Origin of the sequence: Micromonospora sp. HM5-17 (assembly GCF_003762835.1) — a bacterium.
Taxonomy (GTDB): Bacteria; Actinomycetota; Actinomycetes; order Mycobacteriales; family Micromonosporaceae; genus Plantactinospora.
The window spans coordinates 173,014-230,684 of record NZ_RJWA01000005.1; the positions used below are offsets into that span (position 1 = coordinate 173,014).

At 73.7% G+C, this 57,671-nt stretch carries 51 protein-coding genes and 1 pseudogene (2 of these 52 only partly in view); 11 read left to right on the plus strand and 41 right to left on the minus strand.

All coding sequences use genetic code 11. From position 1 onward, the window contains the following. The 3 genes from EF879_RS16360 to EF879_RS16375 all read right to left on the minus strand — a co-directional run. A protein-coding gene (locus EF879_RS16360; RefSeq protein ID WP_123559511.1) for a DUF2470 domain-containing protein crosses the window boundary here: on the minus strand, nucleotides 1–514 show its 5' portion. It extends 290 nt beyond the left edge of the window; only the first 514 of its 804 coding nucleotides appear in the window; the start codon lies at nucleotides 512–514; the stop codon falls past the left edge of the window. A 105-nt stretch (nucleotides 515–619) separates the two neighbouring features. Continuing rightward, nucleotides 620–2,401 carry an ABC transporter ATP-binding protein gene (locus EF879_RS16365; protein ID WP_123559513.1) on the minus strand — a complete coding sequence of 594 codons (1,782 nt, stop codon included), beginning with the start codon at nucleotides 2,399–2,401 and terminating at the stop codon, nucleotides 620–622. Nucleotides 2,402–2,465: 64 nt separating this feature from the next. Beyond that, on the minus strand, nucleotides 2,466–4,598 hold the full coding sequence (locus EF879_RS16375) for an ABC transporter ATP-binding protein (protein ID WP_233604518.1): 2,133 nt from the start codon (nucleotides 4,596–4,598) through the stop codon (nucleotides 2,466–2,468). Between the two features lie 160 nt (nucleotides 4,599–4,758). Here EF879_RS16375 and EF879_RS16380 point away from each other — a divergent pair, with 160 nt between their 5' ends. Next, complete coding sequence (locus EF879_RS16380; protein WP_123559515.1) at nucleotides 4,759–5,388, plus strand: TIGR03085 family metal-binding protein; 630 nt, start codon at nucleotides 4,759–4,761, stop codon at nucleotides 5,386–5,388. 31 nt (nucleotides 5,389–5,419) lie between these two features. After that, nucleotides 5,420–6,373: a terpene synthase gene (locus EF879_RS16385; protein ID WP_123559517.1), complete on the plus strand. Its 954-nt coding sequence runs from the start codon at nucleotides 5,420–5,422 to the stop codon at nucleotides 6,371–6,373. A gap of 43 nt (nucleotides 6,374–6,416) precedes the next feature. On the opposite strand, the gene EF879_RS16390 is transcribed toward EF879_RS16385, so the two are convergent. Beyond that, complete coding sequence (locus EF879_RS16390) at nucleotides 6,417–6,779, minus strand: hypothetical protein (RefSeq protein WP_233604551.1); 363 nt, start codon at nucleotides 6,777–6,779, stop codon at nucleotides 6,417–6,419. A 312-nt stretch (nucleotides 6,780–7,091) separates the two neighbouring features. Here EF879_RS16390 and EF879_RS16395 point away from each other — a divergent pair, with 312 nt between their 5' ends. Then, the gene (locus tag EF879_RS16395; protein ID WP_123559519.1) at nucleotides 7,092–8,918 is read left to right on the plus strand and encodes a long-chain fatty acid--CoA ligase; all 1,827 of its coding nucleotides are present in this window, start codon (nucleotides 7,092–7,094) and stop codon (nucleotides 8,916–8,918) included. Nucleotides 8,919–9,011: 93 nt separating this feature from the next. Here EF879_RS16395 and EF879_RS16400 read toward each other — a convergent pair whose 3' ends face one another. Next, on the minus strand, nucleotides 9,012–10,469 hold the full coding sequence (locus EF879_RS16400) for a PLP-dependent aminotransferase family protein (RefSeq protein ID WP_123559521.1): 1,458 nt from the start codon (nucleotides 10,467–10,469) through the stop codon (nucleotides 9,012–9,014). 415 nt (nucleotides 10,470–10,884) lie between these two features. Here EF879_RS16400 and EF879_RS16405 point away from each other — a divergent pair, with 415 nt between their 5' ends. Further along, nucleotides 10,885–11,343, plus strand: coding sequence for a hypothetical protein (locus EF879_RS16405; RefSeq protein WP_123559523.1), 459 nt, complete (start codon nucleotides 10,885–10,887; stop codon nucleotides 11,341–11,343). 176 nt (nucleotides 11,344–11,519) lie between these two features. Here EF879_RS16405 and hisF read toward each other — a convergent pair whose 3' ends face one another. The 8 genes from hisF to hisD are packed head-to-tail and all read right to left on the minus strand — an operon-like array spanning nucleotide 11,520 to nucleotide 17,389. Continuing rightward, nucleotides 11,520–12,290 carry an imidazole glycerol phosphate synthase subunit HisF gene (gene hisF / locus EF879_RS16410; RefSeq protein WP_123559525.1) on the minus strand — a complete coding sequence of 257 codons (771 nt, stop codon included), beginning with the start codon at nucleotides 12,288–12,290 and terminating at the stop codon, nucleotides 11,520–11,522. Nucleotides 12,291–12,315: 25 nt separating this feature from the next. Further along, nucleotides 12,316–13,041, minus strand: coding sequence for a bifunctional 1-(5-phosphoribosyl)-5-((5-phosphoribosylamino)methylideneamino)imidazole-4-carboxamide isomerase/phosphoribosylanthranilate isomerase PriA (gene priA, locus EF879_RS16415; RefSeq protein ID WP_123559527.1), 726 nt, complete (start codon nucleotides 13,039–13,041; stop codon nucleotides 12,316–12,318). A gap of 33 nt (nucleotides 13,042–13,074) precedes the next feature. Then, entirely contained in the window at nucleotides 13,075–13,401 is a 327-nt protein-coding gene (locus EF879_RS16420; RefSeq protein WP_123559529.1) for a hypothetical protein, read from the minus strand. A 13-nt stretch (nucleotides 13,402–13,414) separates the two neighbouring features. Further along, a complete protein-coding gene (hisH, locus tag EF879_RS16425) occupies nucleotides 13,415–14,041 on the minus strand; it encodes an imidazole glycerol phosphate synthase subunit HisH (protein WP_123559531.1) in 627 nt (208 codons plus the stop codon). Continuing rightward, entirely contained in the window at nucleotides 14,041–14,211 is a 171-nt protein-coding gene (locus EF879_RS27690; protein WP_199736468.1) for a hypothetical protein, read from the minus strand. The genes hisH and EF879_RS27690 overlap by 1 nt, the downstream gene beginning before the upstream one ends. Then, the gene (hisB, locus tag EF879_RS16430; RefSeq protein WP_123559533.1) at nucleotides 14,211–14,822 is read right to left on the minus strand and encodes an imidazoleglycerol-phosphate dehydratase HisB; all 612 of its coding nucleotides are present in this window, start codon (nucleotides 14,820–14,822) and stop codon (nucleotides 14,211–14,213) included. Before hisB ends, EF879_RS27690 begins: the two co-directional genes overlap by 1 nt. A 60-nt stretch (nucleotides 14,823–14,882) precedes the next feature. Then, nucleotides 14,883–16,046, minus strand: coding sequence for a histidinol-phosphate transaminase (locus EF879_RS16435; protein ID WP_123559535.1), 1,164 nt, complete (start codon nucleotides 16,044–16,046; stop codon nucleotides 14,883–14,885). Next, on the minus strand, nucleotides 16,043–17,389 hold the full coding sequence (gene hisD, locus EF879_RS16440; protein WP_123559537.1) for a histidinol dehydrogenase: 1,347 nt from the start codon (nucleotides 17,387–17,389) through the stop codon (nucleotides 16,043–16,045). Before hisD ends, EF879_RS16435 begins: the two co-directional genes overlap by 4 nt. A gap of 209 nt (nucleotides 17,390–17,598) precedes the next feature. Here hisD and EF879_RS16450 point away from each other — a divergent pair, with 209 nt between their 5' ends. After that, complete coding sequence (locus EF879_RS16450; protein WP_123559541.1) at nucleotides 17,599–18,360, plus strand: LON peptidase substrate-binding domain-containing protein; 762 nt, start codon at nucleotides 17,599–17,601, stop codon at nucleotides 18,358–18,360. Here the strand turns inward: EF879_RS16450 and EF879_RS16455 are convergent. The 28 genes from EF879_RS16455 to EF879_RS16590 form a co-directional block, all read right to left on the minus strand. Next, nucleotides 18,275–19,057, minus strand: a complete 783-nt coding sequence (locus EF879_RS16455) for a DUF2567 domain-containing protein (protein WP_123559983.1) — start codon at nucleotides 19,055–19,057, stop codon at nucleotides 18,275–18,277. The genes EF879_RS16450 and EF879_RS16455 overlap by 86 nt on opposite strands. Nucleotides 19,058–19,505: 448 nt before the next feature. Then, nucleotides 19,506–23,039 carry a DNA polymerase III subunit alpha gene (gene dnaE, locus EF879_RS16460; protein ID WP_123559543.1) on the minus strand — a complete coding sequence of 1,178 codons (3,534 nt, stop codon included), beginning with the start codon at nucleotides 23,037–23,039 and terminating at the stop codon, nucleotides 19,506–19,508. A gap of 426 nt (nucleotides 23,040–23,465) precedes the next feature. Beyond that, nucleotides 23,466–25,091: a MinD/ParA family protein gene (locus EF879_RS16465; protein WP_370375510.1), complete on the minus strand. Its 1,626-nt coding sequence runs from the start codon at nucleotides 25,089–25,091 to the stop codon at nucleotides 23,466–23,468. A 134-nt stretch (nucleotides 25,092–25,225) separates the two neighbouring features. Beyond that, the gene (locus EF879_RS16470) at nucleotides 25,226–26,380 is read right to left on the minus strand and encodes a hypothetical protein (RefSeq protein WP_148086464.1); all 1,155 of its coding nucleotides are present in this window, start codon (nucleotides 26,378–26,380) and stop codon (nucleotides 25,226–25,228) included. Between the two features lie 40 nt (nucleotides 26,381–26,420). Further along, nucleotides 26,421–27,380 (minus strand): RluA family pseudouridine synthase, encoded by a 960-nt coding sequence (locus EF879_RS16475; protein WP_123559549.1) that lies wholly within the window; start codon nucleotides 27,378–27,380, stop codon nucleotides 26,421–26,423. Next, complete coding sequence (gene lspA, locus EF879_RS16480; protein WP_123559551.1) at nucleotides 27,377–28,027, minus strand: signal peptidase II; 651 nt, start codon at nucleotides 28,025–28,027, stop codon at nucleotides 27,377–27,379. Before lspA ends, EF879_RS16475 begins: the two co-directional genes overlap by 4 nt. A gap of 33 nt (nucleotides 28,028–28,060) precedes the next feature. After that, nucleotides 28,061–28,480, minus strand: coding sequence for a TraR/DksA C4-type zinc finger protein (locus tag EF879_RS16485; protein ID WP_123559553.1), 420 nt, complete (start codon nucleotides 28,478–28,480; stop codon nucleotides 28,061–28,063). A gap of 462 nt (nucleotides 28,481–28,942) precedes the next feature. After that, a complete protein-coding gene (locus tag EF879_RS16490) occupies nucleotides 28,943–29,134 on the minus strand; it encodes a hypothetical protein (RefSeq protein ID WP_123559555.1) in 192 nt (63 codons plus the stop codon). Then, on the minus strand, nucleotides 29,131–29,421 hold the full coding sequence (locus EF879_RS16495; RefSeq protein WP_233604520.1) for a cation:proton antiporter: 291 nt from the start codon (nucleotides 29,419–29,421) through the stop codon (nucleotides 29,131–29,133). The genes EF879_RS16490 and EF879_RS16495 overlap by 4 nt, the downstream gene beginning before the upstream one ends. 66 nt (nucleotides 29,422–29,487) lie before the next feature. Further along, nucleotides 29,488–29,793 carry a DUF167 domain-containing protein gene (locus EF879_RS16500; protein WP_123559557.1) on the minus strand — a complete coding sequence of 102 codons (306 nt, stop codon included), beginning with the start codon at nucleotides 29,791–29,793 and terminating at the stop codon, nucleotides 29,488–29,490. Between the two features lie 106 nt (nucleotides 29,794–29,899). Then, complete coding sequence (locus EF879_RS16505; protein WP_123559559.1) at nucleotides 29,900–30,604, minus strand: hypothetical protein; 705 nt, start codon at nucleotides 30,602–30,604, stop codon at nucleotides 29,900–29,902. Between the two features lie 64 nt (nucleotides 30,605–30,668). Continuing rightward, nucleotides 30,669–31,469, minus strand: a complete 801-nt coding sequence (locus tag EF879_RS16510; RefSeq protein ID WP_123559560.1) for a DivIVA domain-containing protein — start codon at nucleotides 31,467–31,469, stop codon at nucleotides 30,669–30,671. 52 nt (nucleotides 31,470–31,521) lie between these two features. After that, nucleotides 31,522–31,821 (minus strand): YggT family protein, encoded by a 300-nt coding sequence (locus EF879_RS16515; protein WP_123559985.1) that lies wholly within the window; start codon nucleotides 31,819–31,821, stop codon nucleotides 31,522–31,524. Nucleotides 31,822–31,848: 27 nt separating this feature from the next. Continuing rightward, on the minus strand, nucleotides 31,849–32,562 hold the full coding sequence (locus EF879_RS16520) for a cell division protein SepF (RefSeq protein WP_123559562.1): 714 nt from the start codon (nucleotides 32,560–32,562) through the stop codon (nucleotides 31,849–31,851). Nucleotides 32,563–32,755: 193 nt separating this feature from the next. Further along, complete coding sequence (locus tag EF879_RS16525) at nucleotides 32,756–33,505, minus strand: YggS family pyridoxal phosphate-dependent enzyme (protein ID WP_123559564.1); 750 nt, start codon at nucleotides 33,503–33,505, stop codon at nucleotides 32,756–32,758. A 9-nt stretch (nucleotides 33,506–33,514) separates the two neighbouring features. Next, nucleotides 33,515–34,630 (minus strand): cell division protein FtsZ, encoded by a 1,116-nt coding sequence (gene ftsZ / locus EF879_RS16530; protein ID WP_123559566.1) that lies wholly within the window; start codon nucleotides 34,628–34,630, stop codon nucleotides 33,515–33,517. Nucleotides 34,631–34,887: 257 nt separating this feature from the next. After that, nucleotides 34,888–35,697 (minus strand): cell division protein FtsQ/DivIB, encoded by an 810-nt coding sequence (locus EF879_RS16535; RefSeq protein WP_233604521.1) that lies wholly within the window; start codon nucleotides 35,695–35,697, stop codon nucleotides 34,888–34,890. 179 nt (nucleotides 35,698–35,876) lie between these two features. Further along, on the minus strand, nucleotides 35,877–37,370 hold the full coding sequence (murC, locus tag EF879_RS16540) for a UDP-N-acetylmuramate--L-alanine ligase (protein WP_123559570.1): 1,494 nt from the start codon (nucleotides 37,368–37,370) through the stop codon (nucleotides 35,877–35,879). A 70-nt stretch (nucleotides 37,371–37,440) separates the two neighbouring features. Beyond that, nucleotides 37,441–38,547 carry an undecaprenyldiphospho-muramoylpentapeptide beta-N-acetylglucosaminyltransferase gene (murG, locus tag EF879_RS16545; protein WP_123559572.1) on the minus strand — a complete coding sequence of 369 codons (1,107 nt, stop codon included), beginning with the start codon at nucleotides 38,545–38,547 and terminating at the stop codon, nucleotides 37,441–37,443. Continuing rightward, entirely contained in the window at nucleotides 38,547–40,043 is a 1,497-nt protein-coding gene (locus EF879_RS16550; RefSeq protein ID WP_123559987.1) for an FtsW/RodA/SpoVE family cell cycle protein, read from the minus strand. Before EF879_RS16550 ends, murG begins: the two co-directional genes overlap by 1 nt. A 335-nt stretch (nucleotides 40,044–40,378) precedes the next feature. Then, on the minus strand, nucleotides 40,379–41,482 hold the full coding sequence (gene mraY, locus EF879_RS16555) for a phospho-N-acetylmuramoyl-pentapeptide-transferase (protein ID WP_123559574.1): 1,104 nt from the start codon (nucleotides 41,480–41,482) through the stop codon (nucleotides 40,379–40,381). A 148-nt stretch (nucleotides 41,483–41,630) separates the two neighbouring features. After that, the gene (gene murF, locus EF879_RS16560; RefSeq protein ID WP_123559576.1) at nucleotides 41,631–43,037 is read right to left on the minus strand and encodes a UDP-N-acetylmuramoyl-tripeptide--D-alanyl-D-alanine ligase; all 1,407 of its coding nucleotides are present in this window, start codon (nucleotides 43,035–43,037) and stop codon (nucleotides 41,631–41,633) included. Beyond that, nucleotides 43,034–44,602, minus strand: coding sequence for a UDP-N-acetylmuramoyl-L-alanyl-D-glutamate--2,6-diaminopimelate ligase (locus EF879_RS16565; protein WP_123559578.1), 1,569 nt, complete (start codon nucleotides 44,600–44,602; stop codon nucleotides 43,034–43,036). The genes murF and EF879_RS16565 overlap by 4 nt, the downstream gene beginning before the upstream one ends. A 52-nt stretch (nucleotides 44,603–44,654) precedes the next feature. After that, nucleotides 44,655–46,499: a peptidoglycan D,D-transpeptidase FtsI family protein gene (locus tag EF879_RS16570; RefSeq protein WP_370375519.1), complete on the minus strand. Its 1,845-nt coding sequence runs from the start codon at nucleotides 46,497–46,499 to the stop codon at nucleotides 44,655–44,657. Nucleotides 46,500–46,928: 429 nt separating this feature from the next. After that, nucleotides 46,929–47,615, minus strand: coding sequence for a hypothetical protein (locus EF879_RS16575; protein ID WP_123559582.1), 687 nt, complete (start codon nucleotides 47,613–47,615; stop codon nucleotides 46,929–46,931). Next, nucleotides 47,612–48,721 carry a 16S rRNA (cytosine(1402)-N(4))-methyltransferase RsmH gene (gene rsmH / locus EF879_RS16580; protein WP_123559584.1) on the minus strand — a complete coding sequence of 370 codons (1,110 nt, stop codon included), beginning with the start codon at nucleotides 48,719–48,721 and terminating at the stop codon, nucleotides 47,612–47,614. Before rsmH ends, EF879_RS16575 begins: the two co-directional genes overlap by 4 nt. 200 nt (nucleotides 48,722–48,921) lie before the next feature. After that, nucleotides 48,922–49,353 carry a division/cell wall cluster transcriptional repressor MraZ gene (mraZ, locus tag EF879_RS16585; protein ID WP_123559586.1) on the minus strand — a complete coding sequence of 144 codons (432 nt, stop codon included), beginning with the start codon at nucleotides 49,351–49,353 and terminating at the stop codon, nucleotides 48,922–48,924. Nucleotides 49,354–49,723: 370 nt separating this feature from the next. Then, complete coding sequence (locus tag EF879_RS16590) at nucleotides 49,724–52,621, minus strand: AAA domain-containing protein (RefSeq protein ID WP_123559588.1); 2,898 nt, start codon at nucleotides 52,619–52,621, stop codon at nucleotides 49,724–49,726. A gap of 123 nt (nucleotides 52,622–52,744) precedes the next feature. Here EF879_RS16590 and EF879_RS16595 point away from each other — a divergent pair, with 123 nt between their 5' ends. The 6 genes and pseudogenes from EF879_RS16595 to EF879_RS16620 all read left to right on the plus strand — a co-directional run. Further along, nucleotides 52,745–53,992, plus strand: coding sequence for a Mur ligase family protein (locus tag EF879_RS16595; RefSeq protein ID WP_123559590.1), 1,248 nt, complete (start codon nucleotides 52,745–52,747; stop codon nucleotides 53,990–53,992). Then, on the plus strand, nucleotides 53,982–54,734 hold the full coding sequence (locus tag EF879_RS16600) for a type 1 glutamine amidotransferase (protein ID WP_123559592.1): 753 nt from the start codon (nucleotides 53,982–53,984) through the stop codon (nucleotides 54,732–54,734). The genes EF879_RS16595 and EF879_RS16600 overlap by 11 nt, the downstream gene beginning before the upstream one ends. Then, nucleotides 54,731–55,438 (plus strand): TVP38/TMEM64 family protein, encoded by a 708-nt coding sequence (locus EF879_RS16605; protein WP_123559594.1) that lies wholly within the window; start codon nucleotides 54,731–54,733, stop codon nucleotides 55,436–55,438. Before EF879_RS16600 ends, EF879_RS16605 begins: the two co-directional genes overlap by 4 nt. A 278-nt stretch (nucleotides 55,439–55,716) precedes the next feature. After that, nucleotides 55,717–56,169, plus strand: a pseudogene (locus EF879_RS28195) ((2Fe-2S)-binding protein); the annotation flags it as partial. A gap of 163 nt (nucleotides 56,170–56,332) precedes the next feature. After that, the gene (locus EF879_RS16615) at nucleotides 56,333–57,373 is read left to right on the plus strand and encodes a xanthine dehydrogenase family protein subunit M (RefSeq protein WP_123559598.1); all 1,041 of its coding nucleotides are present in this window, start codon (nucleotides 56,333–56,335) and stop codon (nucleotides 57,371–57,373) included. Between the two features lie 107 nt (nucleotides 57,374–57,480). Next, nucleotides 57,481–57,671, plus strand: partial view of a xanthine dehydrogenase family protein molybdopterin-binding subunit gene (locus tag EF879_RS16620; protein ID WP_123559600.1) — the 5' portion only. It continues 2,053 nt past the right edge of the window; 191 of the gene's 2,244 nt are visible here — the first part of the coding sequence; the start codon lies at nucleotides 57,481–57,483; the stop codon falls past the right edge of the window.

A 57,671-nucleotide genomic window follows, 5' to 3' on the forward strand; every position in this document is an offset into this window, starting at 1 on the left:
GGTGGTCGGCGAGGTCCGCCAACAGCTCCCGCTCCACCGGATGGAGCGGGTCGGGTTCGGCGGCGGCGTACTCGGCCGGCTCGACGTCGTACAGCACGCCGCCGCGCTCCAGCCGGATCTGCTCCGGCTCGAAGCGGTACAGGGTGAACTGGCGGCCGACGTCGAGCAGGTCGCCGACCGGCAACACCTCGGCGAAGTCGATGGCCGCCTGACGCGCCTCGGCGCCGGCGAGCGGCTCCGCCCAGCCGGAGATCCAGAGTCGACCCAGCGAGGGCGCGCCGGCGGCCGGTGGGAGGTCCCGTACGTCGAGCACCGTCGCCACCCCCGAGGTCCCGCCCCTCGGGCGCAGCGCGGCGGCAAGGTCGCTGACGATCGAGACGAGCAGCAGGACCCGACCGGCTGGATCGGTGGCGTGCCGCACCTGGTGCGGTCCGGGCCGGTAGGCGACCTGGGCGGTGCCGGCGAGCCGACCGACCGCCAGGGTACGGGCCACCTCCGCAGGGCTGGGCTGCATGACGTCGACCTCCCGCACATTAGCCTTACCTTAGTAAGGGCAGGCTAACCTAAAGAGTCGGTCACGTCCATCGGCCCCGATCGGCCCCCGCTCACCGGCACCGGCTCACCGGGTCTGCTCCAGCCAGGAGGCGTAGAGCAGGCCGTAGACCGAGTCCGGATCCCGGACCAGTTCCTCGTGCGGGCCGCGTTGCACGATGCGCCCCTTGTCGACCACGATCACCTCGTCGGCCGCCTGCGCGGTGGAGAGCCGGTGCGCGATCGCCACCGTGGTCCGACCCCGGGTCACCGCGTCGAGAGTGCGCTGGAGCCGTACCTCGGTGGCCGGGTCGACCGCGCTGGTCGCCTCGTCCAGCACCAGCAGATCCGGGTCGGCGACGTACGCCCGAGCCAGCGCGACCAGCTGCCGCTCCCCGACACTGAGCGCCTCGCCCCGCTCCCCCACCGGGGTCGCCAGCCCCGCCGGCAGCCCCGCCACCCAGTCACCGAGCCCGAGCTCGCCCAGCGCGCGCTCCAGATCCTCGTCGGTCAGCTCCGGGCGGCCGAACCGGATGTTCTCCGCCACCGTCGAGTCGAAGAGGAAGCCGTCCTGCGGCACCATCACGACCCGGGAGCGCAGCGAGGAGAACCGCACCCGATCCAGCGGTACGCCGGAGAGCCGCACCTGGCCGCTGGTGGGATCCATCAGCCGGGTGAGCAGCTTCGCGAACGTCGTCTTGCCGCTGCCCGTCTCCCCGACCACCGCCACCCGGGTCTTGGCCGGGATATCCACGGTGACGTCGACCAGCACAGGCGGGCCGCCGGGGTAGCGGTAGTTGACGTCGACGAAGCGGACGTCGATCGGCCCCGGCGGCAGGTCGAGGCCCTGCTCGCCCGGGTCCGCCACGTCCGGTACCACGTCCAGGACGTCGAGGACCCGCCGCCAGCCGGCGATCGCGTTCTGCGCCTCGTTGAGCACCTCGGTGGCGATCTGCACCGGCTGGATGAAGAGCGTGACCAGGAAGAGGAAGGCGGTCAGCTCGCCGATGCCGATCGAGCCGCCAACCCCCAGCCAGACCCCGATCAGCACGACCCCGGCCAGCGCCAGACCCGCCGCGATCTCCCCGGTCGAGAAGCTGGTCACGCTGATCCGGATCGCCCGCTGCTGGGCACGACGCTGTCCGTCGATGGTCTGGTCCAGGCGAGCGGCGGTCCGCGCGGCGACGCCGTACGCCCGGATCACCGGCGCGCCGACCACGCTCTCCGAGATCGCGGCGAGCATCGCCCCCATCCGCTGCCGGACCAGGCCGTACGCCGCGGCGAGGCGCCGCTGGAACAGCCGGATCACCACGACGGCCGGGGCGAAGGCGGCGAAGACCACGAGGGTGAGCTGCCAGGAGTAGACCAGCATCACGACGGTGGTGACCACCACCTGGCCCAGGCTGATCAGCAGGATCACGCCGCCCCACTGGAGGAACTGGGTGATCTGGTCCACGTCGCTGGTGACCCGGGAGACCAGCGCCCCGCGTCGCTCCGCCTGCTGGTGCAGCGTGCTGAGGTCGTGCACGTGCCGGAAGGCCCGGATCCGCACCCCGGCCAGGGCGGTCTCGCTGACCGTGAAAAGCCGGCGCATCATCAGGTAGCCGCAGAGCGTGGTCACCACCAGGACCGCGGCCGTCGTCGCCACCACCGTCGCCACCACGTCCAGGTTCGGGCCGCCCGGCGCGCGCAGCCCCCGGTCGATGCCCTGCTGGATCGCGACCGGCACCGCGGCCCGGCCCACCATCGACACCACGGCCAGCCCCAGGGTGCCGGCGAGCCCGGTCCGCAGTTCCGGCGAGAGCGCCAGGCCGCGGCGCAGCGTCCGCCAGGTGCTCTCCCCCGTCGCGGGGGAAGCCGTCGTGGTCATGCCCTCTCCTCGCCGCGCCCATCGGCGCCGTACGCGATGCCGGCGCGCCGGCCGGTCCGTCCGGTCACGCCCTCACCTCGCTCCGCTCCGTGTCCCGCTCGCGTTGCCGTTCCGCCTCGGCCCGCTCGTACGCGGTGACCAGGGCGGCGTACCCGGGGGTGCTCTCCAGCAGCGCCTGGTGCGTACCCCGGCCGACCACCCGCCCGTGCTCGACGTAGACCACCTCGTCGGCGAGGGCGATGGTCGCCCGCCGGTACGCCACCACCAGGATCGATGTGGCCGGCGAGAGCACCCGGACCTCGGACGAGCCCTCGGGTCGGCTCCCCGGCGGGGAGGACGCCGCGGCGGCCTCGCCCGGAGCCGGGTCGGCTCCCACCGGGGCATGCGGTGACACGTCTGCTGCCGGGTCGGCCGGGGGTGCCTCCGGTGGGTGCCCGGCTCCCTCGGTCCCGGCGGTCTCGGCGCGGGACGTCCGGTCGCCGCGGAGTGCGGCCAGGATCGCCGCCTCGACCCGCGGATCGACCGCGCTGGTCGCGTCGTCGAGCACCAGCAGCCGCGGTCGGCCGGCGAGCGCGCGGGCAAGGGTGAGCCGCTGACGTTGGCCACCCGAGAGCGAGGCGCCCCGCTCCCCCACCACGGTGTCCAGGCCGTCGGGTAGGGCGGCGACGAAGCCGTCGGCCTCGGCGAGCCGCAGCGCGGCCCAGACGTCGTCGTCGGTGATGCCGGGCCTGCCGAGGGTGACGTTCTCCCGGATGGTGTCGTCGAAGACAAACGGCACCTGCGCGACGAGGGCGGTGGAGGTCGAGAGGGAGTCGGCGGTCAGCGATCGGAGATCGACCCCGTCCAGCGTCACCCTCCCCGCGTCGGGGTCGACCAGCCGGACCGCGAGCGAGGCGATGGTGGACTTGCCGGAACCGGTGGGGCCGACCAGCGCCACCGTCCGTCCGGCGGGGACGGTGAACGACACCTCGTGCAGCACGGGCGTGCCGGCGGGTGCCGGAGCACCGGTCGGGGCCGAGTCCGGCGGCGCCGGGGCGGGAACCGGTGCGGCGGGTTCGGCGGCCGGTGGCGCCGGTTCCCCCGACACCGTGGTCGGGGTCGGTTCCGCCGCCGGTGGGTAGCTGAAGCTGACCCGGTCGAAGACCAGGGTGGCCGGGCGTTCGGCGTCCACGTCCAGCCTCGTGTCGCCGTACGGCATCTGGCCGGTGGCCGTGAGCACCGTCTGCAGGCGGTCCCAGCCGGCGACGCTGCGGGGCAGCTCGGCGAGGACCCAGCCGATCGCCCGGACCGGGAAGGCCAGCACCGTGAAGAGGAACGCGACGCTGACCAGTTCGCTGATGCTGACCGCACCCTGCCGCAACCGGACCGTGCCGATGATGAGCACGGCGAGGGTGCCGAGGCTCGGCAGCGTCTCCAGCATCGGGTCGAAGAGGCCGCGGAGCCGGCCGACGGCGATCAGCGCGTCCCGCAACTCGCCCGCCTGGGCCGCGAACCGCGCCGTCTCCCGGGCCTCCTGGCCCATGGTCTTGACCACCAGCGCGCCGTCGAAGCTCTCGTGGGCGATCGCGCTGACCTGCGCCCGCATCTGCTGGGCGCGGGCCTGCCGGGGCGCCATCCGCCGGGAGTAGACCACGTTCAGCGTGAAGAGCGCGGGAAAGATGGCCACCCCGACCAGGGCCAGCACCCAGTCGGTGACGAAGAGCGACACCATCGCGGCGACCAGCATCACCAGCGTGCCGACCGCGAACGGCAGCGGAGCGATCGGGAACCAGGCCGCCTCGACGTCCGAGTTGGCGTTGGAGAGCAGGGTCCCGGTGGCGTGCCGGTGGTGCCAGGCCAGCGGCAGTTCCAGGTAGCGACGGGTGACGCGGCGGCGGTACCGCGCCTGGAGGCGGTACTGCATGTAGCCGGCACCGATCCGCCGGCCGACCATCCCCAGCACCCGACCGAGGCTCACCGCCAGCAGCGCGCCCGCCCCGAGCAGCACCACGCCGAGGTCGGCCTCGCCCCGCTCGAACGACGGCACCACCACCCTGCCGACAACGGCGCCGACGACGTACGCGCTGGCGACGACGAGCAGGCTGTAGACGATGCTGCCGGCGGTCCCCGCGGCGAAGACCCATGGCTCGTCCCGGATGGCGTAGCCGAGGATCCGGATTCCTCTGATCAGTACGTCGCGGCTTGTCCTGCCCGCCACAGTCGTCCCCCGCCGTAAGTCTCTGTAGTCCAGATCATCCTTACCGATCGGACGCCGCCATGACGAACCGACGGGCTGACCGGAACCGGTCCGGACGGAGATTGTGTCGGCCGTCACAGGGCTCGGCGTGGCCGTACGGGACTACGCCTAGGATCACAACATGTCCCGGTACGCGGATGCGGAGCGCCACGCCCTCGCCGATCTCCTCCTGGACCGTGGCCCGGAGGCACCGACCATCATCCCCGACTGGTCGACCCGGGACCTCGCCGCCCACCTGGTGATGCGGGAGCGCCGGCCGGACGCGGCGGCAGGGATCCTGCTCCGGCCGGTGGCCGGGCACGCCGAGCGGGTCCGGCGGGCGATGGCGGCACGTCCGTACCCGGACCTGGTCGAGCTGGTCCGGCGACCGCCCCGGTGGAGTCCGCTGGGCCTGCCGCCACTCCACGAGCTGGCCAACCTCACCGAGTTCTTCGTCCACCACGAGGACGTCCGCCGGGCCGAGGCCGGCTGGCAGCCCCGGCAGCTACCCGAGGGGCAGCAGTCGGCGCTCTGGAAACGGATCCCCACCCTGGCCCGGATGTCGCTGCGCCGGTTCCCGGCCGCGCTGCTGGTGCAGGCGCCGGACCACGGCGAGGTCGCCACCGGGGCGGGCGGGTCGCAGGTCCGGCTGGTCGGTTCGCCGGGCGAGCTGACGATGTTCCTCTTCGGCCGGCAGCGGGTCGCCCGGGTCCAGGTGGTGGGCCCGACCGCACTCACCGACCGGCTGCGGACCGCGCAGCTCGGGGTCTGACCCACGCCAGCCGTGCAGCGACAGGAGCAGGATGCGCGCCATCGCCGCGGAGTCCCTGACCAGCCCACCCTTCCCCGCCCGGCTCAGCGGCCACGTCGGGGAGATCGGTGACCAGTCCCTGCGCTGGGCCACCGACCTCGGTCTGGTCGCCACCCAGGACGCCCTGCGCCGGCTGGTGCGGGCCAACGCCGCCGAGTTGGCCGGCCGGGCCTGCCCGGACGCCCAGCCGGAACACCTCCGCCTGCTCACCGACCTCTTCACCTGGTTGTTCGCCTTTGACGACACCTGCGACGACGACGGACTCGGCCGCGATCCGGCCCGGCTCGCCCCGGTCGTCGGGCGACTGCTCGACGTCCTGGACCTGCTGGGCGGCCCGGCGCCGCCGGGGTTGGCCGCCGTCGCCGGCCCCACCGGGGTCGCCCTGCACGACCTGTGCCGGCGGGTCCGCGGGCAGAACCTCCCGCACCTGCTGCTCCGGTTCACCGGCCAGATGCGCGACTACCTGCTCGCCCTCCTGTGGGAGGCGGCGAACCGGGAGCGGGCACGGGTCCCGGCGGTGGCCGAGTACCTCCAGATGCGGCGACACACCGGAGGTGTCCGGCCGAGCCTCACCCTGACCGATCTGGCGTACGGGGCCACCGGCGACGGGGTTCGCCGCACCGATCCGAGTGTGTCCACCCTGGACGATCTCGCCACCGACCTCGTCTGCTGGTGCAACGACATCGTCTCGTACGACAAGGAGCACCAGCAGGGCGGCGACGGGCACAACCTCATCGTGGTGCTGGACCGGGCGACCGCCGACCCGGAGCGGTCCGGGCTCGCGGACGCGGTCGAGCGGTTCAACGCCGCGCTGCGGACGTACCTGCGGGTGGAGGCGGATCTGCTGGTCGACGCGGACGCCGAGACGGTGCGCTTCGTCACCGCCCGCCGGTGCTGGATCCGGGGCAGCTACGACTGGTCGCTGAACGCGAGCCGCTACCACTGACGGGCTCGGCGGCCCGGTGACGCTGGGTCGCGCACGGCGCGGGCTACGCCCGGGCCTGGACCGGCACGCCGGCCCGGAGCCGCCCCGGGCCCGGGGGCGTGGTCGCGTCGGTGCCCCACTCCCGTACGCCGGTGCCGCGCGCGCCCGGCACGCAGGGGCCGTCGTGCCCCTCGCGCTCCCCGCACCGGCCACCACCAACGAGGAGGCGGTCGCAGAAGACCCGGTACCGCTCGTGCTGCGCGTCCTCGGCCGAGACCGTGACCTCGCCGGCGTCGAGTTCCGGAAGGAACGCCAGCGACTCGGTCAACATCGCGGCCAATTCGGTGGCGGCGTCCAATGTGGGTACGGCGACCCGGAGGTGGATGACGTGCCCGGGTGCCGCGTCGCCGCAACCGAATTCGTCCATGAAGGGTCCTTTCTCGCCCACGCCCAACCCGTCCGCCCGGGGCCGCACCACCGGCCGCCCCGCCGACGCCCCGATAGCTTAGAGACGGACCGGGAAAATCCGGGTTTGCCACTCCCGGAAAATCCACCGTCCGTGAGTTGATCAGCACGAAGAGCCAGGTCCGGCGCCGCGCCTCGGCCGAGCTGACCGGCCGGCCGGGCCGCCCCGGCACGAACCGGCACTAGCCGAGCCACGGGAACAGCCAATACCCTTCGGTAACCGCGATTTAACGTGACCCCCGTCACGCGACGATATCCGGAGGCTGCCCCCGCCATGTCTCTCGAGGTCCCCTACCGGTCCATCCCTGACATGTTCCTCCAACGGGTCTCGGCCACCCCCGATCGGAACGCGTTCGGCCACCCCGCCCCCGACGACTCCGGTCCGGTCTGGCTCACCTGGGCCCAGGTCGGCCAGCGCGCGAAGGCGATCGCCGCCGGACTGCGCGGCCTGGGCATCGACCACGAGGACCGGGTGGCGATCGTCGCCAACACCCGGCTCGAGTGGGTCATCGCCGACCTCGGGATCATGTGCGCCGGTGGCGCGACCACCACGGTCTACCCGACGACCGATCCGGAGGACACCACCTTCATCATCGCGGACTCCGGCTCGAAGGTCGTGATCGCCGAGAACCCCGCGCAGGCCGCCAAGCTCGCCGGGGCGAGTTTGCCCGAGGTGACCCACGTGGTGCTCATCGACGGTCCCGCGGACCCGGAGGCGACTCCCCCGCAGCTCACCCTCGCCGACCTCGAGGTACAGGGCACGCTTGCCCTGGAACGCGAGCCCGACCTCATCGACCGGGTGGTCCAGGAGATCACCCCGGACCGCCTGGCCACCCTGATCTACACCTCGGGCACCACCGGTCGCCCCAAGGGCGTCGAACTGCTGCACGCCGGCTGGTGCTGGGAGGGGGTGGCCCAGGCGGACCTGGACATCCTCCGCCCCACGGACCTGCAGTACCTCTGGCTCCCGTTGTCGCACTCGTTCGGCAAGACCCTGCTCTGCGGGGTGATCCACGTGGGGCTTCCCACCTATGTGGACGGCCGGTTGGACAAGCTCGTCGACCTGCTCGGGGTGGTCCGACCGACGCTGATGTGCGGCGCCCCCCGGATCTTCGAGAAGGTCTACAACCGCGCCGTCACGGCCGCCCAGACCGGCGGCGCCGCGAAGGCGAAGATCTTCGCCTGGGCGGTGCGGACCGGCAAGCGCAAGGTGGCGCGGGAGCAGGCGGGCCAGCCGGTCTCCGCCGGGCTGCGGATCAGCTACGCGGTCGCCCACAAGCTGGTCTTCAGCAAGCTCCAGGCTCGACTGGGCGGCCGGATCCGGGTGCTGGTCTCCGGCTCCGCACCGCTGAGCAAGGAGATCGCCGCGTTCTTCGCCGCCGCGGGCCTGCCGATCTTCGAGGGGTACGGCCTGACCGAAACCAGTGCCGGCAACTTCGTCAACCGACCGGGCCGGCTGAAGATCGGTACGGTCGGCCAGTGCCTCGGCGATCTCGAATGCAAGATCGACTCTGACGGGGAGATCCTGCTGCGCGGGGCACCGGTGATGCGCGGCTACCACAACCTGCCCGAGGAGACCGCGGCCGCGTTCACCCCGGACGGCTTCTTCCGCACCGGCGACATCGGCACGCTCGACGCCGACGGCTTCCTGACCATCACCGACCGGAAGAAGGACCTGGTCAAGACCTCCGGCGGCAAGTACGTCGCCCCGTCGGCGATCGAGGGCATGTTCAAGGCGCTGTGCCCGTACACCGCGCAGGCGGTCGTGATCGGCCAGGCCCGCAACTACTGCACGATGCTGGTCAGCCTCGACCCCGACGGCATCACGTCCTGGGCCGCCGGCGGCCCGCTCGCCGGGCGGCCGTACGCCGAGATCGTCGCCTCCCCGCAGGTACGCGCCATGGTCGAGGGCTACGTCGCGCAGCTCAACACCAGGCTCAACCGGTGGGAGACGATCAAGAAGGTCACCGTCCTGCCCCGGGAGCTCACCGTCGAGGACGGCGAGCTGACCCCCTCGATGAAGATCAAGCGGAACGTCGTGGAGGCCAACTTCGCCGCAGAGATCGAGAAGATGTACGAGGGAACCCTGGCCCAGCTCTGAGGACGCCGCCGCGACCCGGTGCGGCCGACCCGGCCGGCCGCGGCAGTGGCCGCCGTTCGCCGGCCGCGGGACCGTACCGTCAGCGGCGCCGCCTCACGCGATGACGGCGGGCTCCCGCCAGAACGGCCGGTCCGCCCGGTCGAGGTCGTACCGGACCGCCGCCAGCCGGCGTACCGCCTCGGTCAGCTCGGCGGGGGGCAGCGTGAACGGCAGCCGGAGAAACCGCTCCAGCGTGCCGTCCAGGCCGAACCGGGGCCCCGGTGCGATCCGCACCCCGACCCGCTCGGCGGCCCGGGCCAGCGCGCTGGCGATCGGCGCGTCCAGCTCCGCCCAGAGCGTCACCCCGCCCTGCGGTGGCCGGACCCGCCAGGCCGGTAGCTCGTCCCGGAGCACGGCCAGCAGGGCATCCCGCTGTGCGGTGAGCTGGGCGCGGCGGGCCGCGACGATCGTCTCGCGCTCGGCGAGCAGCCGTACCGCCACGAGCTGGTCCAGCACCGGGCCGGCCATGTCGACCCCGACCCGGGCCGCGGCCAGCCGCTGTACCTGCGGCGCGGAGGCGCGGATCCAGCCGATCCGCAGCCCACCCCAGTACGGCTTGCTCATACCGCCGATCGTGAACACCCGGGAGTGCCGGTCGAAGACCGCGGTCGGCGGCGGCATCTCGACCCCGTCCAGCGCGACGTCCACGAACGACTCGTCGACGACCAGGTCCGTTCCGGTGGTCTGGGCGGTCGCCACCACACGCTCGCGCAGCTCGGTCGGCATCAGGTGGCCGGTGGGGTTCTGGAACTCGGGAATCAGGTACGCCAGCCGGGGCCGGGTCTGCCGCAGTCCGCCGAGGAGCAGGTCGGCGTCCCAGCCCGCGCCCTCGGCGTCCAGGCCGTGCGTGGTGATCCGGGCACGCCGGGCGGCGAAGGCGGCCAGCGCGTTCGGATACGTCGGCGACTCGACCAGCACGCCCGCCCCGGCCGGCAGCGCGAGCCGCAGCACCAGGTCGAGGGCGTGCTGCACCCCGTTGGTGACCAGGATCTGCTCGGCGGAGGTCGGCAGCCCCCGCGCCGTGAACCGCGCGGCGATCATGGCCCGGAGTTCGACGATGCCGGTCGGGTGGTACCCGGCACCCCCGAGGTAGCGCGGCAGGTCGTCGACAGCGGCCCGGGCGGCGTCGGTCAGCTCGACCGGGGCCGCGAGCGCGGCGCACGCGAAGTCGATGACGTCGAGGTCGTCCAGCGGGGCCAGCATGCCGGTGCTGCCCACCCGGTGGCCGTTCGGCAGGGTGGTCCAGCTTCCGGCCCCACGCCGGCTGGTGATGTGCCCGGTCTCCCTGAGCGTACGGTAGGCGGCGGTCACCGTGGTCCGGCTGATCCCCAGCGCCTCGGCCAGTTCCCGTTCCGCCGGCAGCCGTACGCCGAGCGGCAACCGGCCATCGGCGAGGAGTCCGCGGACGGCACCGGCCAGCGCGGCGTAGTCGGGATCGCGGCGCCGCCCGGGTAGGGCATGCCACTGACCGAGCATGCGGGCCAGATGGGAACCACGGATCAGGCCACTCATCGCCACATCTCCCGGATCGGATCGTCATATCCCGAGGATTGGCCTTCAGAGTGGCATGCACGGCACCAGTTGGCAACCACAGGCTCCCCCGGTACCCCGCCCGGGAGCGCCGGGCCGGCGATCGGCGGCTCCCTCGCCGGCTCCTCCGGCCCTACGCCGGGCTGGTGCGCCACGGCGTCAGAGGCGTGTCGACGATCAGGCCTTCACCGCCGGCCCGGCCGAGACGGCGCGCACGACTCACCAGGCCGACGCCGTACCCACGCCGCGACGCGGACCCACACCGGGGCACCCGACGAACCCACCGCCACCATGCCACCACGGACTGTCCCTAGTGGACAGTGAATCCCCGGAACGGAGAGGAATGAACGCCTGGCGACCTTTCCGGCAGCGGACGGGACGCGGCATCATCTCTCCCATGGGGGATGAGGGAGGATGGCGGTGGTCCGACGCCTGGATTTTCGTCTCGCTGATCATCGCCGGCGGTGCCGGCAAACACCGCCGGTCGGCCCGCACCCGCCGACCCGAGGGTGTACGCCTCGCCGACGTGCTCTCCACCGCTGAACATCTCAACCGGGCCATCCCGGCCCGGCACGAGATCGAGGCGGCGATACGCCGCCTCGTCGGCGCGGGCCTGGTCACCGTCTCGGACGGCTGGTTCCGGGTCACGTCCGCCGGGGAACGCCTCTGGCGGACCCGACCGCACGGCGGAGTCGGCACCGTGGTGGAGACGATGCACGGGGTGCTGACCCGGCGGCACGCCCCCGGCAACTACGACTGGGTCCTGGACGAGGAGGAGCACGCCGCGGCGGTGCAGGAGTACGCCGCCCGGTTCATGCTGCCGACGCCCCGCCGCTCGCCGGAGAACAGCGGGTAGCCCGGGTTCCCCGGATGTCTCCCGCCCCGCCGGCGCGGCGCCCGGCCGGCTGACCCGGCCAGCCGACCCCGGATAGCGGTCCGGGCGACCACCGGCACGACGATCGGCGCGGGACCCCAGCCCACCAGCGAGCCGCTCCAGGCCGGACCACGCGTCACGCCGGCCACCCGATCCGATCAGCGGACCGGGTGGCCGGCGGCACGGAGCGCGTCCTTGACCTCGCCGATGCTCAGCTCACCAAAGTGGAACACGCTGGCCGCGAGCACCGCATCGGCCCCGGCGGCGACCGCCGGCGGAAAGTGGCTCACCGCCCCGGCGCCCCCGCTGGCGATCACCGGTACGTCCACCACCCGACGCACCGCCTCGATCAGCTCCAGGTCGAACCCGGCCTTGGTGCCGTCGGCGTCCATCGAGTTCAGCAGGATCTCCCCCGCACCCAGCTCGGCCACCCGCGCCGCCCAGGCGACGGCGTCAAGACCGGTGCCGCGCCGGCCGCCGTGGGTGGTCACCTCGAAGCCGCTGGCCGTGGTGACCCCGGCCGGCGACCGCCGCACGTCCAGCGAGAGGACCAGCACCTGCCGACCGAACCGCTCGGCGATCTCGGTGATCAGCTCCGGCCGCGCGATCGCGGCGGTGTTCACCCCGACCTTGTCGGCGCCGGCCCGCAGCAGCCGGTCGACGTCGGCCACCTGCCGGACACCACCGCCGACGGTGAGCGGGATGAAGACCGACTCGGCCGTACGGCGTACCACCTCCAGCATGGTGCCGCGGTCGTCGGACGAGGCGGTGACGTCGAGGAAGGTCAGCTCGTCGGCGCCGGCCTCGTCGTACGCCGCCGCCAGCTCCACCGGGTCACCCGCGTCCCGCAGGTCGACGAAGTTGACCCCCTTGACCACCCGGCCGGCGTCCACGTCGAGGCAGGGGATGACCCGTACCGCCACCGTCATGCGTCGAGCCTATCCGGCGCGCGGGTCACGCCTCGGCCAGCACGGCGAGCGCCTCGGCGACGGTGAACGCACCCGCGTAGAGCGCCTTGCCGGCGATCACGCCCTCGACCCCGATCGGCTCCAGGGCGGCGAGCGCCCGGAGGTCATCGAGGGTGGAGACGCCACCGGAGGCGATCACCGGAGCGGAGGTCCGGGCACAGACCTCACGGAGCAGGTCGAGGTTGGGACCGCGCATCGTGCCGTCCTTGGTGATGTCGGTCACGACGTACCGCGCCGCCCCCGCCTTGTCCAGCCGCTCCAGCACCTCGAAGAGGTCGCCGCCGTCGCGGGTCCAGCCCCGGGCCGACAGGGTACGGCCGCGCACGTCGAGCCCGATCGCCACCCGGTCGCCGTACTCGGCGACGACCCGGTCGCACCACTGCGGATTCTCCAGCGCGGCGGTGCCGATGTTGACCCGGGCCGCCCCGGTCGCCAGGGCCGCCGTCAACGACGCGTCGTCCCGAATCCCGCCGGAGAGCTCGACGTTCACGTCGAGCCGACCAACCACCTCGGCGAGCAGTTCCGCGTTCGACCCCCGACCGAACGCGGCGTCGAGGTCGACCAGGTGGATCCAGGTGGCGCCGTCGCGCTGCCAGGCCAGCGCCGCCTCCAGCGGGTCGCCGTAGCTCGTCTCGCTACCAGCGGCGCCCTGGACCAGGCGGACCGCCTGGCCGTTCGCGACGTCGACGGCGGGGAGCAGGGTGAGGCTCAACGTGATCTCCTCGAAGAGTCGGGCGGAGGATGGTCAGGTACGCCGGCCCAGGGCGATCACCACGACGGCCGGCAACGCCAGCAGCACCAGGACGATCAGGCCCAGCCGCAGCGCCAGGTCGTCGACGAGCAGCCAGATACCACCCAGGGCGACCAGGGAGAGGACGGCCACCCCGGCCCGCTCGCCCCGGCTGCGCCGCGGAAAGATCCGCCCCGTACGCCGGTCCGGAAGCCGGGGCGTGAGGCGGCGCAGCAGGGCCCGGCGACGCTGGCGCCGCGCCACGGCCCGGGCCCGCGCCGCCCGGGCCCGCTCGGCCTCGGCGAGCCGGGCGGCCCGCCGCCGGGCCCGTTCCCGGCTCATCGTCGGCCTCCCCTCACAGCGTCGCCAGCCAGTTGGTCAGCAGCAGCCGGCCGGTGTCGGCCGACTTCTCCGGGTGGAACTGGGTCGCCGACAGCGGCCCGCGCTCCACCGCCGCCACGAACCGCGACCCGTGCTCGGCCGTGGCCGCCAGCGCACCGGCCGACGCCAACGCGGTCAGGTCGGTGGCGGCGTAGGAGTGGACGAAGTAGAACCGCGAGCCGGCCGGCAGGCCGGCGAAGAGGGTCGAGCCGGCCGGCGCGTCGACGCTGTTCCAGCCCATGTGCGGCACCCGCCGGGCGGCCAGCCGGGTCACCCCGCCGGGCAGCAGGCCGAGCCCCTTGGTGACCACCCCGTGCTCCTCGCCGTACTCGAAGAGCACCTGCATGCCGACGCAGATGCCGAGCACCGGACGGCCGGCGGCGACCCGCTCGGCGATGACCGGACCGGCCTTCAGCGCCTCGATCCCGGCCATGCAGGCGGCGAAGGCACCGACCCCGGGGACCACCAGCCCGTCCGCCGCCGCCGCCGCGGCGAGGTCGTCGGTGACCGTCACCTCGGCGCCGGCCCGGGCCACCGCCCGCTGGGCCGAGCGCAGGTTGCCCGAGCCGTAGTCGAGCACCACCACCCTCGGCGCGGTCATCAGGAGTCCCCGGGAATCAGCCAGAGTACCCCGCCCGTGGTGGCGAGGACGGCGAGCAGGCCGACCAGCCAGAGCGCCCCCCGGGGCGCGCCCTGCCGGTGCAGCGACCAGGCCCCGCCGATCAGCGTCCCGCCGAGGGCGAACAGGGCGATCGGGAGCACCGCCTCCATCAGAGCAGTCCCTTGGTGCTGGGAACGGCGCCCCCGGATCGCGGGTCGATCGACACGGCCTCGCGCAGCGCCCGGGCGACCGCCTTGAACTGCGCCTCCACCACGTGGTGCGCGTCGGGGTGGCCACCGGGGCGGGCCGCCCGCAGCACCGAGACGTGCAGCGTCAGCCGGGCGGTCTGGCCGAACGACTCCCAGATGTGCCGGGTCATGCTGGTCGGATAGACCGGACCGATGTACGGGGCCAGCGGCGGTTCGTCGTGCACCACGTACGGCCGCCCGGACAGGTCGACGGCGGCCTGCACCAGCACCTCGTCCATCGGAATCGTCGCCGAGCCGTACCGCCGGATGCCGGCCTTGTCCCCGAGCGCCTGGTCGAACGCGGTGCCGAGGGCGAGCGCGGTGTCCTCGATGGTGTGATGGGCGTCGATCTCCAGGTCGCCGACGGTCTGCACGGTCAGGTCGAAACCCCCGTGCCGGGCGATCTGGTGCAGCATGTGGTCATAGAACCCGACCCCGGTGGCGATCTCGGCGTTGCCGGAGCCGTCGAGGTCGAGTTCGACCAAGACCTTGGTCTCGGCCGTGGTCCGCTCGACCCGGGCGGTTCTGCTCACGGTAGGACCTTTCGTTGGGGAGGGCGCAGGTTCAGCATGCCAGGGCGGGCCGGGTCGGCATCACCCGGGACCGGGCCCGACCGACCGGTCGGCGGGCGCACCACCAGCGGTTACGGCCGGACCGGCAGACGCGGCCGGGCCGGCGCCGGACGCGGCCCAGGCGTCCAGGGCGGCCAGGAAGGCGTCGGTCTCGGCCGGCGTGCCGGCGGTGACCCGCAGCCAGCCGGGCAGGCCGACGTCGCGGACCAGCACACCGCGGTCGAGCAGTGCCCGCCAGGCAACCCGCTGGTCGCCACCGACCTCGAAGAGCACGAAGTTCGCGTCGCTGTCGGCCACCCTCCAGCCCCGGGCCCGCAGCGTCGCCACGATCCGGTCCCGCTGTTCCACGATCGCCGCGACGGTGCCGAGCAGGGTGTCGCGGTGGGCCAGCGCCGCCCGGGCCGCGACCTGGGTCAGCGCCGAGAGGTGGTACGGCAGCCGGACCAACTGCACCGCATCCACCACGGCCGGGTCGGCGGCGAGGTAGCCGAGGCGCCCGCCGGCGAAGCCGAACGCCTTGCTCATCGTCCGGGTCACCACCAGCCGGGGATGGTCGGGGAGCAGGGCCAGCGCGGTGGGCGTACCGGGGCGGGCGAACTCGGCGTACGCCTCGTCCACCACCACCATCCCGGGAGCCTCGGCCAGCACCGCGGCGAGCACCGCCGGGTCCAGCGCCGTACCGGTCGGGTTGTTCGGTGAGCAGAGAAACACCAGGTCGGGACGGTACTCCCGGACCTGCGCCACGGCGTGCTCGACGGTCAGGGTGAAGTCGGCGCCGCGACGACCGTCCCGCCACGCGGTGCCGGTGGCGGTGGCGAGTAGCGGATGCATGGAGTACGCCGGGGTGAAGCCGAGCGCACTCCGCCCCGGACCTCCGAAGACCTGGAGAAGCTGCTGCTGGATCTCGTTGGAGCCGTTCGCCGCCCAGACGTTGGCGACCCCCAGCCCGTGACCCAGATAGTCGGCGAGGTCGGCGCGGAGCGCCACCGCGTCCCGGTCCGGGTACCGGTTGAGGTCGCGCAGTTCGGCGGCGATCGCCTTGCCGATCGCCTCCACCACCGGCTCCGGGACCGGATAGGAGTTCTCGTTGGTGTTCAGCCGGACCGGCACGTCGAGCTGGGGCGCGCCGTACGGCGTGCGGCCCCGCAGCTCGTCCCGGATCGGCAGGTCGTCGAGGCTGGTCACGCCGACGCTCCCGCGGAATCGCCGGCGGGTCGGGGCGCGAACCGGGCCAGGACCGCCTGACCGTGCGCGGGCAGATCCTCCACCCCGGCCAGGGTCACCACGTGCGCCGCGGTCTCCCGCAGCGCCGGCTCGTCGTACTCGACGATGTGGATGCCACGCAGGAACGACTGCACGGAGAGGCCGGAGGAGTGCCGGGCGCAGCCGCCGGTGGGGAGGACGTGGTTGGATCCGGCGCAGTAGTCGCCGAGCGACACCGGGGCGTACGGCCCGACGAAGATCGCGCCGGCGTTGCGGACCCGCATCGCCCACTCCCGGGCGTCCCGGGTCTGGATCTCCAGGTGCTCGGCGGCGTACAGATCGACGACCCGCAGCCCCGCCTCGAGATCGTCCACCAGCACCGTGCCGCTCTGCGGCCCGGAGAGGGCGGTGCTGATCCGGTCGGCGTGCTTGGTCTCCGGCACCTGCCGCCGCAGCTCCCGGTCGACCGCGTCGGCGAGCACCACCGACGGGGTGACCAGCACGCTCGCCGCGAGCGGGTCGTGCTCGGCCTGGCTGATCAGGTCGGCCGCGACGTGCACCGGGTCGGCGGTGTCGTCGGCGAGTATGGCGATCTCGGTCGGGCCGGCCTCGGCGTCGATCCCGACCACCCCGCGGAGCAACCGCTTGGCGGCGGTGACCCAGACGTTGCCCGGACCGGTGATCAGGTCGACCGGGTCGCAGCGGTCGGACCCGTCGGCGGCGGTCGCCGCGCCGTAGGCGAGCATGGCGATCGCCTGCGCCCCGCCGACCGCGTAGACCTCGTCGACGCCGAGCAGCGCGCAGGCGGCCAGGACCCGGGCGTCGGGGAGGCCGCCGTTCTCCGGCTGCGGCGGGCTCACCACCGCCAGCGACCCGACACCGGCCGTCTGGGCCGGCACCACGTTCATCACCACGGTCGACGGGTACACGGCCAGGCCGCCCGGCACGTACAGGCCGACCCGGTCGACCGGAACCCACCGCTCGGTCACGGTGCCGCCCGGAACGACCTCGGTGGTGACGTCGGCGCGGCGTTGGTCGGCGTGCACCCGACGGGCCCGGGCGATGGACTCGACCAGCGCGGCCCGCACCTCCGGCTCGAGGGCCGACTCCGCTTGGGCGATCGCCTCGGCCGGCACCCGGAACCGGTCCAGCAGGACCCCGTCGAAGCGGTGCGTCAGATCCCGGATCGCGGTGAACCCATGCTCACGGACCGCCTCGACGATCGGGCGGACCTGCTCCGCCGCGGCGGTGACGTCAAGCTGGGCGCGGGGCAGCACCTGACGGGGGTCCCGTCCGCTGCCACGCAGGTCGATCCGGTTCAACACCCTTGGGAGTCTATTCGTCGTCCCGGCCGGCCGGCCCGCTCCGTCCAGCGGGCGGGACGGTGAGCCGGACCACGGTGCCGCCGGCCGGCGCGGGGCACACGCCGGCCCGGGATGCCGGGATACGCGCCGGGAGCACGGCCGCGGGATGCATGGTCGGGGCCGGACGGCCGGACCGGTCGGCGGCGACCACGACCGGTTAGGCTCGTCCGGTGGGTGTGCGGCTACCGGTATTCCCGCTCGAGACGGTGCTCTTTCCCGGCCTGGTGCTCCCGTTGCACATATTCGAGCAGCGCTATCTCGAACTGATCCGCCACCTGATCGCGCTACCCGAGGGGACGCCCCGGGAGTTCGGCGTCGTCGCGATCCGCAGCGGCGGCACGGCACCGGTCGTCGCCGGCCCGGCCGGGAACGGTCCCGGCGAGGAGGATCCGGGCGACGACGGGCCGACGAGGTCACCGGCGGGCGCCACGGCGACCCCGCCGGCCGTCGCGCTGCACGAGATCGGGTGCACGGCCGAGCTTCGCCAGGTGACCGAACTGCCGGACGGACGGCTCAACGTGGTGACGGTGGGGCGGCGTCGATTCCGGATCACCAACATCGACCACGAAACGACGCCGTACCTCACCGCCGACGTGGAGTGGCTGCCCGAGCCGGCCGGTCAGGAACAGGACGCCGACCTGCTCGCGCCCCGGGTCCTCGCCGTCTTCCGGCAGTACCTCGCCCTCATCCGGAACGACCCGGAGGAGTCCGCCGAGCAGTTGCCGGACGACCCGACGGTGCTGTCCCACCTGGTGGCGGCCACCGCCGCGCTGACCCTGGCCGACCGGCAGCGGCTGCTGGCCACCCCGGACACCGCCGGCCGGCTCCGCGCGGAACTCCGGCTGCTCAACCGCGAGGCGGCGCTGCTTCGTCACGTCCGGGCGGTGCCGGTGCCGCTGGCGGAGCTGGCGGTGCCGCTGAGCCCCAACTGACCGGGCCCGGCCCGGGTTCCGCCGGCTCGGCCTCGGGCCGCAGGCCCGGATACCGCGACCACCCGGCCAGCAGGGTGTAGACCACCGCCGCGCCAAAGGCCGGCACCAACAGGTCCTGGATGGCGGGGACGAACCCCAGCACCTCCGTGTACCGCCCACCGTGCAGGTCCGGCGGCTTGGTGAAGCTCGCCCCGGCCGGGGCGCTGTGCAGCAGGCGCTCATACCCGGACAGGCCGATCCGCCGACCCACCTGCCAGGCCAGCGTGGCGGCGCCGAGCATCCCGGCCACCACCACGACCATGCCGACCGGCCCCCGGTAGCGGCGGAGCAGCACCCAGGCCGCGACCGCGGCCAGGACTCCGAGCACGAAGCCGAGCAGGCTGAACCACCCGTCGGCGGCGATGAACTCTTCCGGCTGCGGCTCGGCGAGGACCGCCCCGTCCTCGGTCTGCAGCACCGGCACCCCGGGCGCCACCGCCGCCCAGAGCAGGCCGAACGGCAGACCCAGCAGGATCAGCACCAGCAACGACCCGAGGTGGACGCCGAGCGCCCGCCGCCACGACGGCCGCGGCGGGGGCGTGGCCCGCCCACCGCTCGGGCCGGTTGCCCCGGGTTCGGGAACGGTGCCCGGAGACGCCGGCGGGTCAGCCGGTGCCGTATCCGACGGGCCCGGCACCGGCGGGCCGGCCGGGGGCACGGGCGTGCCCGCGGTCCGCTCCCCGCCCGCCGATCCGGCCACCGCGGCCGACGCGCCGCCGGACAGGCCCGCGGCCGGCGTGTCCCCGGACAGGTCTGCGGCCGGTGCGTCGCCCGGCGACTCGGGGGCCGGCGGCTGCGGGGCTGGCGGCTCGCCGGGGTGGGACGGCGGGGCGGATGGGACGGCGGGGCGACCCTCGTCGGGCGCTCCGCTGGCGCGAGAGATTGCCGGACTCACCCGATGATCCTCTCAGGCCCGGGCCACCGCCGGCGGCCCGGCCCGGGAAGACCGCCCGCGCGGGCGGAGGTGCCCCGGGCCACCCGGCGCCCGGCCGGACCGACCCGGGACCGTCCGCGCCTCGAGGCCATCAACCCCTCCCGGCCGTGCGACGCCGACTGGTGGCCGGCACGGGCCGCCGGCCGACGGGTCGCCCGGCCCCACACCGCCGTCAGCCGGCGACGGCGCTCGGGCCGAGCAGAGCCTTCAGGTCAGCCATCAGGGCGGTGGTCGGGGCGACCCGCATCGGGCTGAGCCGCAGCAGCGTGGCGCGGGAGCCGTTGATGAGCTTGACGTGTACCTCGGCGGTGCCGGGGTGACTGGTCAGGACCTCACGGAGCCGCTCCACCAGGGGTGGCGTGCAGCGGGACGGCGGGAGGGCGAGGACGACCGGCTTGACCTCGTCGGCGGCGGTGATCTCCGGCAGCGACAGGTCCATCGCCATCAGCCGGGGCTGGTCGTCGCGCCGGTCGACCCGGCCCTTGACCACCACGATCGCGTCCTCGGCGATGTACTGCCCGACCAGCTCGTACGTGTTCGGGAAGAACAGCACCTCCACCGAGCCGCCGAGGTCCTCCAGCATCGCCGACGCCCAGGCCCGGCCCTGCTTGGTGATCCGGCGCTGGACCCCGGAGAGGATCCCGGCCAGCGTGACCACCTGACCGTCCGCGACCGCGCCGTCCTCGGCGAGAGCGGCGATCGACATGTCCGCGGCGGCGGCGAGGACATGCTCGACCCCGAGAAGCGGATGGTCCGAGACGTAGAGGCCGAGCATCTCCCTTTCGAAGGTGAGCAGATCCTGCTTGTCCCACTCGTCCTCGGGAATCGGCGGGGTCACCACCATCGACCCGGCGGCCTCACCGCCCGCGGCGAAGGCGTCACCGAAGAGGTCGTACTGGCCGACCGCCTCGTTGCGCTTCTGCGCCATGAAGGAGTCGATCGCGTCGGCGTGCACGGCGAGCAGCCCCTTGCGGCTGTGCCCGAGCGAGTCGAAGGCGCCCGCCTTGATCAGCGACTCGATGGTGCGCTTGTTGCAGACCACCGCGTCGACCTTGCGCAGGAAGTCGTAGAAGTCGGTGAACTTGCCCTTCTCCTTACGGGCCCGCCGGATCGCCTCCACCACGTTGGCACCGACGTTCCGGATGGCCCCGAGACCGAACCGGATGTCCGCGCCGACGGCGGCGAACCGCGCGTTGGACTCGTTGACGTCCGGCGGCAGCACCTTGATGCCCATCCGCCGGCACTCGGCCAGGTAGACCGCCGACTTGTCCTTGTCGTCGCCGACGGAGGTCAGCAGCGCGCTCATGTACTCGGCCGGGTAGTTGGCCTTCAGGTACGCCGTCCAGTACGACACCAGCCCGTAGCCGGCGGTGTGCGCCTTGTTGAAGGCGTAGTCGGAGAACGGGACGAGAATGTCCCAGAGCGTCTTGATCGCGTCGTCGGAGTAGCCCTTCTCCCGCATGCCCTGCGAGAACGGCACGAACTCCTTGTCGAGGATCTCCTTCTTCTTCTTGCCCATCGCCCGGCGCAGCAGGTCGGCCTGGCCGAGGCTGTAGCCGGCGAGCTTCTGGGCGATCGCCATCACCTGCTCCTGGTAGACGATCAGCCCGTAGGTGTCGCCCAGGATGTCGGCGAGCGGCTCGGCCAGCTCCGGGTGGATCGGCACCACCGGCTTGCGGTTGTTCTTCCGGTCGGCGTACTCGTTGTGCGCGTTGGCGCCCATCGGACCCGGCCGGTAGAGCGCGAGCACCGCGGAGATGTCCTCGAAGTTGTCCGGCGCCATCGAACGCAGCAGCGCCCGCATCGGGCCACCGTCGAGCTGGAACACCCCGAGGGTGTCGCCGCGGGCCAGCAGCTCGTAGGTGGGCTTGTCATCCAGCGGCAGCTCCTCCAGGACCAGGTTCTCGCCCCGGTTCTCCCGGATCGCCTCCAGACAGTCGTCCATCACCGTCAGGTTGCGCAGGCCCAGGAAGTCCATCTTGAGCAGACCGATGGTCTCGCAGGCGCCCATGTCCCACTGGGTGATGATGGCGCCGTCCTGCTCCCGCTTCTGGATCGGAAGCACGTCGATCAGCGGATCGCGGGACAGGATGACGCCGGCCGCGTGCACCCCCCACTGCCGCTTCAGCCCCTCCAGGCCCTTGGCGGTGTCGACGACCTTGCGGACCTCGGGGTCGGACTCGTAGAGCTGCCGGAACTCCGCCGCCTCCGGATAGCGTGGGTGGTTCGGGTCGAAGATGCCGCTGAGCGGGATGTCCTTGCCCATCACCGCCGGCGGCATCGCCTTGGTGATCCGGTCACCCATCGCGAACGGGTAGCCGAGAACCCGGGCCGCGTCCTTGATGGCCGCCTTCGCCTTGATCGTGCCGTACGTGATGATCTGGGCGACCCGCTCCTCGCCGTACTTCTCCGTGGCGTAGCGGATCATGTCACCACGCCGACGCTCGTCGAAGTCCATGTCGATGTCGGGCATCGACACCCGGTCGGGATTGAGGAAGCGCTCGAAGAGCAGGCCGTGCGACATCGGGTCGAGCTCGGTGATCCCGAGGGCGTACGCGATCAGGGCCCCGGCCGCCGAACCCCGGCCCGGACCGACCCGGATCCCCTCCCGCTTGGCGTACGCGACGAGGTCCGCGACCACCAGGAAGTAGCCGGGGAAGCCCATCTTGATGATCACGTCGAGCTCGTACTCGGCCTGCCGCCGCCGGTCCTCCGGCACCCCACCCGGGAACCGCCGCTCCAGCCCGCGCATCACCTCCTTGCGCAGGAACGACTCCTCGGTCTCCCCCTCCGGCACCGGGAACTGCGGCATGAGCTTGCGCGGCGCGAAGATCGGCGAGTAGTCGCCGATCCGCTCGGCGATCTCCAGCGTGTTGGCGCAGGCCCCCGGCACCTCGCTGTCCCACAGCGCCCGCATCTCGGCAGGGGACTTGAGGTAGAAGTCGCGGGCGTCGAACTTGAACCGCTTCGGGTCGGCCAGGGTGGAACCCGACTGGACGCAGAGCAGCACCTCGTGGGCGTCCGCGTCCTTGGCGTACGTGTAGTGCAGGTCGTTCGTGGCCACCGGCTTGAGGTTCAGCCGCTTGCCCAGCCGCAGCAGGTCCTGCCGGACCCGGTTCTCGATGTCGAGGCCGTGGTCCATCACCTCGAGGTAGAAGTTCTCCGGACCGAAGATGTCCCGGAACTCCGCCGCCGAGGCGCACGCCCGCTCGAAGTCCCCGATCCGCAGCCAGGTCTGCACCTCGCCCGAGGGGCAGCCGGTGGTGGCGATGATCCCCTTGCCGTACTCGTGCAGCAGCTCGCGGTCCGCCCGCGGCTTGTAGAAGTACCCCTCCAGGCTCGACCGGGAGTTCAGCCGGAACAGGTTGCGCAGCCCGTCGGCGTCCGCGGCCAGCATGGTCATGTGGGTGTACGCCCCACCACCGGAGACGTCGTTCTCGCCACCGTCGGCCCAGCGCACCCGGGTCCGGTCCCGCCGGTCCGTCCCCGGCGTGAGATACGACTCCACCCCGATGATCGGCTTGATCCCGGCCGCGGTCGCCTGCTTGTAGAAGTCGTACGCACCGAAGAGATTGCCGTGGTCGGTCATCGCGAGCGCCGGCATGCCCAGCCGCTCGGTCTCGGCGAACAGCTCCTTGAGCCGCGCCGCTCCGTCGAGCATCGAGTACTCGGTGTGGACATGCAGGTGCACGAACGAGTCCGACACCCAGGGCCCCCCTTCCCCTCGCGACCACCGGTCATTTCGCGCCGGCCGGGTCGACGGTCGGACACCGTGCGCCGGCGGCCCGTCCCCCCGGCCGGGAACCTGGCGCGGCCCGCGTCACCGACGCACCAGCGTCCGCGCAGGCCACGGCCACACGGCTGCGGCGGCTGGCCGTCCCCCGACGGCGACCGCCGGCCCTCGAGCCTAGCCTGTGGATCTCCCCGCCTCTACCCGACTCGCCCTGCCGGCGTCGGCCCGGCCCCGCAGGCCCACACCGGCCGGGCGGGCGGTGTCGCCGCGGCCCGACCGCTCGCGGTGGCGTCTCCCGACCACGCCCCGCCCGCCGGCGGTGCGGCGGGTGAGCATGGTCGGCCGTCGCCGAAGCGGTCACCCGGCCCGGGCCTGCGCCTCGGTCGGCTCCGCCCGGGATCAGCGGGCGAACGGCTCGAGCATCATCGACGCGGCCCGAAGCCAGGCGTCCCGGGTCTCCGGCTGCACCTGGGCGTACTCGATCGAGGAGCCGGTCTCCAGCGCCGGGTCGTACGGCACCACGGCCACCGCCCGGGTCCGGGAGGCGAAGTGCCGCTTCAGGTCGTCCAGCAGCGGCGACTGTCCCGGAGTCGGACAGGAGAGCAGGGTGACGGCGTTCTCCGCCAGCTCGCCCATGCCGGTGTCGTGCAACAGGTCGAGCATCCAGTCCGCGGTGAACGCCGCGTCCTCCCGGGGCACCGTGGTCACCACCAGCTGGTCGGCGGCGCGCAGTACGGTCTGCCAGTTGGCGCTCTCGACGTTGTTGCCGGTGTCGACGCAGATGACGTCGTGGGTACGGCGCAGCAGGTCCAGCACCCGCCGGACGGTGTGTTGGTCGAGCCGCTGGGCGAACCGCGGACTCTCCTCCCCGGCCAGCACGTCGTACGACCCGTCGGAGGCGTGCCGAAGGTAGTCGTCGAGCCGGGCGGTCAGCTGCGTCCCGGGCAGCGCCTCGATCTCCAGCAGGTCCGCGACGAGGTGCCGGATCGTCCGGGCGTGCCGGGCGCTGCCGGCGCGCAGCCCGAGCGTGCCGCGCAGCTCGTTGTCGTCCCAGGCCAGCACGCCGCGCCCGCGTACGCTGCCCACGGTGGCCGCGGCGAGCACGGTCGCCGTGGTCTTGTGCACCCCACCCTTGGGGTTGGCGAAGGCGAGCACCCGGGGCGAGCCGAGGTCCCGGCGCAGCACGCTGATCGCGCGCTCCACCTCGGGGTCGGTCTGGCGACGCAGCCAGCCCGAGCGGCCGGTCCGATGGCCGGGGTCCGCGGCGGCACGGCCCGGCACGGCGGCGTAGCCGGCCTCCGGCGGCGTGTAGCGGGGTGGTCGGCCGGGAGCCTCGACCGGGGCGGCCCCGAGCGTCGGTGGCGCCGGCGCCGGTCGGAAGGCCGGCTCGACCGGGGCGGCCGGCGGCGCCTGGGCGGCGCGGGGCGCCGGAATGGGCCGGCCCAGGCGCTCCTCGGGCCCGCTCCGGGGCCCGGGGACGTGCTCGGCCGGGCCCTGCGGCGGCAGGCCGGGGACCGCCGACGGCGAACGCCGGGGCAGGGGCGGCCCACCGGATCCGGCCGGCGGCGGTGCCGGCGGCTGCCAGCCGCCGGCGAGTGCCGCGTACCGGGACTCGCCGGGGCGCCCACCGTCGGCCGGGTGGCCCGGGGAGGGCCGGTACCCGGGGTCGGTATGGTGACCCGGGTCCGGACGGTAGCCCGGGTCGGTGCGGTGGCCGGGGGCCGGGCCGAAGAACGGGTCGTGACGGTACCCGTTCTCGAGCGCGGCCCAGCGCGACTCGCCGGAATGCTCGGCGCCGTCCCGCGGATACGGCACGTACCCGGAGCCGGCCGGGGGGCCGGGCTGGGCCGGCGGGGATCCGGACCGGCCGAAACGGCCGCCGGACCGACCGCCACCCGCGCCGGGCCGGTCGTCGAGGACCTGGTGTTCGTCGGTCCGGCCACCGTGCAGGGCCCGGTCGAGCAGCGTCCGCCAGCGCGGTGCTGATTCCGCCGGCCGGCCCCAGCCGGTCTCGGTGCCGTCCACGGCTCGCCCTCCCAGCGCCATCGATCCCCGCCCTGACAGGCTACGAAGCAAACCCTATTCGGACCACTGAGTGCCCGCACCCACCGCCGGCGCGGGCGTCGTCGCTCGCACCCGCACGGCGGTCGGCGCACCGGTCACGGTTCCCCTCTCGACGTCTCGGCCGGCACCCGACCGGCCGAACTCGACGGTGCCCCGTCCGGCCCCGCCCCGTCCGGCAGCGCGCCGGCCGGTGCGGTGGTGCCGGGTGCCCCGCCGTCGCCGTCGGACACCGGGCGGCTCGGCTCGGCGTCGGCCGGGGTGGACTCCGACCCGGAGCCGGGGGTCACGGCCGGGGTGGTTGGGTGCCCGTCCACCCCCTGGGACGGCGGTGTCGGAGGCGTCGACGTCCCCGTCCCGTCCGGCGCCCCGGTCGGGGCGGCGGAGGCCGCCGCGCTCGGCGGTGCCGTGGACGGTCCGCCCGGCTCCGGCGGCAGGCTGGCGTCGGCGGGTGGCCGCACCACATCCTCCTGCTCGGGCAGGGGCGGGGTGAAGACGGCCCGGTCCAACCGGCGTACCTCGGGCGCCGGATCGACCGCCCGCACCCCGGGCCGGCCGGCGACCTGACCGAGCGCCACCGGCTCGCCCCGCACCACGGCGGCGTAGACGCAGGAACAGCGGGAGCGGTAGGCGGTGGCCTCGTCGGCGGCGACCCGGGCGCCGCTGTCGTACCACCGGCGCAGGTCGCGCTCGCGCGGTCCGTCCCCGACGACCGCCGCGCTCCGCTCCTGGTAGTCGCGAGCCTCCCGGTCCTTGCGTTCGGCGACCTCCAGCATCCCGGCGATGACGTCGTCGGGGACCCGGAGTGCCGGAATGCGCACGATCTGCGTCTGTACGCCCGGCCGCCACAGCCGGGCGTACACCTCGGAGACCTCCACTCCGGCCAGCACCGGCGGCAGTCGGTCCGGCGCCAGGTAGGCCGAGAAGGTCACCAGGGCGTACGTCCGCGGTGTCGGCCCGGTCGCCGGCGCGGCGAGCAGCGCGGCGAGTTCGCCGCGGCTGGACTCGACGTACCCCGGGATGGACTGGCCCTGCACGACGCCGACCCGGGTGACCTCACCGAGGGTCGGATCGCCCGCGGGCTGCCGCTCCGCCGCCCAGACCGCGGTGACGAGAACGGCGGCCGAGCAGAGCAGCGCGACGCCACTGAGCAGCCGCAGGCGCAGCGCCCCGTTCCCGAGCCGGGCCGCGCCACGGGCCAACGGCGGCAACACTCGCCGGTCCAGCTGTCGCAACAGGTCACCGGGGCGCACGGGCGGACTCCCCCTCGTCGGGTGCTCGCTGGCGGGTCAGTCAGTCACGCAAGATGCGGAGTGCATGTGCCAGGTCGTCAGGGTAGTCGCTGACGAACCGGACCGCTTCGCCCGTCCGGGGGTGTGCGAAGGCCAACTCCCGGGCATGCAGCCACTGCCGGGTGAGGTTGAGCCGGGCGGCCAGCGTGGGATCGGCACCGTACGTCAGATCACCGACACACGGATGCCGCAGCGTGGAGAGGTGCACCCGGATCTGGTGCGTCCGCCCGGTCTCCAGCCGGATGTCGAGCAGGCTCGCCGCCGGGAACGCCTCCAGGGTGTCGTAGTGCGTGATGCTCGGCTTGCCTCCGGCCACCACCGCCCAGCGGTGGTCGTGGACCGGGTGGCGGTCGATCGGGGCGTCGATGGTCCCCCGCAGCGGGTCCGGGTGCCCCTGCACCACGGCGTGGTACCGCTTCTCCACCTCGCGGGCCTTGAAGGCCCGCTTCAGCACGCTGTAGGCCCGCTCACTCTTGGCCACCACCATCACCCCGGTGGTGCCCACGTCGAGCCGGTGCACGACGCCCTGCCGCTCGGCCGCACCGCTCGTCGCGATGGTGTGGCCCAGCGCGGCCAGCCCGCCGATCACCGTCGGGCCGGTCCAGCCCGGACTGGGGTGGGCCGCCACCCCGACCGGCTTGTCGACCACCACGATGTCCTCGTCGGAGTAGAGGACCCGCAGCCCGGGTACGGTCTCCGGGATCACCGTCGGCGCGGCGACCGGGGCGGGGAGCACCACCTCCAGCCACGATCCGGCGCTGACCCGGTCCGACTTGGGCCGAGCGATCCCGTCGACGAGCGCGTCGCCGGCCTCGACCACCGCCGCGGCGGCGGTGCGGGAGAGCCCGAAGAGCCGGGAGACCGCCTGGTCCAGCCGCATTCCGTCGAGTCCCTCGGGGATGGGCAGCGAACGCCGCTCCCCGGTCGGACGTACCTGTCCCGTTCCGTACGTCGAGGTCATGCGTCCCGCCGTTCCGCCTCGACGCCCGCCTCCGCCGGACCGGGCTCTGCGTCGGAGTCGGTCCGCCGGGTCCGCAGCCGAGTGCCGTCGCGCTGCCGGCCGGTCAGTTCCAGCAGCACCACCAGGCACACCCCGCTGACGAGGGCGCTGTCCGCGAGGTTGAAGATCGGCCACACCCGCCCGTACGGGTCGAAGAGGCTCACCATGTCGACCACGTGCCCCACGAACGCCCCGGGGGCACGGAAGATCCGGTCGGTCAGGTTGCCGAGCGCCCCGCCGAGCACCAGGCCCAGCCCGACCGCCCACGCAAGCGACCGCAGTCTGACCGCCATCCAGGCGATCCAGCCGATGACGACGACGGTGACCAGCGGAAAGACCCAGGTGTAGTCGGAGCCGAGGCTGAAGGCCGCTCCGCTGTTCCGGGTCAGCGTGAGATAGACGGCGCCGCCGAGCAGGCGCACCGGATCACGGTCGGCGAGGGTCGTCAGCGCGAGGTGCTTCGTGCCGAGGTCGGCCAGCCAGGCCAGCACGGCGGCGGAGAGCAGCACGAAGACGGCGAGCCGCCGCGCGGGTGGTCGGTGGGGTCCGGTCGGGTCGGCCCCGGCCGGCCGCGCCTCCGTCGTCCGCCCGTCGTCGATGTTCAGCAGGAGTCCCTTCCTCCGGTCACGACCCCGGTACGCTCACCGGCGCTCCTCCAGCTGCTTGCACGAGACGCACAGGGTAGCCGACGGGAAGGCGGCGAGCCGTTCCACCGGGATCGGGTTGCCGCACCGCTCGCACCAGCCGTAGCTGCCCTCGTCCAGCCGCTCCAGGGCGCGCTCCACCTGGGTGATGCGTTCCAGGATGCTGTTGGCGAGAGAGATCTCCTGCTCCCGCTCGAACGTCTTGGTGCCGGTGTCGGCCTGGTCGTCCCCGGCCGAGTCGGTCAACCGGTCGCGCTGCAGCTCGGTGATCTCGCTCAGCGTCTGATCGTACTCGCCGCGGAGCTCGTCGCGGCGAGCCGCCAGGGCCGCTCGGATCTTCTCGGTCTCGGCCGTGCTGCGCGCGGCCTTCGGCGCCGCCTTGCGGCCGGCGGTCCTGGTCTCGGCTGGCTTAGCCATCGTCGCTCCCTCGGCCGCGGACCCCGCGGCGGTCGGCCGTGCCTGGACAGGGTCGCCCCGCCGCCACCCGGGCGGAGCGGGGGAACCTGCTCGGTGCGGTCTCTCCGGCGGACGCGACCGGTGACGCGTCGGCAGCGCGGGTCGCCGTCGCCGGGCCACGGGGCCGCCGGGTGTCGAGGTCGCCGCCGCGCCCCGGGACCATGGCCCGGCCCGGCGCCGACGACCGTCGGCCGGGCGCGCACCCGGCCACTGGCGAACCGGATTTTCCGGTCATCCCGCCTGCGGCCCTCGCTCGCTCGGCCATGGCGTCCCCCAGTGCAAAAACGGGCGCGCGGCGAGCCGCCGCGCACTCCGGAGATTGGAAAGAATACGGAACGTACAGGCATCCGACAACATGCCGCACCGATGTTACCCTTTTTCTCCCGCAATAACCCACAATACGGACAGAAGGTGCGGTACGCATCATTCGTCGCGCTCGTCGCCGTACTCTCCGAACCAGCGGGCCAGCCGCCCACGCCGGCTGACCGCCCGCAGCCGCCGCTCGACCTCGTCGCGGACCGCACCGGTCGCCACGATCAGGAGGCTGTCGCCGACCTTCAACCGGGTGTCCGCGGCCGGGACGAACCCGACGCAGTCCCGGGCGAGCAACGTCACCGCACCACCACGCCGACCACGGCGATGCTCACCACCACGCCGAGGGTGGCCAGCGCCGTGGGCAGGCCGAAGACCGGCCGCAGCGTGCTCCACCCGGCGGTCAGCCCACCCTCCGCGATGATCACGATCAGCGCGCAGAAGCCGAGCGCCCGGGTCAGGTCGGCGTCGTCGGACCGGATGCCGAGCCCGGGCTCCCCGATCGCCACCCAGAGCGCGAGGTAGACCAGCAGGCTGGGCACGCCGAGGCGGGTGGGAAGGCGGACCGCGCCGACGGCGACGAGCAGCACCGCCTCCCGATCAGCAGGGCACGGTCGAGTCGTTGGGTCACGGCCACCCCGCAGGGGGCAGACCCGTCACCGCGCGGATCCGTCCCGCAGCTCGCGCAGCCGCGCGTCGATCGCCACGTCGGGGCCGGCGACCTCGAAGAGCTTGTCCCGGCTCGCCGCGCCGGCCCGCAGGGTCACCGCCGCCGGCCGCAGCCGCAGCGCCTCGGCCAACGCCCGCCGGGCGGCCTCGGTGGCCCGGCCGTCGACCGCGGGCTGGTGCACCGCGATCACCAGCGCCGGCCCGTACGGCCCGTCGTAGCGGCCGCCCACCCGGGTCCGGGACGAGCCGGGTTTGACCCGGACCGCGACGGTCACCGCGCCGTCCCCGGTCACGGCGTCCCGCCCCGGGGCGTCCCCGCAGGCGTGCCGCCCGTCATCGATGTCGTCAAGCCGCCGGATGGTCCGGTCGTGAAGCCGGACATCGGCGCCGTCGCCGCCCTCATGGGCGGGGCGCCTCGGCGAGCAGCGCGCTGTCCGGCTCGCAGCGTCCGCACGGGGTGAAGCCCAGGTCGACCGCCTCGCCGACCGGCAACGGCTCGGACTCCCGGCCGATCAGGTGGGCGCAGTCGGGGAGGTGGTAACGGGGCCGCCCGTCGACGACGTACACCTCGGTGGTGAGTCGCGCGACCCGGGCGGCATCGGCTGTCGAGACCCGCTGCGCCGCCGGCTCGTCCGCCGGAACCGCGTCCGGCGGGGCCGTATCGTGCGCCGCGCCCGGCTCGGTGCCGGCCGGCTCTGGGGTGCTGCCCGGGGGCCGCCCGCCGGCGGCGTCGGCGCGGATGGTCTGGGCGGGCACCGAGACGGAGACCGGCTCGGTCGCCGCCCCACCGGCCGACTCCTCCCGCGCCACCCCCGCCATCCGGGGGTCGGTCGGCACGGCGCGGGCGTTGGTCGGGGGGCGGCGTCGGCGCGGCCCGCCGGGACCCTCGTCGCCGTCGTCCGCCACCGCTCCGTCGTCGCCGAACGGCTCGCCGTCGAGTCCGCCCCGTGTCGCGGCGGCCTGCCGGGCCCCCACCACCAGCGCGACGGCGGCCAACAGGCTGGCCGCGATCGAACTGATCAGCAACCCGCTCGACCCGGTTGCCAGGCCGAGCACGAGCAGCGTGACGGCGACGAGGATGAGCAACAGACTGCCGACGATCACGGCTCACCCCCGACGCATCGTGTCCAGTTGTCGTGCCGGGTCGACGGGCGCGGTCGACCCGGACTCAGCGACCGGCTTCGAGCGCGCCCGACCGGCTACCCGCGCCGTAGGAGTTCGTCAGGCCGGCGGTGGCCAGACCCGGGGTGGTGCCGACGGACCGATTGCCGTCGGTCCGGTTCATCTCAGCCTCGAGGCCCTGGCCGCGCCCGTCGAGATCCCGCAGCTGGCTCTCCAGGTACGCCTTGAGGCGGGTCCGGTACTCGCGCTCGAACTGCTTCAGCTCCTCGATGTGCTTCTGCAGCGCGGTCCGCTTCGCGTCCAGACCGCCCATCGCCTCCTGGTGCCGCTGGCGGGCGTCCCGCTCCAGCGCGTCGGCCTTGGCCCGCGCCTCCCGGGTCACCTCCTCGGCCTTGGTACGCGCCTCGGAGAGCAGCTTGTCCGCCTCGCGGCGCGCGTCGGAGACGTGGTCGTCGGCCGTCCGCTGCGCCATCATCAGCACCCGCAGGGCCTGCTGCTCGCCGTCACCGCTCGCCGCACCGCCCTGGGCGCGTAGCTGCTCCAGCTCCGCCTGCATCGCGCGGGCGGCCTGCTCGGCCGCGGCCTTGTCGCGCTGCGCTCGGTCGAGCTGAGCCTTGACCTCATTGAGCTCTGCAGCCAGTCGCGGGTCGGCGCCGGGGCCGCCTGGCCCACCACGGCCACCGCGCTCCACCTGGGCACGGAGCTCGTTGTTCTCCTCGATGAGACGAGCGAGCTCGCGCTCGACCTCGTCCAGAAACGCGTCGACTTCTTCCTCGTCATACCCCCGCTTGCCGATCGGTGGCTTCTTGAAGGCGACGTTGTGGACGTCGGCCGGGGTCAGCGGCATCGAAACTCCTCGGGTCAGTTGCGGCCGCGTGGCACGCCGGTCACCAGGTTGTTCAACTGACGATCAACGGCCTTAACACGAACTCCATCAGCACGAACAGGATAACCAGGAGCACAAGGGAGGCCAGGTCGATGCTCACGGTACCAATTCGCAATGGAGGGATCACACGCCTCAACGCCTTGAGAGGCGGATCAGTGACGCTCCACACTGACTCCATTCCCGCCGCGGCGCCTCGGCCGGGCTGCCAGCGGCGGCCGTACTGCAGGACGGCACTCAGGACAAACCGGGCCAGAAGCACCAGGAGGAAGACGTAGAGGATCAGGTAGAGGACCTGAAACAGGATGTTCAGCAACACGGCAGGCGTGATCCCTCGGTCGGGCTAACTCAGGCTGAAAAACCCACCCTCAGCGATCTTGGCCTTGTCCTCCGCGGTGACCTGGACATTAGCCGGTGAGAGCAGGAACACCCGGTTGGTCACGCGCTCGATGGTACCGCGCAGCCCGAACGCCAGCCCCGCGGCGAAATCGACCAATCGGCGGGCATCCGCCTCGTCCATCTCGGTGAGGTTGATGATCACCGGAACGCCGTCGCGGAAGTGCTCCCCGATGGTGCGCCCCTCCCGGTAGGTGGTGACGTGCAGCGTCGTGATCTGGTACCGCTGCTCCGGCTCGGCCGGCACCGCCCGCTCCCGAGGCTGGGCCTGTGGAGCGAGCGCGAGGTTGTCCCGGGTCGGGTACGTCAGCGCGGACGACGACTCGGCCGAGCCCGACCGGCTGATCGAGCGCACGCTGGAGCGCTCGGTCCGGTCGGCACGCTCCGTCCGCTCCGGACGGTCCGACTCCGCCCGGTCGTGGTCGGCGGTGCTCCGCCCGGCGGTACGCTCGGACAGCCGACTGCGCTCGCCGATCCGCGACCGCGGCAGCGGCGGCTCGTCCTGCTCGTCCTCGTCGTCGGCGAACTCGTCCGCGTACCGGCTCTGCCGGTAGCGCGAGTCGCGGTAGCTCCCCTTGTCGTAGCCACCGTCGTCGTAGGCCCGCTCGTCGTCGTCCTCCACGAGGCCGAGCCAGACCCCCGCCTTGCGCAGTGCACCCATCGCCGCGCCCCTCCGTCCGCCGCCTGCGACACACCCCCCGTGCCGTGCCACTGTCACGCGCGTGAACACTGCAGTGCCCACCGGCTTGAGACTTCAACCCCGGCACGTTCGCTGAATCGAATACACTCAGCCCCCCGACGGTGGGGATGCCGCCTCAAACAACACTGATGTAGTTTGGTGTCCGGTTGCCAGGCTACCGCAGCGTCGGACGCATGCCGAGTAACGCGCTTCCGATCCGCACATGTGTCGCGCCGTAGCGAAGCGCCGCCTCCAGGTCACCACTCATCCCGGCCGAGACGGCGACCGCCTCCGGGTGCGCGCCGCGCACCTGCTCCGCGACCTCCGCCAGCCGTGCGAAGGCCCGCTCCGGCTCCCAGTCCAGCGGCGCGACCGCCATCACCCCGGCCAGCCGCAACTCGGCGCGCCCGGCGATCTCGGCGGCCACCGCGGCAACCTCCCGGTCCGGGTCGGCGCCGCCGACCAGCGCCCCGCCCCGCCCGGGGGCACCGTCCAGATTGACCTGGACCAGCGCGGCCAGCGGCCGGTCCCGATACCGTCCCGCGGCCTGGGCAAGCGCGGCGGCGAGCCGGACACTGTCGACCGAGTGGACCAGGTCGGCGTAGCGCACCACCGACCGGGCCTTGTTGCGCTGCAGCTGACCGACGAAGTGCCAGCGGACCCGGACCCCCGCCGCGGCCACCTCGGCCGCCTTCGGCGCCGCCTCCTGGTCGCGGTTCTCCCCGACGTCGGTGACACCGAGCCCGGCCAGCGACACCACGTCACCGGCCGGGTACGTCTTGGTCACCGCCACCAGGGTGACCTCGGCCGGGTCCCGGCCGGCGGCGGCGCAGGCCCGGTCGATCCGGGCCCGGACCGCGGCCAGGTTGGCCGCGAGCTGGGCCCGGCGCCCGGGTTCGGGCGCCGGAAGGGGTGGTTCGGTCATCGGAGCAGCTCAGGACCCGTTCTTGAGGAAGTCGGGAACGTCCACATCGTCGAAGAGCACCGCCCTGCGCGGCTGCGGGCTCGGCGCCGGGGCCGGCGACGGCGAGACCGGGGCGGCGCTGTGCGGCACCACCGGCTGCCCCGCCTTGCGCGCCGGGTCGACCGGCTTGTACGCCGGCGCCCCGGTGTCGAAGCCCGCCGCGATGACGGTCACCCGCACCTCGTCGCCGAGCGCGTCGTCGATCACGGCGCCGAAGATGATGTTGGCGTCCGGGTGGGCGGCGTCGGTGACCAGCTGCGCCGCGTCGTTGATCTCGAAGAGCCCGAGGTCGGAGCCGCCCGCGATGGAGAGGAGCACCCCCCGGGCGCCGTCCATGCTCTGCTCCAACAGCGGGCTGGAGATCGCCGCCTCGGCCGCCTCCACCGCCCGGTTCTCGCCCCGGGCGCTGCCGATCCCCATCAGCGCGCTGCCCGCACCGCTCATCACGCTCTTCACGTCGGCGAAGTCCAGGTTGATCAGACCGGGCGTGGTGATCAGGTCGGTGATGCCCTGGACACCGGAGAGCAGCACCTGGTCCGCCTGCCGGAAGGCGTCCATCATGCTGATCCCGCGGTCGCCGAGCGCGAGCAGCCGGTCGTTGGGGATCACGATCAGCGTGTCGCACTGGTTACGCAACTCTTCGATCCCCGCCTCGGCCTGCACCTGGCGCCGCTTGCCCTCGAAGGAGAAGGGCCGGGTGACCACGCCGATGGTCAGGGCACCGAGCTTGCGGGCGATGTTCGCCACCACCGGCGCCCCGCCGGTGCCGGTCCCACCGCCCTCACCACAGGTGACAAAGACCATGTCGGCACCCTTGAGCACCTCCTCGATCTCGTCGCGGTGGTCCTCGGCGGCGTTCTTGCCCACCTCGGGGTTGGCACCGGCGCCGAGCCCCCGGGTCAGCTCGCGGCCCACGTCGAGCTTGACGTCGGCGTCGCTCATCAGCAGGGCCTGGGCGTCGGTGTTGATCGCGATGAACTCGACGCCCTTGAGCCCGACCTCGATCATGCGGTTGACGGCGTTGACTCCGCCGCCACCAATGCCGACGACCTTGATGACCGCCAGGTAGTTGTGCGGAGGTGTCATCGGGGTCCTTTCCTTCGGTCTCGGCGGGGGCGCCCACCCCGCCCGGCGATCGGGCCGAGGCGGGGCCGAACAACCAATCGGTACGAGGAGGCGAAGGGTAACCCTCACCCTCTACTAGAGGTCTACAGTTATGTCAACTATTGATCCTCTCGGGGCAACGTATGCGGACGCGCGGCGGGAGCCAAGGACCTGCGCGGCGTGTCGGCACGCCCGCCGACAATCATCACCGACACCCGGCCGGCCGGCCCCCCGGCACCTCAGCGAATGGTCACCACGTGCGGCGTACGGACGTCGATGGTGTCCCCCGCCCGACCCAGCAACGACGTCGCCACCTGAGCCTTGGTGTCGCTGCGCGAGGCGTCGCCCCAGAGCACCGTACGGCCCCCGCGCAGCCGGACCGTGATCCGCGCCGGCGCCTCCACCACCACCTCGACGAGCTGCTCCCGCAGTTCGGGGGTCAACGCCGCCAGCACCTCCAGCGCCGCCCGCGTCGACATGTCCTCCGGACCGGGTGCCGCCAACCGGACCAGTGGCAGCCCGGCCGGCCGGTCGGGGCGGTCCTGGAACACCACCCCGGTCCCGTCCATCACCGCGAACCGCCCGTTCCGCGGCACCACCGCCACCGGGGTCCGCTCGACCACCTCGATCCGCAGCGTGTTCGGCCACTGTCGAGACGCCCGCACCCGGGCCACCGGGGGCAGCGCCGCGACCCGGGAGCGCACCGCCGCGAGGTCCACCCGGGCCAGTGGGGTGCCCTCCGGCACCGCGGCCGCCGCCCGGACCTGCTCGGGAGTGACCAGGGCGGCGCCGACCACCCGGACGGCGCGGACCCCGAGCACCCCCGTCCCGTACGTCAGCCAGCCGCCGGCCAGGCCAAGGACCAGCACCCCGGCGACGACGGTCCAGGGCAGCGCGGCGCGAACCCGCCGCCGCCGGGCGCGCTGGGTGAAGCGACGCACCGACGGTGGCACCGCGTCACGACTCGCCCGGACCAGCCGCCAACCCCGCGCGGCCCCCGGCCCCGCGCCGGCTCGGGCCGAACCCGCCCGCGCCGGTCCCCCCGGCACACCGCCGCCGGCCCGGGCCCGGGGCACCCCGCGGCCGGCCGTTCTCGGTCCGCCGCGGCGGGCCGGCGGGTCCGAACGGTCCCGGGAGCCACCCGACCCGCCCGCGCCGAACCGGCCACCCGGCCCACCCGGACGGCCCGCGCCGGCGCCGCCCGAGCGGTCGCGGGACCCGCCGGGGCTCATTCGGCGTCGCGGGTCGCCACGTCCGGCCCGGCACCGCCGGACGGTGCCGCCCCGGCCCCGTCCCCGCCGACTGACCGGCCGGCGAGCGCGTCGAGCAGTTCGTCGCCCATCAGCGAGATCGGCGGCGCGCCCATGGTCACCACCACGTCGCCCTGCCGCGCCCGCCGCGCCACCTCGGCCGGGACGTCCTCCCAGGAGGGCAGGAAAACCTTGCGCTCGGGCGGCAGGGCGATCGCCTCGGTGAGCGCGGCGCCACCCTCCCCGGGAGCCCGGACCTCGCCCGGGCCGAACACCTCCAGCACCACCGCCTGGTCGGCGATGGCCAGCGCGGTGGCCAGCTCCGCCTGGAGGTCCCGCGTCCGGTAGACCCGGTACGGCTGGAAGACGACGATCAGCTGCCCGTCACCGGCCACCTCGCGCAGGGTCGTCAGGGCGGCGGTCATCGACGTCGGGTGGTAGGCGTACTCGTCGTAGACCTGGATCCCGTTGACGACGCCCTTGCGTTCGAAGCGGCGGCGTACCCCGGGGAAGGCGGCGAGACTCGACACGACCGAGTCCTGGGCGATCCCGAGCTTGCGAGCGGTCAGCACCGCGGCGGCGCTGTTGAGCCCGAGGTGGCTGCCCGGAACCGGAAGCTGGATCTCGCCGAGCGGCTCACCTCCGAGGAAGGCCCGGTAGCGCACCCCGGCGGCCGAGGAGACGATGTCGGTCAGGCGCAGGTCGGCGTCCTCGGCGGTGCCGTAGGTGTAGACCGGCCGTCCCTCGGCACGCAGCACCTCGGCCATCCGCCGGGTGCCCGGGTCGTCCGCGCAGGTCACCACGAACCCCTCGGGGTCGGTCAGCCGGGCGAAGTCGGCGAAGGCCGCCTCCAGGCCGGCGTAGTCGCCGTACGTGTTGAGGTGGTCCTCGTCGATGTTCGTGACGATCGAGACGTAGGGGCGGTAGAGCAGGAACGACCGGTCGCTCTCGTCGGCCTCGGCGACGAAGTACTCGCCGCTGCCGTGGTGGGCGTTCGAGCCGACCTCGGAGATCTCCCCACCGATGACGAAGGACGGGTCGAGGCCGGCCCGCTGCAGGACCAGGGTCACCATCGAGGTCGTGGTGGTCTTGCCATGGGTGCCGGCGACCGCGATGGTGCGCCGCCCGGTCATCGCCGCCGCCAGCGCCTCCGACCGGTGCAGCACCCGCAGACCGCGCTCGCGGGCCGCCACCAGTTCCAGGTGGTCCTGCGGGATCGCGGAGGAGTAGACGACGGTGTCGACGCCGTCCAGGTTGCTCGCCGCGTGGCTCATGTGGATGGTGCCGCCGAGCGCCCGCAGCCCGGCCAGGGCCGGCCACTCCCGCAACTCACTGCCGGAGACCCGGATCCCCCGGGTCAGCAGCAGTCGGGCCAGGCCGCTCATCCCGACCCCACCGACCCCGATCAGGTGTACGGTGCCGAGGTCCTCGGCGGAGAGGGTACCGACCGGACTGAACTGCGCGGTATTCATGACGCCAGCCTTCCACTCACGGCCCGCCCGAGCCGGGTCATCGGGGCAGCGCCCCACCGACGGGCCCACCTCACCGGGCCACCGCCTCGTAGACGAAGTCGAGTAGCGCCTCGTCGCCGTCCCGCCGGCCGTACGCCGCCGCCGCGGCGCTCATCGCAGCCAGCCGGTGCGGATCGCGGATCAGCGGGATGATGTTCTGCTCCACCCAGCTGGCGGTCATCTCGGAGTCGTCCACCAGCAGGCCGCCACCCGCCTCGACCACCGGCAGCGCGTTGCGCTTCTGCTCCTGGTTGCTGTGCGGGTACGGCACGTAGACCGTCGGCAGCCCGACCGCCGCGACCTCCGCACAGGTCATCGCCCCACCCCGGCCCAGCATCAGATCGGCGGCCGCGTAACCCAGCTCCATCTGGGAGAGGTACGGCAGCGTCACGTACGGCACCGGGAGGTTGCCGGGGACCGTGACCGGCTCGTTGCGGGCGCCGATCACGTGCAGCACCTGCACCCCGGCGTAGGTGAGCGCCTTGGCCGCCCCGGCGACCGCGAGGTTGATCGAGCGGGCCCCCTGTGAGCCACCGGCGACGAAGAGGGTCGGCAGGTCGGGGTGGAGCCCGAAGTGGCGCCGGGCGGCGGCGCGCTGCGCCGCCCGGTCGAGGGTGGTGATGCCCCGCCGCAGCGGCACCCCCACCACCCGCGCGTTGCGCAGCGACTCCGCCTGCCGGGGCTGGTGCGGGAAGCCGACGGCGACGTGCTTGGTGAACTTCATGCCGAGCCGGTTGGCGATCCCCGGCGGCACGTTCACCTCGTGGATCACGATCGGCAGCTCCCGGCGCCAGGCGGCCAGGTACGCGGGCACCGAGACGTAGCCGCCGAACCCGATGATGACGTCGGCGCGTACCTCGTCGATCACCTTTCCGGCGGCCCGGGCGGCTTTCCACATCCGGTCCGGCGTACGCATCAGGTTCATGTTGACCGACCGGGGCAGCTGGTACGCCGGGATCTGCCGCAGATCGTAGCCGTGCGCGGGAATCAGCTCGTTCTCCAACCCCTTCGGCGACCCGACACAGGTGATGCGTACCCCCGGGTCGTGTCGACGCAAGCAGTCGGCGAAGGCCAGCAAGGGGTAGATGTGACCGCCCGTGCCGCCTCCCGCAAGCACCACCGACCGCAGCGAACCCATCAACGTCTCCTCTCGCCCGCCGTACCGGCGCGCCCTCTCCTCGTCGCCCGGCCACCCGTTGGCCCGGCCCCGGTCTCCCGCCGTTTCCTGGCCCCGGACGGGGATTCCCGGCGGGACTGCGCGGGCAGGGGTCCGCGCCGACGCGCCGGGGGAAGCGGCGGCAACGGGGCCCAGAGTAGCCGTACCCATCGGGGCGCCGGACGGGCGTGCAGGGCTCGCGCGGCCTCCGGTTCGGCGCGGGCGAAGGAGGCGAGCATGCCGACCGCGGCCAGCGTCACCACCAGGGCACTTCCCCCGTCGGAGATGAACGGCAGCGGCAGGCCGGTGATCGGCAGCAGTCCGACCACCCCGCCGATATTGATCACGGCCTGGCCGACCAGCCAGGCGGTGGCCGCGGTGGCGGCGAGCCGACGAAACGGGTCCGCGACCCGGCGGGCGATCCGCAGCCCGGTGTACGCCAGTACGGCGAAGAGGCTGAGCACCACCGCACAGCCGACCACGCCGAGCTCCTCGGCGACGATGGCGAAGATGAAGTCGTTGTGCGCGGCGGGAAGCCAGTCCCACTTCAGCACGCTCTTGCCCAACCCGACACCGAACCAGCCGCCGTTGGCGATCGCGTACCGGGCCTGGAGGTACTGGTAGCAGCCGTCCAGCCCACACTCCTCCGGGGGCGGCGGGTTGATGAACATGGTGAGCCGGGTCAGCCGGTAGTTCTCCCCGCCCGCCTCACCCGAGCCGGCCCCGATCGAGGCGGCGGCGACCAGCAGGCCGACACCGATCAGCCCGAAGACCGACAGGGTGGCGAAGACCCGCTTGCGGACCCCGGCCGCCCAGAGCAGTCCGACGACGACGGCGAGCAGGCAGAGCATCGTACCCAGGTCGTTGTAGCCGACCAGGACGAAGAGCAGCCCCACCGCCGGAAAGAGCGGGGTGGCCAGCTCCCGCCACCAGCCGAGCGCGGCCCCCTTCCGGGCGATCACGTCGGCGCCCCACAGGACGAGGCCGAACTTGGCCAGTTCGGAGGGCTGCACCTGGACCGGCCCGATGACCAGCCAGAGCAGCTGGGCGTCGATCGGGCCGAGCGTGGTGTCGCCGGTGAGCTTGCCCCACAGGTGCAGCGCGTCGAGCAGGACCAGCAGCACCACGGCGATCCCGAGCGTGGGCAGGCCGAGGACACGGAAGGTCCGGGCCGGGAGCCGCTGACAGATCCAGAACGCGACCAGGCCGAACAGGGCGAAGAGCGCCTGTTTGGCGAACATCGCGAACGGGTTGCCGTCGGTGGCCGACGACCGGACGCTGGTCGCGGAGAAGACCATGGTCAGCCCGATCAGCAGCAGCAGACCCGCGCTGGAGACGAGCAGGTAGTAGGAGGCGAGGGGCCGGGCCAGCAGCCCGCGCAGCGTGGCGAGGCCGCCGGCCAGGTCGAGCCGGGACCCGGCCGCCGGGCCGAGCCCGGAGCCCGCCGGGTACGCCGGTCCGGCGCCCGGCCGCGGCAGGTCGCCCCCGGCGACCCGCCCGCCGTCCGTGCCGCGTCCACCCGCCCGTACGTCCCTCGGGCCGCTCGTCTCCGCACGCCCACCGTCGGGGCCACCGTCCCCCGCCGGTCGCCGTGGCGCCTCGTCCGTCACCGCGCCACTCCTTCGTCCTCCCGCTTGCGCCCATCATCGGCGCTGGCCCGCGCCGCGGGCGGGCAATCGGCCGGCCGGCGTGTCGAGCCGCGTGGGACGGTGGTCGGTTCGGGAGGTGGGCGGTGGTCGACCCGGGAGGTGTCGCCGGACCCCTGGGGAACCGGCGACACCTCCCGGTCACCGAGGAGGCGCCGAGGCCGGGGTCAGCCGACCGCGGCGAGGAACTCGCTGTAGAAGAGCCCCAGGGCGATCGCCACCCCGATCCCCGCGATGATCCAGAACCGGACGACGATGTTGACCTCGCTCCATCCGGCCAGCTCGAAGTGGTGCTGGAGCGGGGACATCCGGAACACCCGCTTACCGGTGGTCCGGAACGAGATCACCTGGATCACGACCGACATCGTGATGATCACGAACAGCCCGCCGAGGATCGGCAGCAGCAGCAGGGTCCGGGTGGACATCGCCATGCCGGCGATCAGCCCGCCGAGCCCGAGCGCCCCGGTGTCGCCCATGAAGATCCGTGCCGGCGAGGTGTTCCACCAGAGGAAGCCGACACAGGCACCGGCCGCCGCCCCGGCGATCAGCGCGATCTCCAGGGGGTCCCGCACCATGTAGCAGTACGCCCCGCCGGCCGCGTACGCCTCGTCGGCGCACCAGTGCCGGTACTGCCAGAACGCGATCAGCCCGTACGCCGCCAGCACCATCACCGAGGCACCGGTGGCCAGACCGTCCAACCCGTCGGTGAGGTTCACCCCGTTGGTCGTCGCCATGACCACGAAGATGAAGATGATCACCGAGGCGATCTTGCCCACCTCGAGCGCGTCGATGTCCCGGATGAACGAGAGCGTCGTGCTGCCGACCGTCAACCCGAAGGAGCTGGGGAAGTAGAGGGCGATCACCCCGAAGACCGCCCCGACCAGCATCTGGCCGAGCAGCTTGCCCCGCTTGTTCAGCCCGGCGCTGTTGCGCTTGCGGACCTTGAGAAAGTCGTCGAGGAAACCGACCGCGCCGGAGAAGACCATCAGGCCGAGCAGCACCAGCCCGGTGATGGTCGGGGTGACCTGGGCGATCTGGTTCTCGGGCAGCGTGGTCAGCGCGAGGTGGCCGGCGACGTACGCGATCACGGTGGCGACGATGAAGACCACCCCACCCATCGTCGGGGTGCCCTTCTTGCCCAGGTGCATCACCGGGCCCTCGGCGCGGATCGGCTGACCGGCCTTCAACCGGGTGAAGACCCTGATCGCGATCGGTGTGGTGAAGAGCGAGATCAGGAACGCCACGAAGACGGCGACGATGACCGCCCTCACGCCGCGACACCTTCCGCCGGAACCGCCGGAACCGCCGTGACAGCCGCGACCGCCGAGACGGGCGACGGTACCGCGACAGCCGGAGACACCGCGACGGCCGCGACCGGCGCGCCCGACGCCACCGGCCCGGTCGAAGCGCTCGCGCCGCTCATCGCGCGCCCTCCTCGGGGGCAACGGCCGCCTCACGCAGCGCGTCGGCCACGTCCCAGGTGCGGTAACGCGAACCCTTCACCAGGACGACGTCGCCCGGCCGCAGCTCGCGCCGTAGCAGCTCGATCGCCGCCTGCTGATCCGTAACCAGCACCGATTCTCCTCCCCAATCCGCCACCGCCGCCGCTCCGTCCCGGATCGGCGCGGCCGGCTCACCGACCACCAACAATCGGTCGACTCCCAGCTCGGCCGCGAGCCGACCGACCTCCTCATGCCCGTCCCGCTCGAACGCGCCCAGCTCGGCCATGTAGCCGAGCACCGCGACGGTGCGCCGCCCCCGGCCCATCCCGGCCAGCGCGTGCAGCGCCGCGCCCGTCGAGGCGGGATTCGCGTTGTACGAGTCGTCGATCACCGTCACCCCGTCGGCGCGGTCGAAGACGTCCATCCGCCGGGTCGAGGGCAGGCCGAGCCCGCCGAGCGCCTCGCCCAGCTCGTCCAGCGGCATCCCCAGGTCGTACGCCACCGCCGCGGCGGCGAGCGAGTTGCCGACCTGGTGCCGCCCGCTGATCCGCAGTCGCACCGGCACCCGCCCGCCCGGGGTCACCAGGGTGTACGCCGCCCGCCCCCGGTCGTCGAGGGTGACCTCCTCGGCCCGGAGGTGCGCGTCGACGGCCTCGCCGACCAGCAGCACCCGGGCGCCCGTCCGGTCCGCCATGGCGCGTACCCGGGGATCGTCGGCGTTGAGCACCGCGAGCCCGTCCGCCGGCAGCGCCTCGACCAGCTCCCCCTTCGCCTGCGCGATCGCCTCGACCGAGCCGAACTCGCCGATGTGCGACACCCCCACGTTGGTCACCAGGGCGATCCGGGGCGGGGCGATCTCACAGAGATAGCGAATGTGGCCGATCCCCCGGGCCCCCTTCTCCAGCACGAGGTAGCGCGTGTCGGCATCGGCCTGCAGGGCGGTGTACGGATGCCCCAGCTCGTTGTTGAACGAGCCCGGCGGCGCGACCGTCGGACCGAGCCGGGCGGTGAGCTGGGCCACCAGGTCCTTGGTGGTGGTCTTGCCGGACGAGCCGGTCACCCCGACCACGGTCAGCGTGGGGAGCCGGTCCAGCACCACCCGGGCCAGCCGGCCCAGCGCCGCCCGGGCGTCCTCGACCAGCACCATCGGCACACCGTCGACCGGCCGGGAGCCGAGCACCGCCACCGCACCACCGTCGGCGACCGCCGACGCCGCGAAGTCGTGACCGTCCACCCTCTCGCCGGGGAACGCCACGAAGAGCCCACCCGGACGGATGACGCGGGAGTCGAACTCGACCGGACCGGTGACGGTCAGGTCCGGATCGTCGGCGGCCAACCGGCCGCCGACGGCGGCGGCGATCTCGGCCAGGGTCATCGGGATCATCGGCGCCCCACCACGCTGTCGAAACGGGCGGCCAGCGCGCTCGCCAGCTCGACCCGGTCGTCGAAGGGCTCGGTACGGCCGGCGATCTCCTGGCCGCGCTCGTGCCCCTTGCCGAGGACCGCGACCACGTCACCGGGCTCGGCGAGCCGAACCGCCTCCGCGATGGCGGCCCGGCGGCCCGCCACCTCCAGGATCCGGGCCGGCGTACCGGCCTCCTCCGCACCCCGGCGCACCGCGGCCCGGATCACCGCCGGGTCCTCACTGCGCGGATTGTCGTCCGTGATCACCGCCACGTCGGCCCCCCGCGCCGCCGCGGCGCCCATCATCGGACGCTTGCCGGGATCCCGGTCGCCCCCGGAGCCGATCACACAGATCAGCCGGTGGTCGGCGCCGGCCAGCCCACGCAGGGCGGCAAGGACGGCGACCACGGCGTCCGGCTTGTGGGCGTAGTCGACCACCCCGTGGACCGGGCCGGGGGCGGCGACCCGTTCGAGCCGGCCGGGCACCCCCGGGCAGGCGGCGACCCCGGCCGCCGCCACCGCCGGATCCACCCCGGTCGCGACCAGGGTGGCGATCGCCAGCAGCGCGTTGGCGACGTTGTGCCGCCCGGGCAGTCCCACCCCCGCCTCGACCATTACCCCGTCCGGTCCGTAGGCGGTGAAGGTCTGGGCGTAGCCGGAGTCGCGAATCGCCTCGGCGCGCCAGGTGGCGGCCGGGTCGCCGGCGGCCGAGTAGGTGATCGTCCCCGGCTTGCGCAGCGGAACCAGCGCCGGGTCGTCGTGGTTGAGCACCTCGACGGCGCAGCGGCCGTCGAAAAGCCGGGCCTTGGCCGCGAAGTAGTCGGCGGCGTCGGCGTGGAAGTCCAGGTGGTCGGAGCCGAAGTTGGTGTAGCCGCCGACGCGGAACCGCACCCCGCCGACCCGACCCAGGGCCAGGGCGTGGCTGGAGACCTCCATCGCCACCGCGGTGACGCCCCGCTCCCGGGCGGCGGCGAGCATGGCGTGCAGGTCGGGCGCCTCGGGGGTGGTCCGGACGCTGGCCACGGTGAGGTCGCCGAGCCGGGTCTCCACGGTGCCGATCAGACCGGTGACGTGCCCGGCGGCCCGCAGCCCCGACTCGATCAGGTACGTCGTGCTGGTCTTGCCGGCCGTCCCGGTGATCCCGATCATGGTGAGCCCGGCCGTCGGGTCGCCGTAGACCGCGCCGGCGACCTCGCCGAGCACCGCCCGCGGGTCCGGGACGACCAGGGCCGGCAGCCCCGCCTCGCGGGCCGCCGCCGCACCGGCCGGGTCGGTGAGCACGGCGACCGCGCCGGCCTCCGCGACGGCCGGAACGAACTCGGCACCGTGCCGGCGGGCGCCGGGCAACGCCGCGTACAGGTCGCCGGGCCTGACCTCACCGCTGGCGTGGGTCAGCCCGGTGACCGCCACGTCGGCGGCCTCCGGCGGCAGGTCGACGGAGACCCGCGCGGCAAGCTCGGCGAGCCGGCGCGGTGTCACGGCCTGGGGTCGGGGATTGCCGGGCACGGCGTCAGACCCTACCCCGTCGGGGGGTACGCCCCGCACAGCCGCCCCGGTGGTTTGCCCGCACCTACCGATGATGTCCTGTTCGGCCTGGTCAACGCGGATAGACGACAAACTTCGGCGGCGTGCTGCCGGTTGCGGGCACCCGATAGTGCCGCAGGGTGTACTCCATCATCTCCTTGAACGCCGGGGCGGCGATGTCCCCGCCGCCGCCCCGCGGGGTGTACGCGAAGACCGCGATCACGTAGTGGGGCTGGTCCGCCTGGTCCATACCGATGAACGAGGCGACCTCGCCCGGGGCGTACCGGCCGTTCACCACCCGGGAGCCCGTGCCGGTCTTGCCGGCGACCCGGTAGCCGGGGATGGCGGCCTTGGTGGCGGTGCCGCCCTCGATCGAGACCGGCGCCTCCAGCAGCTGACGCAGGGCGGCGGCAGTGGCCGGGCTCAGCACCTGGCGGGTCTTCGGGGCCGGGCCGGGGCGGGGCGGGCCGTCCGGCGGGATGATCTCCCGCACCAGGTGCGGCTGCACCCAGACACCGTCGTTGGCGATCGCCGCGTAGACGGCCGCCATCTGCAGGGGCGTCACGTCGACGCTGTGCCCGATCGGCACCGACCCGTACGTCGATCCGCTCCACTCGGCCGGCTTGAGCACCCGGCCGGCGGCCTCGCCGAGCACCCCCTCCCCGGTGGGCTGGCCCAGCCCGAACCGGAGCTGGTACTGGTAGAGCTTCTCCGGGCCGAGGGCGTCGGCGATGCGGATCGTCCCGACGTTGGAGGAGTACCCGAGCATCCCCGCGACGCTCAGCTTCCGGCCCTGCGCCGGGTGGGTGTCCTGGAAGTACCGGTCGCCCTTCCAGACGCCGTTCGGGATCCGCCAGGCGGTCTGCGGGGTGATCACCCCCTCCTCCAGCCCGGCGCCGAAGACGATCGCCTTGTGCACCGAGCCGGGGTCGACCACGAAGCTGGTGGCCGCGTCGTTGCGGTCCTCGGCCGGGTACTTCTTCCAGTCCGCGGCGTCGTAGGTCGGGTAGCTGGCCTGGGCGAGCACCTCGCCGGTACGGACGTCGAGAACGACGGCGGCGCCGATCTCCCCGTTGACCTCCCGCATCCGCTCGCTGAGAATCCGCTGCACCACGTACTGGAGGTCCCGGTCGATGGTGAGCTGGAGCGAGCTGCCCGGTCGGGCCTTGGTGACCCGGTTGTAGCCGCCCGGGATCTCGGCGGCCAGTTCGCCCTTGCCCACCTCGTAGACCCGCTTGCCGTTCACCCCCCGCAGCAGGTCGTCGTAGCGGGCCTCCAACCCCTCCAGCCCGGTGAGCTCCTCGCCGGTGAAGCCGAGCAGATTCGCCGCCAGGTCGCCGCCGGGGACCTCCCGACGCTCGTCACGGCCGGTGCCGATCCCGGGCAGGTCGAGATCCATGATCTTCTCGGCGGTGGCGATCTCCACCCCGCGCGCCAGGTACTCGAACTGCGACGGTCGCCCGTCGGGACGCTTCTGCGGCCTCATCCGCTCGGTCAGCTCGGAGACCGGGATGCCCAGCAGCGGCGAGAGCGCCGCCGCGGTGCGGGCCGGGTCGGTGATCTGGGTGGGGTCGGCGAAGACGTACCGCGCCTCGACCGAGTGGACCAGCGGCGCGCCGTACCGGTCGTAGATGGCCCCGCGCGGGGCCGGCAGGACGACCTCCCGGACCCGGTTGGCGAGGCCGTTGCCGTCGTACTCCGGCGCGTCCACCACCTGCAGGGCGACCAACCGGATGCCGATGGTGGTGAACATGGCGAGCACGAGCAGCGTGCCGATCCGCAGCCGGCGCTGCGGGTCGGCGAGACGCAGCGGGCGACGGGGCCGGCGCCGCGGCGGGCGGCGGCCCGATCCGTCGCCGCCGGACGCCGCGCCCGCCGGGTCGGTCGCCGGCCGGCGCGGCGGCGCCGGCTTCGCCATCTCGCCGTCCCGGACCGGCCGGGCGGTGAGGGTCCGTCCGGCGCCACTCGCCGCGGTGCGGTGCACGGTCCGGGCGGCGCCGACGCGACCGCCGTCGAGCACCTGCAACGCGGGTCGGAACGGGTCGCCGGACCGACTGGTCCGCGGGGTACGCCGCACCCGCGCCTCGGCGGTGCGCCCCCAGGGGACGGCCCCGTCCGGGTCGCCGAGCGGCGTCCGGTAGCGCCGCGAGAGTTCCGGGGCGTCCCGCACCGTACGCCCGCGCGGGGTGTAGGCACGGGCCTCGGAGATCCCGGAGAAGCCGGACCGCCCGGTCGGGCCGCCGGCCTCCCGACCTGCGCCGGGCTCCCGGTCGCCGCCCGGGCGTGACGCGCCGCGCCGGGACACCGACGTGTCCCGGCGCGGTTCGTCGGACCGCGGGGTCACCGGCTATTCCCCGGTGCCCTGCTGGCTGGTGATCGCCGGCTCGCCGCCGGCCGGCTGCGGTACGCCGATCACCTGACCGTCCGGCAGCCGGATGAAGGCGGGCGGGCCCGCGTCGACCAGGCCCAGCTTGCGCGCCCGCGCGGTCAGGTTGCCCGGTACCTTCGCCTCGTCGATCTTCTGCTGCAGTTGCTGCTGCTGGATGTCCAGGCTGGACTGCTGCTGCTGCAGCCGCTCCAGCCGGAACGCGTTCTCGTTGACCTTGCTGTTGACGACCAGGATCCCGAGCATCCCGCCGACGACCAGCACCAGGATCAGCGCCACGAAGGAGACCCGGGGGCGGGCCACCGGCAGCGGCGGCGCGACCCGCAGCCGGGTCCGCCACGCCGCCGGCGCCGCAACGCCCGACTCCGCCGGCCGCTCCGGCCGCTCGTCCGAGCTGTCCCAGACCCGCACCGTGCGGCTGGGCTCGGCCGACGGCTCCCAGTCTCCGGCCGCCCGCAGCGCGGCGCTGCCCTGCGTCGGGTACTCTCGTGCCCCCCGCACCCGACGCGACGAGATCACCGTGGACCGTCCGCCACCCGTACGCCCGGTTCGCTGCACCGTGGTCCGGCCCCCCGACCGCGGTGTTCGCTGCCCAGCGCCGCGCGTCACGTCGGGCTCAACCCGACGCTCGCGCCTGTTGACGTTCATGTTCCCTCCCCCTGTACCGTCGTGCCGCCGTCGTCGGTCGACGACCGCGGCGGGTCCTGCGTCGCCTCGAACCCGTCCGACTCCCCGGCGACGCCCCGGCCGGGCCGTTCGCGGTCGGCCCTCCTCGTCGTCGGGGTCCGGTCGTCGGTCGGGTCGATCCGTTCCGCCGCCCGCAGCCGTGCCGAGGCGGCGCGCGGGTTGGCCGCCACCTCCGCCTCGCCCGGCATCTCGGCCCCCCGGCTGAGCAGCCGCAGCGTCGGTCCGCTGCCGGGCAGCTCCACCGGAAGGTCGACCGGCCCTGTGCTGCGGGCCCGGCCGGCGAACACCTGTTTGGTGATCCGGTCCTCCAGCGAGTGGTAGGAGAGCACCACCACGCGACCGCCCACGGACAGCGCGTCCAGGGCGGCCGGCAAGGCCGTCTCCAGCGCGGCCAGCTCCCGGTTGACCTCGATCCGTAAAGCCTGAAACGTTCTCTTCGCCGGATGCCCCCCGGTACGTCGGGCCGGGGCCGGGATCGCCTCCCGCACCAGCTCCGCCAGCCGGGCCGACGAGGTGAGCCGCGAGCGCTGCCGCTCCCGGACGATCGCCGAGGCGATCCGGCCGGCGAACCGCTCCTCGCCGTAGACCCGCAGCACCCGGGCGAGCTCGCCGTGCGAGTAGGTGTTGACCACCTCCTCGGCGGTGGTGCCGGTGGTCTGGTCCATCCGCATGTCCAGCGGCGCGTCCTGCGCGTAGGCGAACCCGCGGTCGGGCGCGTCGAGTTGGAGCGAGGAGACACCGAGGTCGAACAGGACAGCGTCCACCTCGGAGTAACCCAGCCGGGCCAGCACGTCCGGGAGCTCGTCGTAGACCGCGTGGACCAGGTGGATCCGGTCGGCGTACGGTGCGAGTCGTGCCCGCGCGTGCGCCAGGGCCTCGGTGTCGCGGTCGAGTCCGACCAGGACGGTCCGGGGGTGCGCGGCCAGGACCGCCTCGGCGTGCCCGGCGAGACCGAGGGTGGCGTCGACGTACACGGTTGCCCGGTCGGCCCGGTCCAGGGCGGGGGCGAGCAGCTCAAGACAGCGCTCGAGCAGCACCGGTACGTGCGTACCGCGTAGCTCCCCCATCGTGACCCCCCAGTGACCCCTGTCTCGCCCGGACGTGCCCGGGTTCCCGTTGCCCGTCGTACCGCCAGATCCCCATCCGCTCTGGTCCCCCGGGTCCGACCGTCGGACCACCGGACGATCGCGCCTGGCACCGGGGAAGAGGCGCCAGGAACGTCGAGCGGGTGGAGATCTGGCGGTACGTCGGGCGTCGGCACGCCGCCCTACAGTCCGCCCGGCAGCACCCCCTCCTCGATGTCGGCGAACTCCTCTTCGCTCTCTGCGAGGTAGGTCTCCCAGGCGCGCTTGTCCCAGATCTCCACCCGGGTACTCGCTCCGATCACCACCAGATCCCGATCCAGCCCGGCGTACTCCCGCAGGTGGATCGGGATGGTGACGCGACCCTGCTTGTCCGGGATCTCGTCGTGGGCGCTCGCGAAGAAGACCCGGCTGTAGGCCCGGGCGGCCTTGTGCGTCATTGGCTGCTCGCGCAGCTGTGCCGCGATGCGCTGGAACTCGGGCATCGGGAACACGTAGAGGCAGCGCTCCTGCCCTTTGGTGATCACGACACCTCCCGCCAGCTCATCCCGGAACTTGGCCGGAAGGATCAGCCGGCCCTTGTCGTCCAGGCGAGGGGTGTGCGTGCCGAGAAACACCGGCCCCAACCCCCTCGCCCTTCCCAGCGGCGTTCGCGGCGCCGCTGCCCCCCGGGCCGACGGGCCCTCCTGGCCCCCCAACGCGCCCCACTCTACTCCACTTCCCTCCACCCGCAACCAGAATCGCCCGGAAAACCCGCCTGTTCTCCAGACGAAACCGCACGTCAACCGGGGTGGCGGTCGGTGGAGGGGATCGAGGCTCCCCACCCGGCGGTCCGCAATCCGACAGCCCCTCACGACCGCCGAATCGCCAGACATGCCGCATAAATCCGGCGCCCCGTGACGCCGGCTCGGCGGGGCGTGGAGGGAAGTGGAGGAAAACTGCCGCCCGGCCACGGGCCGAGTGGAGGAAAGCCGCCCGGGTACGCCGTCAGCGCGGCACCGGATGCTCGGACGAGCGCAGCCGCGGCCAGTCGGCGACGAGTTCCAGGGCGGCCCGGACGGGATCCCCGGCCCAGCGGCTGGCGAACGCGTCGACCAGGGTCCAGCCCAACCGGGTCAACGACCGGTGCCGTCGCAGGTGCGCCGCCACGCCGTCCGGGTGCACCCGGCAGATCAGCCCGACCGCCCCGGCACCCGAGCCCGCGCAGAGGTCCACCGTCCAGCGCCCGACCGGGTACCGCAGCCGCACCGGTACGCCGAGCCGGTGCAACTCCGCCGCCAACGCACCGGTCCAGTCCCGGTCCCGCCGGTCGGCCTCCGCGGCCGGCCCGGCGTAGGGTTCGCCCCGCGGTGGTGGTGGCACCTCGGCGTACCGCAGGTACTCGCCGAGCAGACCGTCCGGATCGGACAGCGACGTGAGCACCACCATCCGGCGCCGGGCCCGGGTCACCATCACGTTGAACAGATGGGGATCGGTCAGGAACCGCAGCCGGCCGGCCGGAACGGGATCGCTCAGCGCCAGCGAGAGGACCACCGTCTCCGCCTCGCTGCCCTGGAAGGAGTGGACCGTGCCGACCCGCAGCCCGAGCCGCGCGATCTCGGTCACCGGGAAGGCGTCGACGAGCGCCGCCTCCAGGGCCGCCGCCTGGGCCCGGAAGGGCGTGATGACGCCGATCCCCGCCTCTCCCCCGGCGGCGAGTCGCCGTACCACCGCCACCGCCGCCTCCACCTCGGCCCGGTTCACCCCCGCCTCGGTGCTGGCGTCGGGCACCCGTACCACATCGATCACGTCGGCGGCCTCGTTGCCCGGATGGTGGGTCGCCACCGCGATGCGGTCGGCGTAGAACCGGTGCGCGGAGAACGCGATCAGGTGCGGCGCGCAGCGGTAGTGCTCGTCCAGCCAGGTGGTCGGCGCGGCTCCGGCCGCGAGGTCGAAGGCACTGACCCGGCGTACGTCCCACCGGCTGTCCAGCCCGTGCCGGCGCAGCGTCGCCGCGACATCCACGTCCGCGACGAACGAGACGAAACGCAGCTGCCGGGGATCGCCGACCACCAGTGCCCGGCGGGCCCGCGCCAGCACCGGGGCGGCCCGGATCTGGTCGGTGTGCGACGCCTCGTCCAGGATCACCAGGTCGAAGAGGCCGGGCACCGGAGGCAGCAGCTCCTCGACGTCGGTCACGGTGCCGATCCACAGTGGCAGCGCCCGCACCAGCGCCGCCCCCTCAAGCTCGGCGATTATCTCCCGCCGACGGTTGCGGCCGGCCCGCAACGCCGTACTCAGCGCCGCCGCGCTCCGCCGGGCCTCCTCGTCCCAGCGCGTGGCGCTGCGCGCGCGGCTGCGCATCGCCGTCCCCACCGCCGCCGCCAGCGTCTCGTCCGCCGCCAGCAGCTCGGCGAGGAGGGGATGGGTGTCCGCCCCGCCGACGGTGGCGAGGTTGGCCGCCGCGGCGACCGCCCGGGCCGCCTCGACCGCCTCGGCGATCCGGTCGAGCGACACGGTACGGCCGGCGCCGAGCCGGCGCCGCAGCCGGTCACCGGGCCGTCCCGGGAGGAAGCGGCGCCACCAGGCGTCGGCGGAGTCCCGAGCCCACCCCACCGCCCGGGCGACCGAGTCGAGATCGACGTCGGAGGCGAAGACCCCCGGCACGTCGAACCGGAGCCCGGGCAGCCTCGGCTCCCACCGGGGCACGGTCTCCGCCAACCGCTGCAGCTCCAGCAGCCGGGACAGCTCCGCGGTGATCCGGTCCACCTCGGTGGCCGCCCGGGTCACCGCGGCCTCGTCCGCGGCCAGGACGTCGGGCCCCACCACCTCGTCCGGTCCCCGCCCCAGAATCTGGGCGATGGCCTCGCGGCGCTCCGCGTCGCCGAAGAGCACCGGGGTCGGCCCGGGATACCGCTCCAGCAGCTCGGCGAGGACGTCGGCGGCGTGCGAGGACTGGGTGACCACCAGGACGCTGCCGCCCCGGTCGACCACGTCGATCGCCGCCGCCACCACGGCGTGGCTCTTGCCGTTGCCCGGTGGCCCGGACAGCACGGTCAGCGGCTGGTGCCGGACCCGGCGGACCACCTCGGCCTGGGCCTCGTTCAGCGGCATCGGCGACCGCACCGGCTCGGCCGCGCCGGTGGGGCCCGACGGAGCGTTGCCGGGCTCCGGCTTCGGCTGGGGGTCGGGGCGCAGGCCGTACACGGTCGCCAATGCCGTCTCGTCCAGGCCGGGCCGACCCGCCCAGGCCCGGAGCCCGTCGGCGAGGGCGACACCGGCGAGGTCCCGAACGCTGAACAGCGCTGCGGCGACGTAGAGCACCAGCCCCCGGGTCGGCAGCTCGGCAAAGCCCTCCCGGGTCTGCCGGTCGACCTCGGAGATCGGCAGCCCGGCCGCCTCGGCGACGCGACGCAGCCACGCCTCGGTCTCGGGCGCGGAGAGCCACGCCGCCGAACCGGGTGTGTGGGCGCTCAGCCGCTCTCCGGCCGCCCGCGACCGCACGAGCGACTCGATCCGCGCGGTCGCCTCCAGCCGCGCGGCGACGGTCCGGTCCTCGATCAACGGGGTGAGCTCGAGGTCTCCCGCGGAGACGACGCGGTAGCCGTACAGCGCCCGTTCCAGCCGGACCGGTTCGCTCACCAACGGCAGCCGGACCCGGCGCCGGACCCCGTCGGTTTCGATCGCCCCGGCGACCAGCCCCCAGGCGCGGCGCAGTGTCCGCTCGTCGCGGTGCAGCATGTCGGCGGCGGCCAGCCGGTTCACCTCGCGGGACACACCGCAGCGCTCCGGGTCCGGCAGCCAGATCAGTGGCTGCCCCGGCCGGGTGACGTCGAGAACCCGTGGAGACGTCGCCGGGGCAAGATCGGCAAGGGCTTGGAGCACGGTGGCGACGGTGGGGTTCATCGGCAGCCGAGGGTATCCGCCCGAGGCCCGTACCGGCGGGGTCCGGAGGGTGGCGCGGTCCCTCGTGCGACGGCCACCCGCCCCGCGCCGTCCGGTAACCTCGCTCGCGTGACGGACGGGAAAATGCCCCTTCGGGCAAAGGTGGCCAGCTCCGTGTCGCGGACCGCTGCGGCGCTGTCCCGGGCCGCCGGCCGAGGTGACGGCTCGGTCATCGGCGGATGGATCGGTCTCAAGATCGACCCGGATCTCCTCGCGCACCTGTCGGCCGGCCGCGCCATCGCGCTGATCTCGGGAACCAACGGCAAGACGACCACCACTCGGCTGACCGCCGCCGCGGTCGGCGTACTCGGCCCGGTCGCCACGAACTCGTTGGGGGCGAACATGCCCACCGGGCACACCTCCGCGCTGGCCAAGGCGGGCAACACCCCGTACGCCGTGCTGGAGGTCGACGAGCACTACCTCCCCCAGGTGCTGGAGGCGACCAACGCCCGCGTCGTCGCGCTGCTCAACCTCTCCCGCGACCAGCTCGACCGGGCCAAGGAAGTGTCGATGATGGCGCAGCTCTGGCGGGCCGCGCTGGTCCGCCACCCGGGGGTACGGGTGGTCGCCAACGCCGACGACCCGATGGTGGTCTGGGCGGCGACCCCTCCGGCGAACCGCAGCGAGGCGGTGCAACCGGCCCCGGTGACCTGGTTCAGCGCCGGCCAGCGCTGGCGCGACGACTCGTGGGTCTGCCCGGAGTGCGGCTCGCCGATCGAGCGGATGGCCGACCAGTGGTGGTGCACCGGATGCTGGCTGCGCCGCCCCGAGCCGCAGTGGGTGGTCGAGGACGACGGGGTGGTCGACCCCGCCGGCGCCTGGCACAAGGTGGTGCTGCAGCTACCGGGCCGGGTCAACCTCGGCAACGCCGCCACCGCCCTCGCCGTCGCGGCCGAGTTCGGCGTACGACCCGCCGACGCCGTCTCCCGGCTGGCCGGGGTCACCTCGGTCGCCGGCCGGTACGCGCAGGTGGTGCGGGACGGGCGGACCATCCGGCTGCTGCTGGCGAAGAACCCGGCGAGCTGGCTGGAGGCGTTCGACATGGCCGAGGTCGCCCCGACCCTGCTCTCGATCAACGCCCGGGACCCGGACGGGCTGGACACCTCGTGGCTCTTCGACGTCGACTTCTCCCCGCTGCGCGGCCGCCAGGTGCTGATCACCGGTGACCGTGCCTTCGATCTGGCGGTCCGGCTCGAGGTCAACGATGTACCGTTCCACCACGTACGGACCTTCTCGGACGCGATCGCGAGCGTCCCGCCGGGCCGGCTTGAGGTGATCGCCAACTACACGGCGTTCCAGGACATCCGAGCGGAGCTGAACCGTGTCAACTGACCGGGCGTATCCCGTACCCGCTCCCGGCGGGGAGAGCACGCTGCGCATCGTCTGGATCTACCCGGATCTGCTCTCCACCTACGGCGACCGGGGCAACATGCTGATCCTCGCCCGCCGGGCCCAACTGCGCGGCATACCGGTGGAGACCATCGAGGTCCGCTCCGACCAGCGGCTCCCCACCACCGCCGACATCTACCTGATCGGCGGGGGCGAGGACGGCCCGCAGGCGCTCGGCGCCCAGCGGCTGATCGCCGACGGTGGGCTGCACCGCGCGGTCGCCCAGGGGTCGGTGGTCTTCGCGGTCTGCGCCGGCTACCAGCTGCTCGGCGGCTCGTTCTTCGCCAAGGGCACCAAGTGCGCCGGGCTCGACCTGCTCGACCTGCACTCCGACCGGGGGTCGACCCGGGCCGTCGGCGAGCTCGCCGGCGACATCGATCCCCGGCTCGGGCTTCCGCCGCTGAGCGGGTTCGAGAACCACGGCGGCCGGACCCACCTCGGCCCGGGAGTCTCCCCGCTGGCCCGGGTCACCAGCGGAATCGGCAACGAGGGCATCACCGAGGGAGCCTGGCGGGGCAAGCTGCTCGGCACGTACGCGCACGGCCCGGCGCTGGCCCGCAACCCGGCCCTGGCCGACCTGCTGCTCCGCTGGGCGACCGGCGTGCACCAGCTGCCGCCGTTGGATGACACCTGGTCCGAGCGCCTGCGCGCCGAGCGCCGGGCGGCCCTGGCAGCCCGGGCGTGACCGGAGGGGTCGGGCGGCTGCCGCGCCAACGGCCGGTCGCCCGGTTCACCCTCCTGGTGCTGCTGCTCGGGCTCTGCGGACTCGCCCTGCTGGTGGTGCCCCGGCCCGAACTGGCCGCGCTGCCGCGGCTGGTCGACCGGCTGGGGCCGCTGGCCCCGGTCGCCGCGGTGCTGGTGGGGGCGGTGCTGATGCTCGCCCTGGTCCCCCGGACCGCGATCACGGTGGTCTGGGGGGCGCTCTTCGGGCCGCTCGCCGGGGCCGGCTACACGCTGGGCTCCGCCCTGCTGGCCGCCGCCGCGGGCTTCGCGGTCGGCCGGCTGCTCGGTCGGGACTTCGTCGCCGCCCGGGTACGCGGCCGGCTGGCCCGGCTGGACCACTGGTTCACCCGGCAGAGCGTCCTCGGGGTGATCTCCGTACGGCTGGTGCCGCTCGGCGGCTACGGACTGGTCAGCTACGGCTACGGCACCACCGGCGCGCGGCTGCTGCCGTTCCTGGTCGGCAGCGTCCTCGCCTCGGCCCCGTCGGCGTTCGGCTACGCCGCGGTCGGGGCGGCGGTGGTCGCGCCGGACGAGGTGAACTGGCTGACCGTCGCTCCAGCCGGACTGGGCCTGGCCGTCGCCGCCGGGCTCGGGGCCCGTTGGTGGTGCGCCAGGCGGGCCGCACCGCGCGAGGTCCCCGCCGACCACGACGAGGCCGGGCGGTAGCGGACTCCGACCACCGATTCACTCCTTTTGGGTTGTATGCCCGATAGCGTCGCTCCGGCGGTACGGTGAGGAGTGTCCGCCGGTCGCGCAGTATTCCCCAGCAGGTGGCGGCATGCCCCGGCGGCACGCCCCGGCGTGGACCGCCGGGTCTGCAGGGACCGGAACGGGCGGCCCGGACCGGCGGCGATCGGCAGCGGGGGGATCAGGTGAAGTCGTACGCGGAGACGGTCGGGGCGGTCCAGACCGCCGACACCGCGGTCGTCCGCGGCCCCACCTCGGTGGTGGTACGCCTACACGTCAACGGCACGCCCCGGACCATTCTGGTCGAGCCCCGGGTCAGCCTGCTCGACGCGCTGCGGGACCGGCTCGGCCTGACCGGCGCCAAGAAGGGCTGCAACCAGGGCGCCTGCGGGGCCTGCACGGTCTGGGTCGACAAGCGACGGGTCCTGGCCTGCCTGACCCTCGCCATCGCCTGCGAGACCCGTGAGATCACCACGATCGAGGGGCTCTCCGACGGGGTGGAGCTGCACCCGATGCAGCAGGCGTTCATCGACCACGACGCCTTCCAGTGCGGCTACTGCACCCCGGGGCAGATCATGTCGGCCGTGGCCCTCCTCGCCGAGGGACACGGCGCCGACGACGACCAGATCCGGGAGTGGATGAGCGGCAATCTCTGCCGCTGCGCGGCGTACCCGAACATCCGGGCCGCGATCCGGACGGTCCGCGACGCGGCGACGAACCAGATCCCGGCCACGGCCGCGGAGGGTGGCTCCACCCGGCCGGAGCCGGCGCGGGCCAGACCGGCCGGGGTCGGCCCGACCGAGACCGGGCCACCACCGGCCGGGTCCGGACGGCCCGGACCGGCGGAGGGCCCGGCGGCGGAAGGAGGTCCTGGTGCGGCCGCTTAGCTACTCCCGGGTGGCCGACGTCGCCACCGCGGTCGGCACCGTCGCCGCCGACCCGGACAGCACGTTCCTGGCTGGCGGCACCACCGAGGTGGATCTGCAACGCGTCTACGTCTCCCCGGCGCGCCGGCTGGTCGACATCAACGACCTGCCGCTGCACCAGATCGAGGAGCTGCCCGGCGGCGGCGTCCACATCGGTGCCCTGGCACGGATGAGCGACGTGGCCCAGGCCCTGCCGATCCGGCGCCGCTTCCCGATGATCTCCCAGGCCCTGCTGCTGGGCGCCTCACCGCAGCTGCGCAACATGGCGTCGATCGGCGGCAACCTGCTGCAACGGGTCCGCTGCGGCTACTTCCGAGACGTGGCCGCGCGCTGCAACAAGCGCGAGCCGGGCACCGGGTGCAGCGCCATCCACGGGATCAACCGGGGGCACGCGGTCCTCGGCACCACCGAGTACTGCATCGCCACCCACCCCTCCGATCTGGCGGTCGCGCTGGTCGCGCTCGACGCGGTCGTGCTGACCCAGGGTCCGGACGGACCCCACCGGTACGCGATCGACGAGTTCTTCCTGCTCCCGGGGGACACCCCGCACCGCGAACATCCACTCGCCCACGGCGAGCTGGTGGTCGCGGTCGAGGTGCCACCGAACCCGATGGCGAGCCGGTCACTGTATCTGAAGGTGCGCGACCGCGAGTCGTACGAGTTCGCGCTCGCCTCGGCCGCGGTGGCGGTCCGGCTCGACGGCGGGACCGTCGCCGAGGTCCGGCTGGCGCTCGGCGGCGTCGCCACCGTGCCCTGGCGGGCCCGCCGGGCCGAGGCGACGCTGACCGGCGCACCGGCCACGGTGGAGAGCTTCGCCGCGGCGGCCCGGGAGGAACTCGCCCCGGCGGTCGGGTACGGGATGAACGACTTCAAGATCGAGCTGGCCCGGCGAACCATCGTCCGGGCGCTGCGGATGGCGATCGGCGACCCGGACCTGCGCGACGGTACGGCGGCGGGGCTGCTCAGCCAGGACGACCACGGGTCATGAAGCCCGACGACGGAGGCCGGGTCATGGATCGCGGCACCCGGAACGGGGTGGCGAGCCGCGGCGACCGGGGGTCTCGCGCCGCGGCGACAAGGCGGAGGTGAGGGGTCATGAGTCCGGCGATCGGTGCGGCGCTCGACCGGGTGGACGGTCGGGCCAAGGTGACCGGGGCCGCCCGGTACTCGGGTGAGATCCCGCTCCCCGGTCTCGCGTACGCCGTGCTCCTCGGCGCCCAGGTGCCGAGCGGCCGGATCATCGGCATCGACCGCCAGGCGGCGATGACGGCGGACGGAGTGATCGC

Coding starts and splice junctions, on each gene's coding strand:
- hisH (WP_123559531.1), bottom strand. CDS start 14,041: ATGACCGCGCCGAGGGTGGTGGTGCTCGACTACGGCTCGGGCAACCTG.
- EF879_RS16485 (WP_123559553.1), bottom strand. CDS start 28,480: ATGGCTAAGCCAGCCGAGACCAGGACCGCCGGCCGCAAGGCGGCGCCG.
- hisF (WP_123559525.1), bottom strand. CDS start 12,290: ATGACGGTGGCGGTACGGGTCATCCCCTGCCTCGACGTGGACGCCGGC.
- rsmH (WP_123559584.1), bottom strand. CDS start 48,721: ATGGGGGAGCTACGCGGTACGCACGTACCGGTGCTGCTCGAGCGCTGT.
- EF879_RS16570 (WP_370375519.1), bottom strand. CDS start 46,499: ATGGCGAAGCCGGCGCCGCCGCGCCGGCCGGCGACCGACCCGGCGGGC.
- EF879_RS16365 (WP_123559513.1), bottom strand. CDS start 2,401: ATGACCACGACGGCTTCCCCCGCGACGGGGGAGAGCACCTGGCGGACG.
- EF879_RS16395 (WP_123559519.1), top strand. CDS start 7,092: ATGTCTCTCGAGGTCCCCTACCGGTCCATCCCTGACATGTTCCTCCAA.
- EF879_RS16590 (WP_123559588.1), bottom strand. CDS start 52,621: ATGAACCCCACCGTCGCCACCGTGCTCCAAGCCCTTGCCGATCTTGCC.
- EF879_RS16525 (WP_123559564.1), bottom strand. CDS start 33,505: ATGACCGAACCACCCCTTCCGGCGCCCGAACCCGGGCGCCGGGCCCAG.
- EF879_RS16380 (WP_123559515.1), top strand. CDS start 4,759: ATGTCCCGGTACGCGGATGCGGAGCGCCACGCCCTCGCCGATCTCCTC.
- EF879_RS16405 (WP_123559523.1), top strand. CDS start 10,885: ATGGGGGATGAGGGAGGATGGCGGTGGTCCGACGCCTGGATTTTCGTC.
- EF879_RS16420 (WP_123559529.1), bottom strand. CDS start 13,401: ATGAGCCGGGAACGGGCCCGGCGGCGGGCCGCCCGGCTCGCCGAGGCC.
- EF879_RS27690 (WP_199736468.1), bottom strand. CDS start 14,211: ATGGAGGCGGTGCTCCCGATCGCCCTGTTCGCCCTCGGCGGGACGCTG.
- EF879_RS16510 (WP_123559560.1), bottom strand. CDS start 31,469: ATGCCGCTGACCCCGGCCGACGTCCACAACGTCGCCTTCAAGAAGCCA.
- EF879_RS16520 (WP_123559562.1), bottom strand. CDS start 32,562: ATGGGTGCACTGCGCAAGGCGGGGGTCTGGCTCGGCCTCGTGGAGGAC.
- murC (WP_123559570.1), bottom strand. CDS start 37,370: ATGAATACCGCGCAGTTCAGTCCGGTCGGTACCCTCTCCGCCGAGGAC.
- murF (WP_123559576.1), bottom strand. CDS start 43,037: ATGATCCCGATGACCCTGGCCGAGATCGCCGCCGCCGTCGGCGGCCGG.
- EF879_RS16595 (WP_123559590.1), top strand. CDS start 52,745: ATGCCCCTTCGGGCAAAGGTGGCCAGCTCCGTGTCGCGGACCGCTGCG.
- murG (WP_123559572.1), bottom strand. CDS start 38,547: ATGGGTTCGCTGCGGTCGGTGGTGCTTGCGGGAGGCGGCACGGGCGGT.
- EF879_RS16390 (WP_233604551.1), bottom strand. CDS start 6,779: ATGGACGAATTCGGTTGCGGCGACGCGGCACCCGGGCACGTCATCCAC.
- EF879_RS16385 (WP_123559517.1), top strand. CDS start 5,420: ATGCGCGCCATCGCCGCGGAGTCCCTGACCAGCCCACCCTTCCCCGCC.
- EF879_RS16475 (WP_123559549.1), bottom strand. CDS start 27,380: ATGACCTCGACGTACGGAACGGGACAGGTACGTCCGACCGGGGAGCGG.
- EF879_RS16575 (WP_123559582.1), bottom strand. CDS start 47,615: ATGAACGTCAACAGGCGCGAGCGTCGGGTTGAGCCCGACGTGACGCGC.
- ftsZ (WP_123559566.1), bottom strand. CDS start 34,630: ATGACACCTCCGCACAACTACCTGGCGGTCATCAAGGTCGTCGGCATT.
- EF879_RS16400 (WP_123559521.1), bottom strand. CDS start 10,469: ATGAGTGGCCTGATCCGTGGTTCCCATCTGGCCCGCATGCTCGGTCAG.